The 54,744-nt window shown below is 72.0% G+C and carries 56 protein-coding genes (1 of these 56 only partly in view); 30 read left to right on the top strand and 26 right to left on the bottom strand.

Annotation, left to right across the window (positions count from 1 at the left end; translation table 11 throughout):
* Positions 1-688: the 5' portion of a DMT family transporter gene (locus tag ACWF79_RS26810; RefSeq protein WP_453730712.1), read on the bottom strand. It extends 305 nt beyond the left edge of the window; the window shows 688 of its 993 coding nt (coding positions 1-688); its start codon is at positions 686-688; its stop codon lies off the left edge, out of view.
* Between the two features lie 74 nt (positions 689-762).
* Here ACWF79_RS26810 and ACWF79_RS26805 point away from each other — a divergent pair, with 74 nt between their 5' ends.
* A complete protein-coding gene (locus ACWF79_RS26805) occupies positions 763-1,668 on the top strand; it encodes a LysR substrate-binding domain-containing protein (RefSeq protein WP_453730711.1) in 906 nt (301 codons plus the stop codon).
* Positions 1,669-1,716: 48 nt separating this feature from the next.
* Here ACWF79_RS26805 and ACWF79_RS26800 read toward each other — a convergent pair whose 3' ends face one another.
* The gene (locus tag ACWF79_RS26800; protein WP_453730710.1) at positions 1,717-2,184 is read right to left on the bottom strand and encodes a pyridoxamine 5'-phosphate oxidase family protein; all 468 of its coding nucleotides are present in this window, start codon (positions 2,182-2,184) and stop codon (positions 1,717-1,719) included.
* A 139-nt stretch (positions 2,185-2,323) separates the two neighbouring features.
* On the opposite strand from ACWF79_RS26800, the gene ACWF79_RS26795 reads away from it, so the two are divergent.
* Positions 2,324-2,983 carry a cysteine hydrolase gene (locus ACWF79_RS26795; RefSeq protein ID WP_453730709.1) on the top strand — a complete coding sequence of 220 codons (660 nt, stop codon included), beginning with the start codon at positions 2,324-2,326 and terminating at the stop codon, positions 2,981-2,983.
* A 7-nt stretch (positions 2,984-2,990) separates the two neighbouring features.
* Here ACWF79_RS26795 and ACWF79_RS26790 read toward each other — a convergent pair whose 3' ends face one another.
* The 3 genes from ACWF79_RS26790 to ACWF79_RS26780 all read right to left on the bottom strand — a co-directional run bounded on the left by ACWF79_RS26790 (position 2,991) and on the right by ACWF79_RS26780 (position 6,567).
* The gene (locus tag ACWF79_RS26790) at positions 2,991-3,416 is read right to left on the bottom strand and encodes a Rieske (2Fe-2S) protein (protein ID WP_453730708.1); all 426 of its coding nucleotides are present in this window, start codon (positions 3,414-3,416) and stop codon (positions 2,991-2,993) included.
* Positions 3,417-3,483: 67 nt separating this feature from the next.
* Entirely contained in the window at positions 3,484-5,763 is a 2,280-nt protein-coding gene (locus tag ACWF79_RS26785) for an alpha-N-acetylglucosaminidase (RefSeq protein WP_453730707.1), read from the bottom strand.
* Between the two features lie 342 nt (positions 5,764-6,105).
* Entirely contained in the window at positions 6,106-6,567 is a 462-nt protein-coding gene (locus ACWF79_RS26780; protein ID WP_453730706.1) for an iron chaperone, read from the bottom strand.
* 283 nt (positions 6,568-6,850) lie between these two features.
* Here ACWF79_RS26780 and ACWF79_RS26775 point away from each other — a divergent pair, with 283 nt between their 5' ends.
* The 3 genes from ACWF79_RS26775 (at position 6,851) to ACWF79_RS26765 (ending at position 9,452) form a co-directional block, all read left to right on the top strand.
* Positions 6,851-7,726 (top strand): potassium channel family protein, encoded by an 876-nt coding sequence (locus tag ACWF79_RS26775; RefSeq protein WP_453730705.1) that lies wholly within the window; start codon positions 6,851-6,853, stop codon positions 7,724-7,726.
* Positions 7,727-7,807: 81 nt separating this feature from the next.
* The gene (locus ACWF79_RS26770) at positions 7,808-8,773 is read left to right on the top strand and encodes an LLM class F420-dependent oxidoreductase (protein ID WP_453730727.1); all 966 of its coding nucleotides are present in this window, start codon (positions 7,808-7,810) and stop codon (positions 8,771-8,773) included.
* Positions 8,774-8,783: 10 nt separating this feature from the next.
* The gene (locus ACWF79_RS26765) at positions 8,784-9,452 is read left to right on the top strand and encodes an HAD family hydrolase (protein WP_453730704.1); all 669 of its coding nucleotides are present in this window, start codon (positions 8,784-8,786) and stop codon (positions 9,450-9,452) included.
* A gap of 12 nt (positions 9,453-9,464) precedes the next feature.
* Here the strand turns inward: ACWF79_RS26765 and ACWF79_RS26760 are convergent, their stop codons facing one another.
* The 4 genes from ACWF79_RS26760 to ACWF79_RS26745 all read right to left on the bottom strand — a co-directional run bounded on the left by ACWF79_RS26760 (position 9,465) and on the right by ACWF79_RS26745 (position 11,788).
* The gene (locus ACWF79_RS26760) at positions 9,465-10,262 is read right to left on the bottom strand and encodes a metallophosphoesterase family protein (protein ID WP_453730703.1); all 798 of its coding nucleotides are present in this window, start codon (positions 10,260-10,262) and stop codon (positions 9,465-9,467) included.
* Entirely contained in the window at positions 10,259-10,525 is a 267-nt protein-coding gene (locus tag ACWF79_RS26755; RefSeq protein ID WP_453730702.1) for a BON domain-containing protein, read from the bottom strand. The genes ACWF79_RS26760 and ACWF79_RS26755 overlap by 4 nt, the downstream gene beginning before the upstream one ends.
* Positions 10,512-11,285 (bottom strand): nucleotidyltransferase family protein, encoded by a 774-nt coding sequence (locus ACWF79_RS26750; protein WP_453730701.1) that lies wholly within the window; start codon positions 11,283-11,285, stop codon positions 10,512-10,514. Before ACWF79_RS26750 ends, ACWF79_RS26755 begins: the two co-directional genes overlap by 14 nt.
* Positions 11,286-11,425: 140 nt before the next feature.
* A complete protein-coding gene (locus ACWF79_RS26745; protein ID WP_453730700.1) occupies positions 11,426-11,788 on the bottom strand; it encodes a PRC-barrel domain-containing protein in 363 nt (120 codons plus the stop codon).
* Positions 11,789-11,985: 197 nt separating this feature from the next.
* Between ACWF79_RS26745 and ACWF79_RS26740 the strand changes: the two genes are divergently transcribed.
* Positions 11,986-12,402, top strand: a complete 417-nt coding sequence (locus tag ACWF79_RS26740) for a CBS domain-containing protein (RefSeq protein WP_453730699.1) — start codon at positions 11,986-11,988, stop codon at positions 12,400-12,402.
* A 123-nt stretch (positions 12,403-12,525) separates the two neighbouring features.
* Here the strand turns inward: ACWF79_RS26740 and ACWF79_RS26735 are convergent, their stop codons facing one another.
* Genes ACWF79_RS26735 through ACWF79_RS26715 form a run of 5 tightly spaced genes read right to left on the bottom strand, consistent with a single transcriptional unit; the run spans position 12,526 to position 18,212 of the window.
* Positions 12,526-13,500: an ABC transporter ATP-binding protein gene (locus ACWF79_RS26735; RefSeq protein ID WP_453730698.1), complete on the bottom strand. Its 975-nt coding sequence runs from the start codon at positions 13,498-13,500 to the stop codon at positions 12,526-12,528.
* Entirely contained in the window at positions 13,497-14,528 is a 1,032-nt protein-coding gene (locus ACWF79_RS26730; protein WP_453730697.1) for an ABC transporter ATP-binding protein, read from the bottom strand. The genes ACWF79_RS26735 and ACWF79_RS26730 overlap by 4 nt, the downstream gene beginning before the upstream one ends.
* Complete coding sequence (locus ACWF79_RS26725; protein ID WP_453730696.1) at positions 14,528-15,514, bottom strand: ABC transporter permease; 987 nt, start codon at positions 15,512-15,514, stop codon at positions 14,528-14,530. The genes ACWF79_RS26730 and ACWF79_RS26725 overlap by 1 nt, the downstream gene beginning before the upstream one ends.
* Positions 15,511-16,446 (bottom strand): ABC transporter permease, encoded by a 936-nt coding sequence (locus ACWF79_RS26720; protein WP_453730695.1) that lies wholly within the window; start codon positions 16,444-16,446, stop codon positions 15,511-15,513. The genes ACWF79_RS26725 and ACWF79_RS26720 overlap by 4 nt, the downstream gene beginning before the upstream one ends.
* Before the next feature lie 14 nt (positions 16,447-16,460).
* Positions 16,461-18,212 (bottom strand): ABC transporter substrate-binding protein, encoded by a 1,752-nt coding sequence (locus tag ACWF79_RS26715; protein WP_453730694.1) that lies wholly within the window; start codon positions 18,210-18,212, stop codon positions 16,461-16,463.
* A gap of 221 nt (positions 18,213-18,433) precedes the next feature.
* Here ACWF79_RS26715 and ACWF79_RS26710 point away from each other — a divergent pair, with 221 nt between their 5' ends.
* The 16 genes from ACWF79_RS26710 (at position 18,434) to ACWF79_RS26635 (ending at position 34,302) form a co-directional block, all read left to right on the top strand.
* On the top strand, positions 18,434-19,588 hold the full coding sequence (locus ACWF79_RS26710) for an NAD(P)/FAD-dependent oxidoreductase (protein WP_453730693.1): 1,155 nt from the start codon (positions 18,434-18,436) through the stop codon (positions 19,586-19,588).
* A 22-nt stretch (positions 19,589-19,610) separates the two neighbouring features.
* A complete protein-coding gene (locus tag ACWF79_RS26705) occupies positions 19,611-19,925 on the top strand; it encodes a (2Fe-2S)-binding protein (protein ID WP_453730692.1) in 315 nt (104 codons plus the stop codon).
* Positions 19,906-21,390 carry an FAD-dependent oxidoreductase gene (locus ACWF79_RS26700; RefSeq protein ID WP_453730691.1) on the top strand — a complete coding sequence of 495 codons (1,485 nt, stop codon included), beginning with the start codon at positions 19,906-19,908 and terminating at the stop codon, positions 21,388-21,390. The genes ACWF79_RS26705 and ACWF79_RS26700 overlap by 20 nt, the downstream gene beginning before the upstream one ends.
* 69 nt (positions 21,391-21,459) lie before the next feature.
* Positions 21,460-22,377, top strand: coding sequence for a dihydrodipicolinate synthase family protein (locus ACWF79_RS26695; protein ID WP_453730690.1), 918 nt, complete (start codon positions 21,460-21,462; stop codon positions 22,375-22,377).
* Between the two features lie 31 nt (positions 22,378-22,408).
* Positions 22,409-23,413, top strand: a complete 1,005-nt coding sequence (locus tag ACWF79_RS26690; protein ID WP_453730689.1) for a proline racemase family protein — start codon at positions 22,409-22,411, stop codon at positions 23,411-23,413.
* On the top strand, positions 23,410-24,792 hold the full coding sequence (locus tag ACWF79_RS26685; RefSeq protein ID WP_453730688.1) for an aldehyde dehydrogenase family protein: 1,383 nt from the start codon (positions 23,410-23,412) through the stop codon (positions 24,790-24,792). Before ACWF79_RS26690 ends, ACWF79_RS26685 begins: the two co-directional genes overlap by 4 nt.
* 40 nt (positions 24,793-24,832) lie before the next feature.
* On the top strand, positions 24,833-25,510 hold the full coding sequence (locus ACWF79_RS26680; RefSeq protein WP_453730687.1) for a GntR family transcriptional regulator: 678 nt from the start codon (positions 24,833-24,835) through the stop codon (positions 25,508-25,510).
* A 151-nt stretch (positions 25,511-25,661) separates the two neighbouring features.
* Positions 25,662-26,927 carry an alpha/beta fold hydrolase gene (locus ACWF79_RS26675; RefSeq protein ID WP_453730686.1) on the top strand — a complete coding sequence of 422 codons (1,266 nt, stop codon included), beginning with the start codon at positions 25,662-25,664 and terminating at the stop codon, positions 26,925-26,927.
* 82 nt (positions 26,928-27,009) lie between these two features.
* Positions 27,010-28,188, top strand: a complete 1,179-nt coding sequence (locus tag ACWF79_RS26670) for a M6 family metalloprotease domain-containing protein (RefSeq protein ID WP_453730685.1) — start codon at positions 27,010-27,012, stop codon at positions 28,186-28,188.
* 44 nt (positions 28,189-28,232) lie between these two features.
* Complete coding sequence (locus ACWF79_RS26665) at positions 28,233-29,078, top strand: HipA family kinase (RefSeq protein ID WP_453730684.1); 846 nt, start codon at positions 28,233-28,235, stop codon at positions 29,076-29,078.
* Positions 29,075-29,458, top strand: a complete 384-nt coding sequence (locus ACWF79_RS26660) for a DUF3037 domain-containing protein (RefSeq protein WP_453730683.1) — start codon at positions 29,075-29,077, stop codon at positions 29,456-29,458. Before ACWF79_RS26665 ends, ACWF79_RS26660 begins: the two co-directional genes overlap by 4 nt.
* A 167-nt stretch (positions 29,459-29,625) precedes the next feature.
* Complete coding sequence (fabG, locus tag ACWF79_RS26655; RefSeq protein WP_453730682.1) at positions 29,626-30,387, top strand: 3-oxoacyl-ACP reductase FabG; 762 nt, start codon at positions 29,626-29,628, stop codon at positions 30,385-30,387.
* A gap of 27 nt (positions 30,388-30,414) precedes the next feature.
* Positions 30,415-31,182 carry an SDR family oxidoreductase gene (locus ACWF79_RS26650; RefSeq protein WP_453730681.1) on the top strand — a complete coding sequence of 256 codons (768 nt, stop codon included), beginning with the start codon at positions 30,415-30,417 and terminating at the stop codon, positions 31,180-31,182.
* Between the two features lie 150 nt (positions 31,183-31,332).
* The gene (locus ACWF79_RS26645) at positions 31,333-32,910 is read left to right on the top strand and encodes an ABC transporter substrate-binding protein (RefSeq protein ID WP_453730680.1); all 1,578 of its coding nucleotides are present in this window, start codon (positions 31,333-31,335) and stop codon (positions 32,908-32,910) included.
* A gap of 87 nt (positions 32,911-32,997) precedes the next feature.
* Positions 32,998-33,681 carry a uracil-DNA glycosylase gene (locus tag ACWF79_RS26640; protein ID WP_453730679.1) on the top strand — a complete coding sequence of 228 codons (684 nt, stop codon included), beginning with the start codon at positions 32,998-33,000 and terminating at the stop codon, positions 33,679-33,681.
* 147 nt (positions 33,682-33,828) lie between these two features.
* A complete protein-coding gene (locus ACWF79_RS26635) occupies positions 33,829-34,302 on the top strand; it encodes a hypothetical protein (protein WP_453730678.1) in 474 nt (157 codons plus the stop codon).
* Positions 34,303-34,378: 76 nt separating this feature from the next.
* Here the strand turns inward: ACWF79_RS26635 and ACWF79_RS26630 are convergent, their stop codons facing one another.
* Both ACWF79_RS26630 and ACWF79_RS26625 read right to left on the bottom strand, forming a co-directional pair.
* Positions 34,379-34,900 carry a DinB family protein gene (locus ACWF79_RS26630; protein WP_453730726.1) on the bottom strand — a complete coding sequence of 174 codons (522 nt, stop codon included), beginning with the start codon at positions 34,898-34,900 and terminating at the stop codon, positions 34,379-34,381.
* A 53-nt stretch (positions 34,901-34,953) separates the two neighbouring features.
* Positions 34,954-35,604: a TetR/AcrR family transcriptional regulator gene (locus ACWF79_RS26625; RefSeq protein ID WP_453730677.1), complete on the bottom strand. Its 651-nt coding sequence runs from the start codon at positions 35,602-35,604 to the stop codon at positions 34,954-34,956.
* 98 nt (positions 35,605-35,702) lie between these two features.
* Here ACWF79_RS26625 and ACWF79_RS26620 point away from each other — a divergent pair, with 98 nt between their 5' ends.
* Complete coding sequence (locus tag ACWF79_RS26620) at positions 35,703-36,890, top strand: FAD-dependent monooxygenase (RefSeq protein ID WP_453730676.1); 1,188 nt, start codon at positions 35,703-35,705, stop codon at positions 36,888-36,890.
* 61 nt (positions 36,891-36,951) lie between these two features.
* Positions 36,952-37,857: a Gfo/Idh/MocA family protein gene (locus ACWF79_RS26615; protein WP_453730675.1), complete on the top strand. Its 906-nt coding sequence runs from the start codon at positions 36,952-36,954 to the stop codon at positions 37,855-37,857.
* Here the strand turns inward: ACWF79_RS26615 and lnt are convergent.
* From lnt to ACWF79_RS26590, 5 genes are all read right to left on the bottom strand, one after another.
* Complete coding sequence (lnt, locus tag ACWF79_RS26610) at positions 37,781-39,427, bottom strand: apolipoprotein N-acyltransferase (protein ID WP_453730674.1); 1,647 nt, start codon at positions 39,425-39,427, stop codon at positions 37,781-37,783. The genes ACWF79_RS26615 and lnt overlap by 77 nt on opposite strands.
* Positions 39,428-39,668: 241 nt before the next feature.
* Positions 39,669-40,106, bottom strand: coding sequence for a nuclear transport factor 2 family protein (locus ACWF79_RS26605; protein ID WP_453730673.1), 438 nt, complete (start codon positions 40,104-40,106; stop codon positions 39,669-39,671).
* Positions 40,107-40,213: 107 nt separating this feature from the next.
* A complete protein-coding gene (locus ACWF79_RS26600; RefSeq protein ID WP_362009694.1) occupies positions 40,214-40,429 on the bottom strand; it encodes a hypothetical protein in 216 nt (71 codons plus the stop codon).
* 62 nt (positions 40,430-40,491) lie between these two features.
* Complete coding sequence (locus ACWF79_RS26595) at positions 40,492-41,367, bottom strand: undecaprenyl-diphosphate phosphatase (protein ID WP_453730672.1); 876 nt, start codon at positions 41,365-41,367, stop codon at positions 40,492-40,494.
* A gap of 191 nt (positions 41,368-41,558) precedes the next feature.
* The gene (locus ACWF79_RS26590) at positions 41,559-42,032 is read right to left on the bottom strand and encodes a winged helix-turn-helix transcriptional regulator (RefSeq protein WP_453730671.1); all 474 of its coding nucleotides are present in this window, start codon (positions 42,030-42,032) and stop codon (positions 41,559-41,561) included.
* Between the two features lie 118 nt (positions 42,033-42,150).
* Here ACWF79_RS26590 and ACWF79_RS26585 point away from each other — a divergent pair, with 118 nt between their 5' ends.
* A complete protein-coding gene (locus ACWF79_RS26585) occupies positions 42,151-43,320 on the top strand; it encodes a thiolase family protein (protein ID WP_453730670.1) in 1,170 nt (389 codons plus the stop codon).
* A gap of 170 nt (positions 43,321-43,490) precedes the next feature.
* On the opposite strand, the gene ACWF79_RS26580 is transcribed toward ACWF79_RS26585, so the two are convergent.
* Positions 43,491-44,273 (bottom strand): TVP38/TMEM64 family protein, encoded by a 783-nt coding sequence (locus ACWF79_RS26580; RefSeq protein ID WP_453730669.1) that lies wholly within the window; start codon positions 44,271-44,273, stop codon positions 43,491-43,493.
* 175 nt (positions 44,274-44,448) lie between these two features.
* Here ACWF79_RS26580 and ACWF79_RS26575 point away from each other — a divergent pair, with 175 nt between their 5' ends.
* The 3 genes from ACWF79_RS26575 (at position 44,449) to ACWF79_RS26565 (ending at position 47,645) form a co-directional block, all read left to right on the top strand.
* Positions 44,449-45,156 (top strand): DNA alkylation repair protein, encoded by a 708-nt coding sequence (locus ACWF79_RS26575; protein ID WP_453730668.1) that lies wholly within the window; start codon positions 44,449-44,451, stop codon positions 45,154-45,156.
* A 279-nt stretch (positions 45,157-45,435) separates the two neighbouring features.
* Positions 45,436-46,605, top strand: coding sequence for an elongation factor Tu (gene tuf / locus ACWF79_RS26570; protein WP_453730667.1), 1,170 nt, complete (start codon positions 45,436-45,438; stop codon positions 46,603-46,605).
* 248 nt (positions 46,606-46,853) lie between these two features.
* Positions 46,854-47,645, top strand: a complete 792-nt coding sequence (locus tag ACWF79_RS26565) for a spermidine synthase (protein ID WP_453730725.1) — start codon at positions 46,854-46,856, stop codon at positions 47,643-47,645.
* Between the two features lie 120 nt (positions 47,646-47,765).
* Here the strand turns inward: ACWF79_RS26565 and ACWF79_RS26560 are convergent, their stop codons facing one another.
* Positions 47,766-48,854, bottom strand: coding sequence for a hypothetical protein (locus ACWF79_RS26560; RefSeq protein WP_453730666.1), 1,089 nt, complete (start codon positions 48,852-48,854; stop codon positions 47,766-47,768).
* Between the two features lie 105 nt (positions 48,855-48,959).
* On the opposite strand from ACWF79_RS26560, the gene ACWF79_RS26555 reads away from it, so the two are divergent.
* Positions 48,960-49,421 (top strand): DUF4442 domain-containing protein, encoded by a 462-nt coding sequence (locus ACWF79_RS26555; RefSeq protein WP_362417516.1) that lies wholly within the window; start codon positions 48,960-48,962, stop codon positions 49,419-49,421.
* A 130-nt stretch (positions 49,422-49,551) separates the two neighbouring features.
* On the opposite strand, the gene ACWF79_RS26550 is transcribed toward ACWF79_RS26555, so the two are convergent.
* From ACWF79_RS26550 to ACWF79_RS26540, 3 genes are all read right to left on the bottom strand, one after another.
* Positions 49,552-50,811: a vWA domain-containing protein gene (locus tag ACWF79_RS26550; RefSeq protein WP_453730665.1), complete on the bottom strand. Its 1,260-nt coding sequence runs from the start codon at positions 50,809-50,811 to the stop codon at positions 49,552-49,554.
* Between the two features lie 122 nt (positions 50,812-50,933).
* Positions 50,934-52,226, bottom strand: coding sequence for an AAA family ATPase (locus tag ACWF79_RS26545; RefSeq protein WP_453730724.1), 1,293 nt, complete (start codon positions 52,224-52,226; stop codon positions 50,934-50,936).
* Between the two features lie 85 nt (positions 52,227-52,311).
* Positions 52,312-53,775, bottom strand: coding sequence for a hypothetical protein (locus ACWF79_RS26540; protein ID WP_453730664.1), 1,464 nt, complete (start codon positions 53,773-53,775; stop codon positions 52,312-52,314).
* Between the two features lie 197 nt (positions 53,776-53,972).
* On the opposite strand from ACWF79_RS26540, the gene ACWF79_RS26535 reads away from it, so the two are divergent.
* Positions 53,973-54,653, top strand: a complete 681-nt coding sequence (locus ACWF79_RS26535) for a DedA family protein (protein ID WP_453730663.1) — start codon at positions 53,973-53,975, stop codon at positions 54,651-54,653.
* The last annotated feature ends 91 nt before the right edge of the window (positions 54,654-54,744 follow it).

Below are 54,744 nucleotides of genomic sequence, written 5' to 3'. Positions count from 1 at the left end.
TCACGGCGAGCAGCGGCAGGACCTCCACCGTCGACGGAAGGGAGGTGAACAGCGGTGTCACGACCGCCAGTTGGAGGGTCGCCAGACCGACCTGGGTGCCGGCGAGCGAGAGGTTCGACGCCCCCGTGCCGGTCAGCGTGCGGCGGACGTAGATCCAGCCGACCGCGTAGCTGAAGGAGGCGAGCAGGGCCATCGCCGTGCCCGTGACGTCGAGCCCGGAGAAGCCCTGCCAGGCGCCGAGCACGGTCAGGACCCCGATGAAGCCGATGCCGAGCCCCGCCGCGCGCACCCGCGTCGGGCGGTCCTCGGAGAGTGCGACCAGCGAGAGGGCCATGCCCCAGAGGGGTGTCGTGGCGTTGCAGATGCCCGCGAGCGTCGAGGGGATGGTCAGCTCGGCGTACGAGAAGAGCGAGAACGGCAGCGCGTTGAGCAGGAACGCGGCCACGGTCAGATGGAGCCAGGTGCGGCGGCCGCGCGGCAGCCGTTCCCGCTTGACCGCCATCGCGACGGCCAGCACCGCCGTACCGAACAGCAGCCGGCCGAAGGTCACCTGGAACGGCGCGAACCCCTCCGTGCCGACCTTGATGAGGACGAAGCTGAAGCCCCAGATGAGGGCCAGCACGCCGAAGCGGACCCGCCAGTCGAGAAGGCGTGGACGGCGGGCGGGGGGAGAGGTCGCGGAGCTCATGCTCCTCAGAGTGGCCGCTCCCACTTCGTAGAACAAGCGAGATTAAATGAATCTCTTCCCTTAGGATTGCTTACATGTTGAACCTGGAGCGCTTGCGGACCCTGGACGCCGTCGCGCGGCACGGATCGGTCAGCGGTGCGGCCGACGGATTGCACGTCACCACCTCCGCCGTGTCGCAGCAGCTGTCCAAGCTGGAGCGGGAGATCGGCCAGCAGCTGCTCGCCAAGAACGGCCGGGGCGTCCGGCTCACCGACGCCGGTCTGCTGCTCGCCGAGCACGCGGCGCGCATCCTGTCGCAGGTGGAGCTGGCCCAGGCGGACATCGAGGCGCAGCGCGGGCAGGTGGTCGGCGAGGTGCGGATCGCGGCGTTTCCGACGGCGGCGCGCGGACTGCTGCCGGGCGCCCTCGCCGCACTGCGCACCGCCCACCCCGATCTCCGTGTGAAGACCACGGAGCTGGAGCCGGAGCGGGGCATCCGCGAGGTGCTGCGGGGCGATGCCGACCTCGCGCTCGTCCTCGACTGGAGCAACAAGCGGGCCCCGGTCCCGGGCGGCCTCGAGCGCGCCCACCTCCTCGACGACGCGGCGGACGTCGCCGTGCCCGTCGGGCATCCGCTGGCCGGGCGGGACGAGGTGGACCTGATCGACTTCGGTGACGACGACTGGGTCTCCTGGCCCGAGGGCGAGTTCTGCCACGACTGGCTCATGTTCACGCTGCGTTCGCAGGGCATGGAGCCCCGTATCGCCCACTTCGCGGCGGAGCACCACACCCAGCTCGCGCTGATCGCCGCCGGCCTCGGCGTGTGCGTCACCCCGCGCCTCGGTCGCGGACCGACGCCCGAGGGGATCGCGTTCGTGCCCGTACGGCAGAAGATGAAGCGCCACATCTACGCTACCTGGCGCAGCGACGCCGACCGGCGGCCGTCCATCCGGGCGGCGGTCGAGGCGCTGCAAGGCGTCGGGGGGCCGTTGAGCTTCTGAGGTGCCGCGATCGTGCGGTGACGTCCGTGGCGCGCGATCGGGGGCCGTTCAGAGGGCCGCCAGTTTGCGGAAGTCCCAGGACACGACGGCGTCCGGGGTCAGCTTGAGCCAGGCGTGTCGGCCGTCGTGCGGCATCGCGTCCAGACCGAAGTTCTTGGCGGCGAACAACCTTTCCGGCACGTCGAGTTCGGGGCACGGCTCGCCGGTGCGCGGAGCTTCACCGACGAACACGGCTGTGCCGGACAGCTCGGCACCGCGCAACTCCCCGTACTCCACACCGTCGTCGACGACCACCGCGATCCTCGGGTCGGCGCGCAGTTGCGCCCAACGGCGGCTCCTGGTGATCGAATAGAGCCAGAGCGAGGTCCCGTCCCAGACGAACCAGAGCGCGCCGACATGGGGGCGGCCGTCCGCGGAGACGGTCGCGACCCGGCAGGTGCGCTGCTCGCTCAGGAAGCTGTTCAGCTCGTCCGGAGTCATCATGATCCGGCGTCCACGGCGCTGTGCGACGGTCATCGTCCGCCCTTTCCCATAATTCTGATGGAGTGTCAGAAATCATGGGCGCTCTTCCCTCCTGGGGCAAGGGTGGCTAGCCTCCCCGCCCCGGAGTGCGCCAGAAGCGGCGCGCGGACAGGGGCTGGGGACAGGGGAGACCATGACCGGTGCGACACAGTGGGCACAGCTTCAGGAGCAGCTCGAACCGGCCGGAACGGTGCTGCTCACCGTCGAATGTCAGCAGGGCGTGGTCGGCCGCAACAGCGCCCTGCCCGAACTGGCCACCGCCGCCCGCTCGTCGGGCGTGCTGGCGAACGTCGCCCGGCTGGTCGCGGCCGCGCACGAGGCCGACGTGCAGGTGCTGCACGCCGTCGCCGAGCGCAGACCGGACGGGCGCGGCGCCAACTCCAACGCCCGGCTGTTCAGGGCCGCCGCCCGGCTGCCCGTACAACAGCACAGCGGCAGTACGGCGGTCAGGATCGCCGATCCCATCGAGGTCGCCGACCAGGACCTGGTCGTACGGCGGTTGCACGGGCTCTCGCCCCTCGCCGGGACCGACGTCGACCCGCTGCTGCGCAACCTCGGCTGCCGCACGCTCGTCGTCACCGGCGTCTCGGCCAACGTGGCGATCCCCAACGCGGTCTTCGACGCGGTCAACCTCGGATACACCGTGGTCGTGCCCGGGGACGCCATCGCGGGGGTGCCGGCCGACTACACCCCCGCGATGATCCGTCACACGCTCGCGCTCGTCTCCACCATCGCCACCACCGAGGAGGTGCTGCGCTGCTGGAAGAGCCCACGGGGCGCTGCGAGATCCTGACGTCGCGTCAGGCGAACGTGATCGAGTCTCCCTGCACCTGGATCGGGGTCGGCGGCAGTGGCGCGGTGGCGGGGCCGCCCTTCACGCTGCCGTCCGAGGCGTCGAACAGGCTCTGGTGGCACGGGCATGTGATGACGCCGTCCGCGACACCGCTGACCGCGCAGCCCTGATGGGTGCACTTGGAGGAGAAGGCCTTGAACTCGCCGGCCTTCGGCTGGGTGATCACCACTCCTTGACCCTCGATGACCTTGCCGCCGCCGACCGGGATGTCCGCCGTCCTCGCCAGCGGCGCCCCCGCCTCGGTCGGCGTGTCCGCCGCACCGCCACCGCTGCCCGCCTTGCCGTCCGTGCCGCCGCCGCAGGCGGCGAGCGCCGCCACCAGCCCCGCGCCACCCGCCGCCGAGACGACCGTCCGACGTGCCACTCCACTCATCGCGCTCCCCTTGCGTTCCGATCCGACCAGCTTGTGAGAGAGAGTACGAGCGGGAGGGCGGAAAGGTTCAACGCGCCGGCGCGACCGCGCGCGAGACCGGCGCCGCCGGGCGAATAGCGGCCAGGACCTCGCCCGCCAGGGCGAAGGGGTCGCCGGTCGGACGCGTCGGGTAGGCCGCGTGGCCGCGCGCCCAGGTGTCGTCCATGGCGAACCAGTCGACGGCGGCCGGAGCCGTACCGCTCACCAGAGCGTGGTCGAGACCCGCGAAGTACACCCGCCAGCGCGGCCCGTACAGGTCCTTGACGAGTCCCGACCACTCACGGTTGGCGTAGTCGCGCAGTCCGCCCTCGCTCGGCCCGCGGTCGCCCCAGGTCGTCAGGATCGAACGGGCGTCGTACTCCAGCCGGTCGCGCTCGGCGGCGTCCGCACCCCACGACCGGGCGGCGGCGAGCCATGGTCCGAGCAGGAACCGCTGATCGGAGCCGACCAGCCGGCCGAGCAACTCCACATGGGCGTTCCACTCGCTCACCAGAGCCCGGAAGGTGGCCAGATCTCTCGCCTCGTACGCCGTTCTGATGCGGGGGAGCAGGGCGCGGCTGCGGTTGGCGAGCGCCTGGCGGGCCACGTCGACCACGTCGAAGCGGTACGCGTCCGTGGTCCGCAGCTCCGGGGCGACCTGGAGCAGTTCGGCGAGCGCGCGTTCCACCCGCGACGCGTCGTACCGCATCGCGGTCGGGCTCCACCGCGCGGCGCTGGCCGCCTTCAGGCTCGGCCGTGCGGCGAACAGGCCGTCGTGCGGCTCGCTCCAGACGCCGGAGGGCATGCTGTAGGGGCCGAGGCGCAACTGCTCCCACGCGGCGCTCGCGTGCGGGTCCTCACCGCCGTAGCGGCGGGCGGCGTACGCGGCGAACCAGGCCGCCTGGTCGACCGGCTCGGACCGCCAGGCGAGCTCGGCGAACAGGTCGAACGCCGCAGGGCTCCCGCCGGTCGCCTCCGGCATGTACGCGATGCCGCGCAGCGCGCTGTCGGGCTTCGCCAGCCAGGTGTGGAAGCGGCTCACCCACGCGCCGGTGTTGGCGCCCAGGCTGGTGTGGCCGCCGAAGTTGGGGATCGTGCCGAAGGCGTACGGCGTACCACCCCACTCCGCCTCCCGGTTCAGGTTGTCGTACCGGTCCGAGAGGCCGTCGACGACGAGGACCCGGCTCCGGTCGACCCCGCTGAGCAGGGCCGCCGACGGGTTGCGCTGCCAGCCGAGCATGACCCAGGTGGCGCCGGGGTGCGCCTTGTCCAGGGCCCGTTGGACGGCGCCGGCCGCGCTCGGGACGTCGACGGAGCCCGCGCTGCCGCCCTCGTGCAGCAGGTCCATCTTGAACATGTCGGTCTCGCCGAACTTCTTCCGCTGTACGCCGTAGAAGGTGGCGGCCAGCTGGTCGAAGACCGGTCCGGTCGGATCCAGCCAGTCCGGGCGCGCGAACCCGATCCAACGCCCCTGGGGCACGGTGACCGCACCCGCGTTGCGGTCGGCGAAGCCGGGTGGAACCGTGCCGAAGAACCCCGGCAGGACCGGGGTCATGCCCAGCGCGCGCAGCCGGTCGGCGATCCGGCGGCCCAGTTCCGCGCGGGCCTCGACCAGTTGCCGTGAGACCGGGCCCGCGAAGCCGGACAGGTTCTGCAGCAGCCACCAGCTCTGATGGGCCGGGCCTGGGATCCAGGCGCGCAACTCGGCCTCGCCGTAGCCGAAGTGCTGGAACGTCTCGTAGTAGGTGTACTCGGCGCCCGTCGGGACGAAGACCTCGTTCACGCCGTGCAGCGCCAGCAGGTCGATGTCGCGCTGGTACGAGGCGAAGTCCCGGTACGGGCCGGAGTAGCCCTCGTCGGTGTCGTTCAGGGCGTAGCGGTGCGGCACGCTCGCCGCGCGGGTGATCTCGCCGTCGACCGCCGGGAGCGTGGCGGGCAGGCGCCCGACGCTGTCACCGGGCCAGCCGATGTCGACACCGGCGACGTGCTCCAGATACCAGCCGGCGCCGGCGAGCAGCGTGGCCGGCGAGGTGCCCCGTACGACGATCGCCCCTGGCCGGCCGGAGACGGCGAAGTGGTCGCCGGAGGCGGGCCGGGGGACCGGGACGAGCGTGAACTGCGAGGCCCGGGAGGGCAGCAGCCGCTCCAGACTCGCCCGGGCGGGGCCGGTGTCGAAGGCGGCGCGTGCCGGCCGCTCGGCGGGGAGCGCGGCGGCCGGTGTGGTCGGGGTGGCGGGGAGGGCGGTGGCGGGGAGCGCCAGCGCGGTCGTCGCGGCCAGCGCCACCACGGCGACGGCCTGGCGGCATCGAAGGACCAGGTGACTGCCCATCTGGCTCCCTGCTCGGAGTGGTTGACGCATGATCAGCCCACTGTCCGACGACCTTCCCGTCCCACGGCGCAGGCGGAGCCGAGGACCTGACGGCGCTCATCCGTGCGGGTGAAAGGACGGGCGGGTCGGTGCAGCGCTGACGCGGTGCGTGTCGGAGGGTGGCGCCGAGTTCCTCAAGGGGACAGGGCGCGCGTGACCGACGTCCGGTTCCGTACGCGGCAGGAGCGGACAAGGGGACAGGGAGTGCGCGTCACCGACGTCCGGTTCCGTACGCGGTTGGGAGCGGAGCCCGGGCGATCTCGGGCAGCGCGCCCCTCCCGCCGCGCGATGGTTGTACGAGCCTCAGCTCACGGCCTGCTTCACGAGCGCGCCGACCCGCTCCTCGACCTCGGCCGTGACCTCCGTCAGGGCGAAGCCGGCCGCCCACATCACGCCGTCGTCCAGCCGCGCCTGGTCGCTGAAGCCGAGCGTCGCGTACCGCGCCTTGAACTTCTCCGCGCTCTGGAAGAAGCAGACGACCTTGTCGTCGAGCGCGTAGGCCGGCATCCCGTACCAGAGCTTCGGCGCGAGCACGGGGGCGCTCGAGGTGATGACCGCGTGGAGGCGCTCGGCCATGACGCGGTCCGAGTCCTGCATCTCGGCGATCTTCGCGAGGACGCTCCGCTCCGCCTCGGCGGCCTTCTCCGCCCGCGAGGCGCGCCGCGCCGCACTCTTCAGCTCCTGGGCGTGCTCCTTCATCGCGGCCCGCTCCTCGGCCGTGAAGCCCTCGTACGCCGTGTTGGTCGTCTTCGCCGTGCCGGCCATGGTCACTCCCGTGGTGGTTGATTCGAGGGCCCGGTCTGTCGGTTCGCCGGACCCGTTCGCTGTGGTCACAGCCTCTCCCGCGCGGCGTACGGAGCGCCTCCGTGCTGACCACGGAATCCACCACGGAGACCGTGCGGGTGGCTGTCCGTGGAGGGGTCGTCATGTCGGGCCTCATACGGGGAAGCCGACGGTTACCGTCAGCGGGCACGGCGGATCGCCGGGTGCGGTGAGGGGTCCCACGTGAACGAAGGACTTGAGTAGAGGGCGGGGAGCTGAGCGCGAGATGAAGTGGTCGCTGTCGCTGCTGGGTGCGGCACTCGTCGTACTCATACTGCGCGATGTGTTCCACACGCTGTGGCACCCCACGCGTCACGGCGGCCTGAGCAGGCTGGTGATGACAAGGCTCTGGCGGCTCTCCGCCCGTACCAGTGGCCGCCGCAGGGCGGCGGGGCTGGCAGGACCGTTGGGCATGGTGGTGGTCGTCTCGATCTGGGCGCTGGCCGTCGCCGTCGGATGGGCGCTGGTCTACTGGCCCCACATGCCCGAGGCCTTCACGTACTCCACCGGGCTCGAACCCTCCGCGCACGCGGGCCCCGTGGACGCCCTGTACATCTCGCTGGTGACGCTCGCGACACTCGGTCTGGGCGACATCGCACCGATGACGGGCTGGCTGCGCCTCTTGTCGCCGCTCGAGGCGCTCCTCGGATTCGCGCTCCTGTCGGCGACGGTGACGTGGATCCTCGGCGTCTACCCGGCGCTCGCGCGGCGTCGCACCCTGGCTCTGCGCCTGTCCCACCTGCGCCGCACGCATGCCACGACCGAGGCGCTGGACTCCGACGCCGGTGCGGCCATCCTCGACAGCGTCGCCGCCGAGCTGTGCGTGGTGTGCGTCGACTTCATGCAGTACCCCGAGTCGTACTACTTCTACGACGGCGACGACCGCGCGTCGCTCGCCGAGCAGATCGGCTACGCGGCGCAGCTCGCCGAAAACGCGGCCAAGGCCCGGCACCGCGACGTCGGCCTCGCGTCCGAGGTGCTGAAGGCGGCCATGGACGACCTCGCGCTCATCCTGGACGAGCGATTCCTCCACACCCGCGGGAGCACGGGGGCCGTCCTGGACGCCTACGCCGCCGACCACCGCATCAACGCGGCCGGATGAACGGTCTGAGGGCCGCGGACGGGCAGGCAGGGCCCCATTCGGCGGGGGTTTCAGCATCAGAATTCCGGCAAAATGCTCGATATGGTACGCATCGGCTACACCATGATGACCGAACAGGCCGGACCCAGGGAACTGGTGTCCCATGTCGTCGGGGCGGAGAGAGCGGGCTTCGACTTCTCCGTCATCTCCGACCACTCGTTCCCCTGGCTCGATTCCCAGGGACACGCGCCGTACGCCTGGAGCGTCCTGGGCGCGGCCGCACAGGCAACCTCACGCATCCCCCTGATGACCTACGTGACCTGCCCGACGTTCCGCTACCACCCCGCGGTGATCGCGCAGAAGGCGGCCACGATGCAGTTGCTCAGCGAAGGCCGCTTCCGCCTCGGCCTCGGCTCCGGCGAGAACCTCAACGAACACATCGTCGGCGCCGGCTGGCCCGCCGCCCACGTCCGCCTGGAGATGCTGGAGGAGGCCGTGGGCATCATCCGCGAGATGTTCGACGGCGGGTACGTCAGCCACCACGGCACGTACTTCGACGTGGAGAACGCCAAACTCTGGGACCTTCCCTCCACGCCGCCACCGATCGGCATCGCCGTCTCGGGAGACCGCTCCTGCGCGCTCGCAGGCCGCCAGGGGGACCTGCTGATCGCCGTCGAACCGGACGCGGAGCTGACGAAGGCGTTCGCGGCACACGGGGGCGCCGGCAAGCCCTGCGTCGGCCAGCTCCCGGTCTGCTACGACCCCGACCGCGACGCGGCGGTGGCTCGCGCGCACGAGCAGTTCCGCTGGGCAGTGGGCGGTTGGGAGGTCAATGCCGAACTACCCGGCCCGGCGGGCTTCGCCCGAGCCACCGCGCACACCCGTCCCGAGGACGTCGCCGAGGCGATTCCCTGCGGCGACGACGTGGACGCCGTCGTGGAGGCGGTACGTCCCTACGCCGAGGCCGGGTTCACCGAGGTCGCCCTCGTGCAGGTCGGGGGCGATCACCAACAACCCTTCCTGGACTGGGCGGAGACGAAGCTGCTGCCCGCCCTGAGGGATCTGTGAGGGAGCCGGGATGAGCCGGGCAGCGCTGTTCGACGTCGACGGCACTCTTGCCGACACCAACCACCTGCATGTGACGGCGTGGTGGGAGGCCCTGCGTCAGGCGGGACACTCCGTCCCGATGCACGCCATCCACCGGGCCGTCGGCCTGCCCGGCGAGGACCTGCTCGGTCACGTCCTGGGTGAGGACCGCGACCGTACCCAGGACAACCGCATGAGCACGGCACACGACATCCTCTACGCCACGTACTTCGACCGCCTTCCGGCCCTGGCCTCGGCCTCGGAGCTGCTGCGGGCACTGGCGCGCGACGGCTGGAAGGTCGTGCTGGTCACCTCGGCCAAGGACAACGAACTCAAGGCCCTGCGCCGGGCGATCGACGCCGACGACGCGATCACGGAGACGGCCAGCGCGGACGACGTCGAGGAGGGCAAACCCGCACCCGAACCGGTCCAACAGGCCCTGGAACTGGCGGGGGTGCCGCCCGAGCGTGCGGTGTTCGTCGGCGACACGGTGTGGGACATGAAGGCCGCGACGGCGGCCGGTGTCACGTCCGTGGCAGTGCTGTGCGGCGGCATCCCCCGCCAGGACCTGGAAGAGGCCGGCGCCGCCGCCGTCTACCAGGACCCCGCCGACCTCCTGGAACGCCTCGACAGCAGCCCCTTCTCCGGGGTGCCGGCCTGAGTCTCCCGGCGGTCAGGTCGGCCGGGTCGAGGCTCGGCCGGCTCGGCCGTTCAGGGGCAGGTCGTAGAGGGCGAAGGCGCGGTCGATCACCGGCTGCGCCACGTTGCGGACATGGACGCCTCCGGAGGTCATGCCGTGCTCCGTGCCGAGGTGCGCGTGACCGTGGACGGCGAGGTCCGCCCCCTGCTCGTCGATGGCCTCCGCCAAGAGGTAGCTCCCGAGGAACGGGTAGATCTCCAGCGGTTCCCCCGCCAGCGTGTCGGGCACCGGGGAGAAGTGCGTCAGGGCGATCCTGACCTGGCAGCCGTCCGCCGTGAGCTCCCCCAGGGCCCGGCCAAGGTCGGACGCACCCTGCCGGGCCGTACGGACGAAGCTCTTCATCTCCGGCTCGCCGAACTCGCCCGCGCTACGCCCCGCGAACCCTCCGCAGAAACCCTTCACCCCCGCGATACCGACCTTGTGCCCGCCCACCGAAAGCTGCACGGAGTCCCCCTCCAGGACCGAGACCCCCGCCTCGGTCAGGGCGCGGGTCACGCCCGCCTCCTCCCCGGAGTGGTAGTCGTGGTTGCCGAGAACGGCCACGACGGGAACGCCGAGGTCGGCCACCTCCTCGGCCACCACCTCGGCCTCGGAGACGGTGCCGTGCCGGGTGAGGTCGCCGGCCAGCAACAGGACGTCGGCGCAGTCCGGAAGCGTCGCGAATGCCGGACGGAGCAGCCCGCGGCAGTCCGGTCCGAAATGGATGTCACCGACCGCCGCGACGCGCACGACATCGGGCCCGGCCGACTCCGTCCCGATCGCGCCGCTCATGGCAACTCCTCGTGTCGAGTGGGCGGTTCGGAGCCGACGACGACGAGGTCGGCGCGCACGGGAATGCCCGCGAGTTCGGACTGCGCCAGGCGCAGGATCTCGTCGCGCCGTGCCGCGGTCGACACGGTGCCGGAGAGGAGGACCGTCCCCCCGCGCAGTTCCACATGGATGCCGAGCTCGGCCACGTCCCCGCGCGCGAGGCGCTCCCGTACGTGCTCGACCCTGTACTCGCCCAGATACGCGCCCTGGTCACCGGCCGTCATCGGGCCCTCCTTCCGTAGTGAGACGCTGCGGTACGACGTCGAGCAGTTCGAGCAGGTACAGGAAGGCCGCCGCCATCGGGGCGCTCCCCGTCTCCTGGCGTACGGCGTCCCAGTCGATGCGCTCCCGCAACCCCCGCGCCACGGGCAGCAGCGGTCCGAAGTCGCAGTGGTGCTCGGACAGGGCCGCGAGTCGGCTGATCATGAGGTCAGTGGGGGCCAGGACGGGCATGTGTACGGAGTCCACGGGCAGGGTCTCGGCCCGGCCGAGGAGCTCGTCGGTGACCGGGTGCCCGGCCAGCGCGAAGATCAGGTCGATCTCCGCCGTGCCGGTGTGGGCCTTGATCAGCCAGTCCTCCGGCCGATCGACGATGCGCACCCCTTGCTCACGCAGCAGACGGGTGATCTTCTCGGCGTCCTCCCGGCGCACGGCGAAGTCGGTGTCGTGCCGAAGCCGGAGCGGCAGGCCGTGGGCGTAGGTGGCGACGCTGCCGACCAGCGCGAACGGGCACCCGGACGTCTTGAGAATGGCGCCGACCGCCTTCGTCGCCTCGAGAATGGCCTGGGTGTGGTCGACCGGCAGGGCCTGGCTCGCCGGGTCTCGGGTCGTCGCCTCGCCGGACGTCCCGGACGTCCCGGACGTGCCCGACGTGCCGGACTCGCCGGTCTCGCCGGAGGTGCCGACCTCGCCGGACGTGCCGGGCTCGGGATCGGCATCGGTGACTGGCCTGCGCAATTCGTCTGCTGCTTCCGTGAGATTCATTGAGCGCTCCTCTCCGGGCGGTTCCGGCCGCCCCGCCCCCGCGGGGCGAGAGCGCGTCTACCCACAGAGCGGGCGTGCATCCGCGGGGGCGGCGTCCGGTTCTCCCACCCGTTCGGGACGGCCGGGAGGGGCTGAGAGCCCTACATGTGGGGTTGGCGGTAGTACCGGGCGAACCGCTCCAGGTAGCCGGGTTCCCCGGATTCCCGGGACTCCTCGGCCTCGTCGTACTCCGGGGCGTCCTTGATCTCGTCCTTCGTCCGGTTGACGTACACCGTCTTCTTGGTCGAGTCGATCAGCTTGATCGTCCCGGCGGGAAGCAGGACGTGCTTGCCGAAGATCCACGTCCCTGTGTCGACGACGACGTAGGAGGAACCCACGTCCTCGGAGTGCTTGTCGATCTTGCCGATATGGCCGTCGGTCGCCTCGACCTTGTAGCCGATGATGTCGACCCCCTGCTGGTAGCCCGCGCTCGGGTGGTACACCCAGATGTCGAACTCGCTCACAGCGGCGCCTCTCTTTGCATGACACGGATGTGTGATGAACGGAGCATCTCCCTGTTTGCGCCGCACCCCAAACGCACACGCCGGAGAGTCACCCCGCCGCCAGCAGCAGGGTGCTTTCGACCGGATCGGGTGGATTGCATGCGTGGGGATATACCGGGCAGGCGGGTGGCGAGGTTCCATGCGAAAGGAGACTGGTGATGACCACCGCACGGGAGATCATGACCCCGGACCCGACGTGCGTGAAAGCCACCGAGTCCGTCCTGGACGCGGCGAAGAAGATGACCGAGCTGGGCGTGGGGGCGCTGCCGATCTGCGGCAGCGACGAGAAGCTCAAGGGCATGCTGACCGACCGCGACATCGTCGTGAAGGTCCTCGGCCAGGGGAAGGACCCGGCGACGTGTAAGGCCGGTGAGCTCGCTCAGGGCGAAGCCGTCACGATCGGCGCCGACGACGAGGTGGACGAGATCCTGCGCACCATGAAGGAGCACGAGGTGCGTCGACTGCCCGTGATCGACGGGCACACCCTGGTGGGCGTCGTGGCCCAGGCGGACGTGGCGCGCGCTCTGCCCAACCCCCAGGTCGGCGACCTTCTGGAGGCTCTCTCCGCCGCCTGACGGACGGCGGCCCGGCGGGCAGGCCCGGTGGATCCGGGACCTGCCCGCCGACCGCGTCCCCCGTGGTGCTGCGCGCCGACCGGCACACACGTAGCTGCGAGCCGGGGCACGTGGGGGGCCCGTTCAGGTGGCCTCGGGGAAGTGGCAGGCCACCTCCCTCGCCTCGCCCGGCGCCGTGATGCGAAGCAGGGGTGCCTCGGAGCGGCAGATCTCCTGCGCCTTGGGGCAACGCGGGTGGAAGGTGCAGCCGGGTGGGGGAGCGGCCGGGCTCGGGGGGTCGCCGAGCAGGGTGATGCGCTCACGAGCCCGTTCGGCCGCCGGGTCGGGCAGCGGGACGGCCGAGAGCAGCGCCCTGGTGTACGGGTGGGCAGGGGCGGCGTACACCCGCTCCTTGGCGCCGATCTCCACGATCCGGCCCAGGTACATCACCGCCACGCGGTCGCAGACCCGCTTGACCACCGACAGGTCGTGGGCGATGAAGAGGTACGCGAGTCCGAGTTCGCGCTGCAGCCGCTCCATCAGGTTGACGATCTGGGCCTGGACGGAGACGTCGAGGGCGGAGACCGGTTCGTCGGCGACGACGAGCCGCGGTCGTGTGGCCAGCGAGCGGGCGATGCCGATGCGTTGCGCCTGGCCGCCGGAGAACTCGTGCGGATAGCGGTCGATGTGCTCGGGGATCAACCCGACCAGTTCCATCAGCTCCGCGGCCCGCTTGCGGGCGTCCGTGGCCGAACTCCCCTGCACCAGCAGCGGATCGGAGATGATCCGCGCCACCGTCTGGCGTGGGTTGAGCGAGGAGTGCGGGTCCTGGAAGACCATCTGGAGCTCCCTGCGGAGCGGCTTCAGCTCGCGCTGCGAGAGATGGCTGATGTCGCGGCCTTCGTACGTGACGGAGCCCGCGGTCGGCTCCAGGAGCCGGACGATCAGACGGCCCGTGGTCGACTTGCCGCAGCCGGACTCGCCGACCAGGCCCAGCGTCTCGCCCGCCGCCACGTCGAAGCCGATGCCGTCGACGGCCCGGACCGGCGCCGACGAGCGGCGCCTGCCGGGGAAGGTCATCGTCAAGTCCCTGACGGACAGCAGAGGTTGATCGGTCATGTGGCGGCGCCTTCGTGGGCGGGGGTGCGGAATGCGGGGAAGTGGCAGGCGACCGGGTGCCCGGCCGGCCCGCCGAGCAGCGGGCGCTCGGTCGCGCAGCGGGAGCGCTCGTCGGCCGGTGTCTCGGCGAGCCGGGGGCACCGCGGCGCGAACGCGCAGCCGGGAGCGGGGGTGAGCAGCGACGGAGGGCTGCCGGGGATCGCGCGCAGCGGCGCGTTGTCGCTGTCGTCGAGGCGGGGCAGGGAGTCGAGCAGCCCCCGGGTGTAGGGGTGGGCCGGCGACGCGAACAGGTCGTCGACCGGGGCCTGTTCGGCGGCTCTGCCCCCGTACATCACCAGCACGTCGTGGGCGACGCGGGCGACCACCCCCAGGTCATGGGTGATCATGACGACGGCGAGGTCCCGCTGCTCCTGTATCCGGGCGATCAACTCCAGGATCTGGGCCTGGACGGTGACGTCCAGGGCGGTGGTGGGCTCGTCGGCGATGAGTAGATCGGGTTCACAGGCGAGCGCCATCGCGATCATCACGCGCTGGCGCATACCCCCGGAGAACTGGTGCGGGTATTCCCCCGCGCGGCGCCTGGGTTCGGGGATGCCGACCTCCGCCAGCGCCTCGACTGCCCGCTCGCGGGCGGCCTTGCGACCGCTGCCGAAGTGGACCCGGTGGTGCTCGGCGATCTGCTCGCCCACCGTGTAGTACGGATGGAGGCTGGAGAGCGGGTCCTGGAAGATCATCGCGATGCGCCGGCCGCGCAGGCGGGCGAACGCGCGCTCGGAGAGCCCGACGAGTTCCCGGCCGGCCAGCCGGATCGAGCCGGTGACCTCCGCGCCGGTGTGCAGACCGAGCACCGCCATGGACGTGACGGACTTGCCGGAGCCGGACTCGCCGACGATGCCCAGCGTCCGGCCCGGCCGCACCTCGAACGAGAGGGAGTCCACGGCGCGTACCGGACCGTGCTTCGTCGGGAAGGTCACCGTCAGGTCCCGTACGGACAACAGGGGGGCGGAGTCGTGCGGGGAGTCGGCCATCAGAACCTCACTCGCGGGTCGACGACGGCGTAGAGCAGGTCGACGGCCAGGTTGGCGACGACGATGAAGGTGGCGGCGAGCAGGGTGACGCCCAGGATGACCGGCTGGTCACCGGTGGACAGGGCGCCGTAGAACAGCCGCCCGATGCCGGGAAGACCGAAGATGGACTCGGTGATCACGGCGCCCGCGAGGAGGCCGCCCAGGTCCATCCCGAAAATGGTGAGGATGGGCGTCATGCCGGCCCGCAGACCGTGCTTGACGACGACCTTGCGGCGCGGCAGGCCCTTGGCCCGGGCGGTGCGGATGTACGGCTCCGCCATGGTCTCGATCATCGAACTGCGGCTCTGGCGGGCGTACATGGCCGCGTACAGAAACGCCAGCGCCAGCCAGGGCAGCAGCAGGTTGGAGGCCCAGCCGACGGGGTCGGAGCCGAAGGCCACGTACTGCGGATAGGGGAGGAGGCCGGCCACCCGGATCAGCCCGTAGATCAGCATCACCGAGGTGAAGTAGACGGGCAGTGAGGCGGCGGTGACCGCGCCGACCATCAGGACGCGGTCGGTGAGGGTGTCCTTGCGCAGGGCGGCGGCGACGCCCGCCGAGAGCCCGAGGACCAGCCAGATGATCGCGGCGCCCAGCGCGAGCGAGGCGGAGACCGGGAGCCGGTCGACCAGCAGGTCCCACACGCTCTGGCTGTTCTCGTACGAGTAGCCCAGGCACGGGAAGTCGCAGTGCAGGGCGTACTGGCCGCTGCCCATGGTGCGGCCGGTGAAGACTCCGGTGACGAAGTCCCCGAACTGCCGCCACAGCGGCTCGTCCAGGCCCATGTGGGCGCGGATCGCCTCCAGGCGCTCGGCGCTGCACGCCTTGCCGCAGGCCGCCGCGGCCGGGTCGGAAGGCAGGACGTAGAAGATGGTGAAGGTGACGGCGGCGATGGCGATCAGGACGCCGGCGACGCCGAGCAGCCGGCGGCCGAGGTAGACGGTCATGCGCGGCTGCCTCTCGGGTCGAGGATGTCCCGCAGAGCGTCCCCGAGCAGGGTGAACGCGAGCACGGTGAGGAAGAGGCAGAGGCTCGGGATGACGAAGTACATGGGGTCCGTGTCGTAGTACGTGACGCTCTCCGCGATCATCTGGCCCCACGACGGGGTGGGCGGACGGACGCCGACCCCCAGGTAGCTCAGGGCCGCCTCGGTGGCGATCATCCCCGGGATGATCAGGGTCGTGTACGCGATGACCGGCCCGGCGACGCCCGGGAGGATGTCGCGGGTGAGGATCCGCCAGGGCCCCGACCCGCCGACCCGCGCGGCGTCGACGTACTCGCGGTGCTTGAGCGAGAGGGTCTGTCCGCGCACGACGCGGGCGATGCCGGGCCAGCCGAACAGGCCGATGACGGCGGTCATCAGGACGACCCGGTTGACGTCCCTGGCCACCGACATCATCGCGATCATGAAGATGAGGGAGGGGAAGGACATGGTGAGGTCCATCAGCCGGGAGAGGACGGCGTCGGTACGCCCGCCGAAGTAGCCGGCGGTGATGCCGGCCGCCGTACCGGCGACGACGACGATCGCGGTGGCGGCGAAGGCGATGAGGAGGGAGACCTGCGCGCCGTGGACGACGCGGGCGAACAGATCGCGGCCGGTGACCGGTTCGACGCCGAGCCAGTGCTCGGTCGAGATGCCGCCCAGCGGGCCGAGGGGCTGGCCGCCCAGGTACGGGTCGATCGCGGACTTGTCGAACTCCTCGGGGGACCAGCCGCCCAGCGCGCTGAGCAGCGGTGCGGCCACCGCCATGACGGCGAAGAGAGCCACCACGACGAGGGAGATCTTGACGGAGGTGCGACGGCGCAGTTCCGCGCGGGCGAGCTGCCAGGGGCCGCTGCCCGCGGGAACGCCGTCCACGGGTGAGGAGAGGGAGGACATGGTCTGGTGGGTCCTCAGTTCTGGTTCGCGGAGGAGTCCTTGAGGCCGACCGTCGCGTAGTCGACCTGGCCGCCGAAGGAGGTGTGGCCGAAGGCTCCCGCGATGTTGGTGCCGAGCAGCAGCGGCTTCCGCTCGACGACGGCGGGGGCCGTCGGGGCCTTGGTGAGGATCTCCCCGTCCAGCTGCTGCCAGGCCTTGTTGGCCTGCGCGGCGTCGGTCATGGCGGCGATCGCGTCCATCCGCCGCATCGTGGCGTCGTCGCGGAAGAGCGAGTGGTTGCCGGAGTTGCCCTTCTCCTTGATGTAGCGGCCGTCGAAGACGAAGGGCAGGAAGGTGGAGCCGGAGGGGTAGTCGGGGCACCAGCCGGTGTAGACGAGATCGGTGCGGCTCTTGGTGTCGCCGATGGTGTCGTAGAAGGCGGACGGGTCGACGGTCTCGATCACGACCTTGATCCCGGCCCGGCCGAGGGACTGCTGGATCGCCTCGCCGACTCCCTTGTCTCCGTTGGAGACGGTGATGCTCGTGGTGAAGCCGTCCGGCTTGCCCGCCTCCTTGAGAAGCTGCTTGGCCTTCTCCGCGTCACCGGTGACCGGAATCTTCAGGGTGTCGGGCTGCTTGCCACCGAAGAGCGAGCCGGGCATGAGCGCGGTGGCGGGATCGTTGACGGCGGGGCCGCCGGAGGCCGTCACGACGGCCTCGCGGTCCAGGGCGTACTGCACGGCCTGGCGGACCTTGACGTTGTCGAAGGGGGCGCGACCGGTGTGCATCTGCACCATCTCCGTGCAGTTGGTGGACTCGGCGAGGAGCCGCGCCTTCACCTCGGCCCGGGTGAGCACCTTGGGGGTGGACTCGGGGCGCAGCTTGTCCCAGGAGACGGCGGAGGCGTCCGGGCCCTGGGACGCGATGAGCCGGTCGTCGATCTGGTGGGCCTTGAGGCCCATGACCACCACCACGCGGTCCGGGTACGCCTTGCGCACGCCGTCCGTCGCCGGGTCCCAGTGGGTGTTGCGGACCAGGACGAGCTGCTTGTCCCGGGCGTACGACTCGATCTTGTACGGGCCCGAGGAGAACGGGCGGTTGTCGTACTGGGGGCCCTTGTCCCGCGACTTCGGCACCGGGGCGAAGGTGGGCAGGACCGTGGCGTAGGGGAACTCGGCGAAGGGCTTGCGCAGTTCGAAGACGATCGTGCGGTCGTCGGGGGTCTTGACGGAGTCCAGGTGCTTGCCCTGGGCCGGGCCCTGGTAGCCCTCGGCCCCGGCGAGGTATCGGGCGGCGTAGTCGGGGCCGCCGGGGAGGTCGGGGGAGAAGGACCGCTCGACGTTGTACTTGACGTCCTGGGCGGTGATCGGGGTCCCGTCCTCGTACTTCAGGCCCTTCTTGAGCGTGAAGGTCCAGGTCTTGGCCCCGTTGGAGGAGACGCCGAGGTCCTCGGCGAGGTCGGGTGTCAACTCCCCGCCCTTGGCGCCCGGTTCCGCCTTGTAGGTCACCAGCGTGCGGTACAGCAGCCGGGTGCCGAAGTCCATGTCGCTCACCACCCAGTTGCGGGCCGGGTCGAGGTGGCTGAAGTCCTGGTTGGAGAGGACGGTCAGCGTGCCGCCCTTCTGCGGCGTGCCGCCGACCACCGCTCCCTCGTTGGCGGTTGCCGGGTTCTTTCGGCCGGCGCCGCCCTGGCCCGCGCCGGAGTGGCCGCCGGAGCAGCCGGCGGTGACGAGTGCGACGGTCGTCGCCAGGGTGGCGGCGACGGCATGCAGGGTGCGCTTGTTCATCAGTGGTCACTCCGAGAACAGTTGGGCAGCCGAGGCTGGAAGGTGACCAGTAAAATAATAATGTGAAATGGTACTGACAAGGTGTCGAGCCTCCCGTTACCGAGCCGTGTCCGAGGGTGCGGTCGGGTGTGGTCGGGAAGTGTTGTCGCGGGTAGGTCGCGGAGCGTTGAAACGGCGACGCGGGTCTTGTCAGGGCCTGTGCAATGTGAAATGTTACTGACGTGCTCACGAGAAACTCCTCGGACGTGATCGTCGTGGGAGCGGGTGTGGTCGGCGCCGCGTGCGCCTACTACTCCGCCCGCGCCGGCCTCACCGTCACCGTGCTCGACCGCGGTCCGCTGGCGGGTGGCACCACCGGTGCCGGTGAGGGCAACCTCCTGGTCTCCGACAAGGAACCCGGCCCCGAACTCGAACTCGCCCTGATCTCCGCCGCTCTGTGGCGCGAGCTCGCGGAGCGGCTCCCCGCCGCGATCGAGTACGAGGCCAAGGGGGGCCTCGTCGTCGCCTCCGCCGAGACCGGCCTGACCGCGCTGCGCGGCTTCGCCGCCGCCCAGCGGAAGACGGGGGTCACGGCGCACGAGGTCCCGGCGGACGGGCTGCGCGAGTTCGAACCCCACCTCGCCCCGGGCCTCGCGGGCGGCTTCCACTATCCGCAGGACGCCCAGGTCCAACCCGCCCTGGCCGCCGCCCATCTGCTGAGGGCGGCGGGGGAGCGGGTGCGCGTCGAGCTCGGCGAGGAGGTCACCGGCCTGCTCACCGGGGCCGGCGGCGAGATCCGCGGGGTCCGCACCCGTACGGGGGAGATCCATGCCCCGTACGTGGTCAACGCCGCCGGAACCTGGGGCGGGGAGATCGCCCGGCTCGCCGGGGTCGAGCTGCCCGTGCTGCCGCGCCGGGGTTTCGTCCTGGTCACCGAACCGCTGCCACGCGTGGTGCGGCACAAGGTGTACGCCGCGGACTACGTCGCCGACGTGGCCAGCGGGTCCGCCGCGCTGCAGACATCGGCCGTGGTCGAAGGGACACCCGCGGGCCCGGTTCTGATCGGCGCCAGCCGTGAACGGGTGGGCTTCGACCGGTCGTTGTCGGTCGAGGTGCTGCGGCGCCTCGCGGCCGGGGCCACGGAGCTGTTCCCCGTCCTCGCCGGGGTGCGGGTGATGCGGACGTACGCGGGCTTCCGCCCGTACCTGCCGGACCATCTGCCCGCCATCGGTCCCGATCCGCGCGTCCCCGGGCTGCTGCACGCCTGCGGCCACGAGGGCGCGGGGATCGGCCTCGCGCCGGTCACCGGGCTGATCGTCGCCCGGTGCCTGAGCGGCGGCGAACCGCCGCTCGACATCGGGCCGTTCACGCCCGACCGATTCGCACCCGCCGTCTGAGCCGCACGAGAGGAGGCCCGCCGTGGCCCGTACCCCCGCCGAACTGGTCGGGGCGCAGCCCGAGCCGCCGTTCGAGATCACCCTGGACGGACGGCCCCTGTCCGCCCTGCCCGGTCAGTCCGTCGCCGCCGCGCTGTGGTCGGCCGGTGTACTCGCCTGGCGCACCACCCGGGTGGGCGGCCGACCCCGAGGCGCCTTCTGCGGCATCGGCCAGTGCTACGACTGCCTCGCCACCATCAACGGGGAGCCCAACCGGAGGGCCTGCCTCGTCCCGGCGCGCCCTGGAGACGCGATCACCACGCAGGAAGGACACGGCCGTGCCGATCTCGGCGTCTGAAACCCACGACCTCGCCGTCATCGGCGCGGGATCAGCCGGCCTGTCCGGCGCCGTCACTGCCTCGGAGTCCGGCCTCTCGGTGGCTCTGCTGGACACGTCCACCCAGGTGGGCGGCCAGTTCTACCGGCAGCCCGCACCGGCGCTCGGAGCGGTCCGCCCCGAGGCGCTGCACCACGACTGGTCGGCCTTCGCGGAGCTGTGCCGACGCCGGGACGCCGGTGACATCACGCACCTGACGGGCCATCACGTCTGGTCGGTCACACGGGACGAGGACGGCCTGTGGTCGGTGCACGCGGTGACCGGCGCCGACGGCGACGGAGAAAAGCCCGTACGCGTGCGGGCGAGGGCCGTCCTGCTGGCCACTGGGGCGGCCGAGCGCCAACTCCCCTTCCCGGGCTGGACCCTGCCGGGCGTCGTGGGTGCCGGTGGCGCGCAGGCGATGCTCAAGTCGGGGCTCGCCCTGCCGGGCCGACGGATCGTCGTCGCGGGCAGCGGCCCGCTGCTGCTCGCCGTCGCCACCTCGCTCGCCGCCGCGGGAGCGCGCGTCCCCGCCGTCGTGGAGGCGACCGGCTATCTGCGGTACGCCCGCCACCCGCGCGCCCTCGCCACCAATCCGTACAAGCTCTCGGAAGCCGTCGTCCACGGCGCGGCGCTGCTCCGCCATGGAATCCCGGTCCGCACCCGCAGCGCCGTCGTCCAGGTGCACGGCGCCGAACGGGTGGAGGCCGTCACCGTCGCCCGGCTCGACCGGAACTGGCGGCCCGTACGGGGGCCGGTCCGCCGGATCGCATGCGACGCCCTCGCCGTGGGGCACGGCCTCGCGCCCCAGATCGAGCTCGCCACCGGACTCGGCTGCGCCACCCGCCGAACCGCCGACGCGACGACCGCCCTCGTCCTGGACGAGTTCCAGGAGACCTCCGTGCCCGGACTGTGGGCCGCGGGGGAGACGGGCGGAGTGGGCGGCGCCCGACTCGCCCTGATCGAGGGCGAGTTGGCGGGCCTCGCCATCGCCGCCCGGTTGCGCGGGCGGCCTACCCTCGCCGGGAGCGGGAGGGCGGCGCGGCTGCGCCGCCAACGGGACCGTATGCGCGTCTTCGCCGAGGTCATGGCGGCCGCGCACGCGCCCGGTCCCGACTGGCCGCACTGGCTGACCGACGACACGGACGTGTGCCGCTGCGAGGAAGTCACCGCCGGACGGGTCCGCGCGGCGGTCGACGAGCTGGGCGCCCGTGACGCGAGGAGCGTCAAGCTCCTGACCCGGGCGGGGATGGGGTGGTGTCAGGGCCGAATGTGCGGTGCGGCCGTGGCCTGCCTCGCGGCCGGCGGCGGATCGGTGCCTCCGTCGGAGGAGCGCCGCCCGTTCGCCGTCCCCGTCAGGCTCGGGTTGCTCGGCGCCCTCGACGCGCCGGACGCGTCCGAGGAGGATGGTGCCCTCCCGGAGGAGGGCATCCCGCCGGACAACTGATCCCCGGTGCCTCTCGGGCCACCACGTCCACCTCAGTGAAATGTCACACACTATTGAAAGGCCACCGTCATGACCGGCTCGACCGACACCACTTGGAACTCCGCACGTCCCTGGCGCGGCATCATGGTCGCCACCACCCTCCCCCTACGCGCGGACCTCTCCGTCGACTACGACGCCTACGCCGAGCACGTCCGCCGGCTCATCGACAACGGCTGTGACGGCGTCGTCCCCAACGGCTCGCTCGGCGAGTACCAGACGCTCACCGACGAGGAGCGCGCCCGCGTGGTGCGTACCGCGGTCGAGGCCGCGGGCGACGGCGCCCGGGTCATGCCCGGCGTCGCCGCCTACGGCAGCGCGGAGTCCCGGCGCTGGGCGGACCAGGCGGCCGAGGAGGGATGCGGCTCCGTGCTGCTCCTGCCGCCGAACGCCTACCGCGCCGACGATGAGGCCGTCCGCGCGCACTACGCCGAGGTGGCCCGGGCCGGTCTCCCCGTCGTGGCGTACAACAACCCCTTCGACACCAAGGTCGACCTGACTCCCGCCGTGCTTGCCCAGCTGCACGCCGAGGGGCACATCGTCGCCGTGAAGGAGTTCACCGGCGATGTCCGACGCGCCTACGAGATCGCCGAACTCGCACCGGAACTCGACCTGTTGATCGGCGCCGACGACGTCCTCCTCGAACTCGCCGTGGCCGGCGCCGTCGGCTGGATCGCCGGCTACCCCAACGCCTTCCCGGCCACCTGCGCCGAGCTCTACCACGCCGCGGTCTCGGGCGACCTGCACACCGCGGTCCCTCTCTACAAGTCGCTCCACTCGCTGCTGCGTTGGGACTCGAAGACCGAGTTCGTCCAGGCGATCAAGCTGTCCATGGACATCGTCGGCCGCCACGGCGGCCCGGTCCGCCCCCCGCGCTTCCCGCTCACGGGCCCGATCGAGGTCGGTGTGCGGGAAGCGACCGAGAAGGCCATCGCCGACGGCCACCACTGAGGGCCTGACGGTCCGACCGAAAGGAGTCCGCATGCGCACCCGCCACGTCTTCCACGCCGTCGACTCGCACACCGAGGGCATGCCCACGCGCGTCATCACCGGTGGCGTCGGGGTGATCCCCGGCGCCACCATGGCCGAGCGCCGTCTCCACTTCATGGAACACCTCGACCACGTACGGACGTTGCTGATGTACGAGCCGCGTGGCCACGCGGCGATGAGCGGCGCGATCCTCCAGCCGCCCACCCGCCCCGACGCCGACTACGGCGTCCTCTACATCGAGGTCTCCGGTTACCTGCCCATGTGCGGGCACGGCACCATCGGAGTGGCCACGGTCCTCGTCGAGACGGGCATGGTGCCGGTCACCGAGCCGGTCACCACCGTCCGCCTCGACACCCCGGCGGGCCTGGTCGGCGTCGACGTACGGGTGAAGGACGGCGCGGCCGAGTCCGTCACCCTCACCAACGTGCCCGCGTTCTGCGCGGGCCTTGACCGCAAGGTCGAGGTCCCCGGACACGGAACGGTGACCTACGACCTCGCGTTCGGCGGCAACTTCTACGCCTTCGTCCACCTCGACGACCTGGGGCTGCCCTTCGACCGTGCCCGCAAGGACGACCTGCTGGCCGCCGGTATGGCCATCATGGCGGCGATCAACGCCTCGCCGGACCGGCCGGTCCACCCGGAGCGCCCCGACATCTCCGGCGTCAAGCACGTCTATCTGGCGGCGCCCGGCTCCGACGCCGTCCGCTCCCGGCACGCGATGGCCATCCACCCGGGATGGTTCGACCGCTCGCCGTGCGGCACCGGCACGTCCGCGCGGATGGCGCAGCTGCACGCCCGTGGCGAACTCCCGCTCGGCCGCGACTTCGTCAACGAGTCCTTCATCGGTACGGAGTTCACCGGTCGGCTCATCGAGGAGACGGAGGTCGGCGGCCTGCCCGCCGTCGTCCCCACCGTCACCGGCCGGGCCTGGATCACCGGCACCGCGCAGTACTTCCTCGATCCCACCGACCCGTTCCCCGGAGGCTTCCTCCTGTGACCGCAGAAGTCATCTCTCTCCTCTCCCGCAATCCGGCCGACCCCACCGACGTACTGCTCCAGATCCCGGCCCCCGGGGCCTTCGCCGCGGCGGACGCCGTGGAGCGGGCGCGGGCCGCCCAGGCCGGCTGGCTGGCCGGCGGGGCGGCCGCCCGGTCGGCGGCCCTCGCCGCGGTCGCCGCGGCCGTCGAGGCGGCGTCCGAGGAGCTGGCCGCGCTCGCCGTACGCGAGGTGGGCAAGCCCCTCACCGAGGCGAGGGCCGAGGTCGCGCGTACCGCCGCGATCTGGCGGTACTACGCCCAGGCGCCCTTCGAGCCCACCGGCGCCGTCCACGAGCCCGCGGCCGGTACCGGGCTGCTCCTGACCCGCCGCCGCCCGCACGGGGTGGCGGGGCTCGTCACCCCGTGGAACTTCCCCTTCGCCATCCCGAGTTGGAAGGCCGCCCCCGCCCTCGCGGTCGGCAACACGGTCGTCCTCAAGCCCGCCCCGGAGGCGACCGCCTGTGCCCAGCGCCTCGCCGAGATCGTCCAACGTGCCCTGCCCACAGAGGTGTTCACCGTCCTGCCCGGCGGCTCCACCGAGGGGAACGCGCTCGTCACCTCCGCCGACGTCGTCTCGTTCACCGGCTCCACCGCCGTCGGCCAGGCGGTGGCGCGTGCCGCGACCGCGCGGGGCATCCCCGTCCAGGCGGAGATGGGCGGCCTGAACGCGGCCCTGGTCCTGCCGGACGCCGACATCGAGCGGGCGGCGGCCCACATCGCCGCCGCGATCGCCGGGTACGCGGGCCAGAAGTGCACCGCCACCAGCCGCGTGATCGCGGTCGGCGCCGCCCACGCCCCGCTGCGTGAAGCGCTCACGGAGGCGCTGCGGGCGATCCCGGTGGGCGACCCGGCCGACGCGGCGACCGTGTGCGGGCCGCTCATCAGCGAATACGCCCGCGATCAGGTCGGCGACGCGTGGCACGGCCTGCGCGCGCTCACCGGCGGTACCGTGCCCGAGGGCCCCGGCTGGTACGCGGCACCGACCCTCGTCGAGCAGGTGCCTGGCGGGCACCGGCTCCTGCGCGAAGAGGTCTTCGGCCCCGTCGCGGCCCTGCTCCCCGCCGACGACCTCGCCCATGCGGTGCGGATCACCAACTCGGTGCCGTACGGACTGGTCACGTCGGTCCACACCGCGGACCTGGACGCGGCCCTCACCGGACTCGACCGCCTCGACACCGGGATGATCCGGATCAACGCCCCGTCCACCGGCGTCGACTTCCATCTGCCCTTCGGTGGCTCCAAGGCATCCAGCCACGGCCCCCGCGAACAGGGACGGGCCGCCCTGGACTTCTACACCACGAGCCGCACCTACACGCTGGCCCCGGCCCGGGCAACGTGACATTGTACGCTGGTGATCTCGGCGGTACGAAGGGAACACCATGGGGCACCTGCAACAGCGCGACCTCGGCGCCACCCGCGAGCGGCTGCGCGACCAGGTCGCCCATGCCCTGCGGGCCGCCCTGATCTCCGGCGAACTCCGTCCGGGCCAGGTGTACTCGGCGCCCACGCTCGCGGAGGACTTCGGCATCTCGGCGACGCCCGTGCGTGAGGCGATGCTCGACCTGGCCCGGGAGGGTCTGGTCGAGCCCGTCCGCAACAAGGGGTTCCGGGTCACCGAGGTCTCCGAGAAGGACCTCGACCAGTACAGCGAGATCCGCGCCCTCATCGAGGTACCCATGGTCGGACGGATCACCCGCAGCGCCACCCGGGAGGAACTGGAGGCGCTGCGGCCGGTCGCCGAGGAGATCGTGCGCTCCGCGCGCGAGCACGACCTGATCGGCTACCTGGAGGCCGACCGCCGCTTCCACCTCTCGCTGCTGGCGCTCTGCGGCAACGAGAGGCTCGTCGAGACGGTCGGCGACCTGCGCAAGCGCTCCCGCCTGTACGGGCTCACCGCACTGGACGAGAGCGGTGACCTGATCCCGTCCGCCGAGGAGCACCTGGAGCTGCTCGACCTGATGCTCGCGGGCGACGCGAAAGGCGCGGAGAAGTGCATGACCCGGCACCTGAGTCACGTCCGCTCCCTCTGGGCGGCGAAGCGGGCCGCGACGAGCTGACGGCCGTGACCGGCTGACGGGCGAGGGCCTCAGCCAGGACGCGGGCTGATGGACAGGTGAGGGCTCCCCGCCCCTGGGGGCCGGGCCGTGCTCACTCATGAGCATGCAATGTCACACGTCACAGCACGGCCTCCCACCGTGGAAGGGACCCATGAACCCCTCGTACGCGACCGTCGACCACGTCTTCACCGTCCCCCTCGACCACGCGGCCCCGCACGGCCCGACCATCCAGCTCTTCGCCCGCGAGGTCGCCGACCCGGGCCGGACCGGCGAGCAACTTCCCTGGCTGCTCTTCCTCCAGGGCGGACCCGGCGGCAAGTCGCCGCGTCCCCAGTTCGGTTCACCCGCGTGGCTGCCCGAGGCCCTCAAGTCCCACCGTGTGCTCCTCCTCGACCAACGCGGCACCGGACGCTCCGCTCCCGTCACCGCGCGAGCGGCCGCCGGCTTCGCAAGCCCCGCTCAACTCGCCGACCACCTAGGGCACTTCCGCGCGGACGCCATCGTCGCGGACGCCGAACTGATCCGCAGACAGCTGTGCGGCGACGAACCGTGGGAGACGCTCGGCCAGAGCTACGGCGGTTTCATCACGCTCACCTACCTCTCGCAGGCGCCCGAAGGGCTTCGGGCGTGCTACGTCACCGGAGGCCTGCCCGGCCTGTCCGCCACCGCCGACGACGTGTACGCCCGCACCTACCCGCGCGTGCGGGAGCGCGTCCTCGACCTCTACGCCCGTTATCCGCAGGACGCCGATCGGCTGCGCCGCATCGCCCACCTCCTGAGCGCGACCGACGTCCGGCTGCCCGACGGCGACCGGCTCACCACCCGGCGCCTGCGGACCCTCGGTCTCGCCCTCGGCATGGGGGACGGCTTCGAGCGGATCCACTGGCTGCTCGACGAAGCCATCGACTCGGAGGGGGAGTTGACCGACACCTTCCTCCACCAGGTGATGGCCCTGACCGGCTTCACCGACAATCCGCTCTTCGCCGTCATGCAGGAGACCCTCTACGGGCAAGGGGACAAGCCCACCGGCTGGGCGGCGTCCCGCGTGATGGCCGGCTACCCGGAGTTCGCCGAGGACGCGGATCCCCTCCTTCTCACCGGCGAGATGATCTACCCCTGGATGTTCCGGGACATCAAGGGCCTGCGCCCCTTCGCCGAGGCCGCCGAGCTGCTGGCCGAACGCACGGACTGGCCGCCGCTCTACGACCCGCACCGCCTGGCCGCCAACCGTGTCCCGCTCGCGGCGATCGTCTACCACGACGACATGTACGTGGACGCGGAGCTCTCGCTGCGTACCGCACGTGACGTCGGCGCCACCCGCGTGTGGGTCACCAACGAATGGGAGCACGACGGCGTCAGCGCCTCCGGTGGACGGGTGCTGTCGCGGCTGATGGACCTCGCGGCCGGCCGCGCGTAGCCCGGCTCCGTACCCCCCACGCCACCCACACACCCACGCCACCCACACACCCACCAACCCACCCGCCTCCGACGGGAGAGCCATGACCACCCTGTCCCGCATACTGCGACCCCTCGCCGCCGCAGCTGTCCTCGCATCCGTCCTGTCCGTCCCCGGCGCCGCGTCCGCGGCACCGAACTCCCCGGCGCGGGCTGCCGATTGCGCGCTTCCGGGAGAGACCGGCTGGACCGACGAGGGCCACGACACCGACCGGCACCAGTTCCAGCCGTCCACCGGAACCCGGCGCGTCCTCACCCTCTTCGTCGACTTCCCCGACGCCCAGGCCACCGACTCCACCGAGCCGTACGCCGCCCAACTGGCCCCGGCCGCCGCCTGGATGAACCGGGCCAGCTACGGCCGCCTCCGGCTCCAGAACACCGCGCTGCACCGCTGGATACGCATGCCCGCCGACTCCACCTCCTACGGCTTCGCACGCGGCCTCACCTTCGAGGTCCACGAGAAGTACCTGCGCGACGCGATCACGGCCGCCGACCCGCACGCGGACTTCTCGCGGTACGACATGGTCCATGTCGTCCCCACCAGGGCGGCGACCGCCGTCCCCTTCTCCCCGACCTACCTCTACGACCCGAACACGGCCGGGATCACGGCAGACGGCACCCGCGTCAAGTGGGCCGTCACCTTCGGCCAGGACATGTGGCGCTGGGGCCACAAGGTCGTCGCCCACGAGACGTCCCACACCTTCGGCCTGCCCGACCTGTACGCCTTCACCGGCGCCACCCACCGGTTCGTGGGCGGCTGGGACGTCATGGGCGACATCGCCGGAGCCGCCCCGCAGTACCTCGGCTGGCACTCCTGGAAGCTCGGCTGGACCGACGACCACCAGGTCGCGTGCCTCCCCGACTCCGGCCGCCGCACGGTGAGGCTGACCGCGGTGGAACGACCCGGCGGAACCAAGATCGCCGTACTGCGCACCGGTCGGACGACGGCCTACGTCGCGGAGGCCCGCCGGGCCGAGGGCAACGACGCGACCGCGTGCGCCGACGGCGTCCTCGTCTACAAGGTCGACTCCGCCGCCCCCACCGGCGAGGGCCCGGTACGGGTCATGAACGCGAACCTCACCGCGACCCCGCCCCCGGGCTGTACCCAGCTGGACCTGGCCACGTACGCACCCGGCCAGACGTTCACCGACCCGGACACCGGGGTCCGCATCGAGGTCCTCGCGGGCGGAAGGGCGGGGAACACGGTGCGGCTCAGCACGTGAGCGCGGCTTGGAGGTGAAGATCGGCCGCCCGATAGCCTGGGACGATGCTGACAGAAGTCACAGCGACCCGCTATGTCACGCCCTTGCGTGAGGGCGGCTCGCTCCCCGGGATCGTCGAGGCCGACGATCTCGGTACGTACGTCATGAAGTTCACCGGCGCCGGGCAGGGGCGGAAGACGCTGGTCGCCGAAGTCGTCTGCGGGCAGCTCGCGCGGCGGCTCGGGCTGCGGGTGCCCGAGTTGGTCGGGATTCAGCTCGATCCCGTGATCGGGCTCTCGGAGCCCGATCAGGAGGTGCAGGAGCTGCTGAAGGCCAGTGGCGGGCTCAACCTCGGGATGGACTACCTGCCCGGTTCCCTGGGGTTCGACCCGCTGGCGTACGAGGTGGACCCCAAGGAGGCGGGGAAGGTCGTCTGGTTCGACGCGGTGATCAACAACGTCGACCGGTCCTGGCGGAACCCGAACATGCTCGTCTGGCACGGCGACCTGTGGCTGATCGACCACGGCGCCACCATGATCTGGCACCACAACTGGCCGGGCGCCCAGGCCTCCGCCGCCAAGCCGTACGACGCCTCCGACCACGCCCTCGCGCCGTTCTCGCCGGACGTCGCCGCCGCCGCGGCCGAGCTCGCGCCGCTCGTCACGCGAGAGCTCCTGGAGGAGGTCGCCGCCGACGTGCCCGACGAATGGCTCGTCGACGAGCCCGGCTTCGACAGCACCGACGCGCTGCGCCAGGCCTACGTGGAGGCGCTGCTGCCGCGCGCCGCGACCATCCACGAGCGCGTCACCCTCGGTCCGCGCGTCGAGCGCCGGCACGCGCAGCCGCCCGGCTGGCTGGCCGACCGTCTCGCCCCCCGGCCGCACTCCACCCAGAAGGACCGCACCACGTGACCGACCGCGATGTCTTCGAGTACGCGCTGCTGCGCGTCGTGCCACGCGTCGAGCGCGGTGAGTGTTTCAACGCCGGTGTGGTGGTCTACTGCCGCGCCAAGTCCTACGTCGCCGCCCGGACGCACCTGGACGAGGCCAAGCTCCGCGCTCTCGACCCCGGCGCGGACGTGGTCGGCGTACGGGCCGCCCTGCACGCGGTCGAGGGGGTCTGCCTCGGTGGCGAGGACGCCGGTCAGGCGTCCCGCGACGATGCCGGTCGGCGCTTCCGCTGGCTCATCGCACCCCGCTCCACGGTCGTCCAGCCGGGCCCGGTGCACACGGGTCTGACGACCGATCCCGAGGGCGAGGTCGACAGGCTGCTCGATCTGCTGGTGCGCTGACCCGTCGGCCGCGCGCCACGGAGTGAGCTGGTGCACCCGGTGGGCCGTTGACACCGGGTGCCAGGGCTTCTAGCGTCTCGTCTGCGAAGGTACTAAGCGGTCGCTCATGTGAGGGACGCACGGTGCGCGCCGCATCCAGGGATGATCCAAGGGCGAGGAGAACCAGCATGTCGACCACCGAGCAGCGCGTAGCCGTCGTGACCGGCGCGGCGCGGGGCATTGGCGCAGCGACCGCCGTACGGCTGGCCGCCGAGGGCCGCGCCGTCGCCGTACTCGACCTCGACGAGGCGGCCTGCAAGGACACCGTCGAGAAGATCACCGCCGCCGGTGGCACGGCCATCGCCGTCGGCTGCGACGTCTCCGACAGCGCCCAGGTCGAGGCCGCCGTCGCGCGCGTGGTCACCGAGCTCGGCGCGCCGACGATCCTCGTCAACAATGCGGGCGTGCTCCGCGACAACCTGCTCTTCAAGATGTCCGAGTCCGACTGGGACACGGTCATGAACGTCCACCTCAAGGGCGCCTTCCTGATGGCCAAGGCCTGTCAGAAGCACATGGTGGACGCGGGCTTCGGCCGGATCGTCTCGCTCTCCTCGTCCTCCGCGCTCGGCAACCGTGGCCAGGCGAACTACTCGGCGGTCAAGGCCGGTCTGCAGGGCTTCACCAAGACCCTCGCCAAGGAGCTCGGCAAGTTCGGCATCACCGCCAACGCCGTCGCCCCCGGCTTCATCGTCACCGAGATGACCGCGCAGACCGCCGAGCGCATGGGCATGGGCTTCGAGGACTTCCAGGCCGCGGCCGCCTCCATGATCCCGGTGCAGCGCGTCGGCCGGCCCGAGGACATCTCCAACGCCATCGCCTTCTTCACGGGCGACGACGCCGGCTTCGTCTCCGGCCAGGTCCTGTACGTGGCCGGCGGCCCGCTCAACTGACGCGCGCGCGGGAAGAAGGAGACGCACATGAGCACGAACGAACTGCCTGAGCTGTCCGGCAAGGTCGCCCTCGTCACCGGCGCGAGCCGGGGCATCGGCTACGGCGTCGCCGAGGCCCTCGTCGCCCGGGGCGACCGGGTGTGCATCACGGGACGCGGAGAGGAGGCCCTCAAGGAGGCCGTCGAGCAGCTCGGCTCCGACCGGGTGATCGCCGTGGCGGGCAAGGCCCACGACGAGGCCCACCAGGCCGCCGCCGTCGCCGCGACGATGGAGGCTTTCGGCCGGGTCGACTTCCTGGTGAACAATGCCGGGACGAATCCGGTGTTCGGCCCGATGGCCGATCTCGACCTGAATGTCGCCCGCAAGGTCTACGAGACGAATGTGATCTCGGCCCTCGGATTCGCGCAGCAGACCTGGCACGCGTGGCAGAAGGAGCACGGCGGTGCGATCGTGAACATCGCGTCGGTCGCCGGAATCTCCCCCTCGCCGTTCATCGGCGCGTACGGCATGAGCAAGGCGGCCATGATCAATCTGACCTTGCAGCTGGCGCACGAATTCGCGCCACTGGTCCGCGTCAACGCGATCGCCCCGGCCGTGGTCAAGACCAAGTTCGCCCAGGCGCTCTACGAGGGCCGGGAGGCGGAGGCGGCGGCCGCCTACCCGCTCGGCCGGCTGGGCGTCCCGGAGGACATCGGCGGCGCCGCCGCCTTCCTCACGTCCGACCAGTCGGACTGGATCACCGGCCAGACTCTCGTGGTCGACGGGGGGATTTTCCTCAACGCCGGTGTGGGGTGACCGATATCCGGACACTTTCCGGAATTCATGACCGGTTTGACCCCGGTTAATCGTTGAATGCCTCAAGTGCCCCGTCAGGGTCGAAGATTGACCTGGCGGGGCGCTGCGGTATGGTCGGCCGACCCAAGGCTGAACGAGGAGCGTGCGCACGTGTTCAACCGGACCAGTCTGCAGGTGGCTGCAGCCCTTGCGTCCATATCCCTGGTGTCCGGATGCGGGCTGTTTTCGGACAATGAATCCGCCGCGGAACAGAGAATCGTGGTCGGCACGACGAGTTCTCCCACCACGCTCGATCCGGCAGCCGCTTGGGACAATTCCTGGGAGCTGTTCCGCAACGTCTTCCAGACGCTGGTGAGTTTTCCGACGGGCAGTACGTCCCCGCAGTCCGACGCCGCGGACTGCAAATTCACCGACACCGCCAGCCGCGTCTTCGAGTGCACCCTTCTCGACGGTCTGAAGTTCTCGAACGGCCACGTGCTCGACGCCAAGGCCGTGCAGCACTCGATCGAGCGCATCCGGAAGATCGACGTCGAGGGCGGCCCGAACGGGATGCTCGGCTCGCTCGACAAGATCGAGACGGTCGACGACCGCACGGTCGTCTTCAAGCTGAACAAGCCCGACGCGACCTTCCCCTTCGTCCTCGCCACCCCCGCCATGTCGCTGGTGGACCCGGCGGAGTACCCCGCCGACAAGCTCCGCGAGGACGGCAAGCTCACCGGCTCCGGTCCGTACGTGCTCGACGACTACACCGAGGGCGAGTCGGCCGAGCTCACCAAGAACCCCACCTACAAGGGGTTCGCGGACCGCAAGAACGGCGGCGTGACCATCCGGTACTTCAAGGAGTCCGAGCCGATGGTCGCCGCGCTGAAGAAGAAGGAGATCGACGCCACCTACCGCGGTCTGACCGCCGAGGAGGTCGTCGAGTTCCAGAACGCCACCGACGCCAACGACCACCTGCAGCTCGTGGAGTCGACCGGCGCCGACATCCGCTACCTCGTCTTCAACGCCCAGGACCCCACGGTCGCCAAGGAGCCCGTCCGCCGGGCGATCGCGCAGCTCGTGGACCGCGAGGAGCTCGTCGCCAGGGTGTACAAGGGCACGGCCGAACCGCTGTACTCCATGGTGCCCAAGGGCATCGTCGGCCACACCACCGAGTTCTTCGACCGCTTCGGTGAGCCGAGCGTCCCCAAGGCGCGGGAGATCCTGCGCGACGCCGGGATCAAGAAGCCCGTCGACCTGACCCTCTGGTTCACCACCGACCGGTACGGCTCCGGCACCGCGCTGGAGTTCGCCGAGCTGAAGCGGCAGCTGGACGCCTCCGGGCTCTTCCAGGTGACGCTGCAGAGCAAGCCGTGGAAGGAGTTCGCCGCGGCCTACCAGAAGGGGCAGTACCCGGTCTTCGGCCGTGGCTGGTTCCCCGACTTCCCGGACGCGGACAACTTCATCGCCCCGTTCGTCGGCAAGCAGAACGCACTGGGCACGCCGTACCTCAGCCCGCAGATCACGGACGAGATCCTTCCGAAGTCGCGGCGCGAGAGCGACCGCGGGGCGGCCGTCACCGAGTTCCGCAAGGCGCAGGAGATCATGGTCGAGGACGTCAGGCTGCTCCCGCTGTGGCAGGGCAAGCTCTACATCGCGGCGAGCGAGGACATCGGCGGAGCCGAGCGCGCGCTCGACCCGCAGACCGTCATGCAGATGTGGGAGCTCAGCCGCCGGGCCAGCTGGTAGTCGGCGGACGGCCCGAGCAGCACCGCTGTCAGTGGCCCCCGGTAGGTTCTCAGGCGTAGTAGAGATCGCCTACCGGAGGTTGTTCACGTGACCGACACCGACATGCTGCCCGAGTCCTGGCGCGGCGTCCTCGGGGACGAGCTGCAGAAGCCGTACTTCAAGCAGCTGACCGAGTTCGTCGAGGAGGAGCGGGCCCAGGGGCCGGTCTACCCCCCGCGCGAGGAGGTCTTCGCCGCGCTGGCGGCGACACCGTACGACAAGGTGAAGGTCCTGATCCTCGGTCAGGACCCGTACCACGGGGAGGGGCAGGGGCACGGCCTCTGCTTCTCCGTCAGGCCGGGCGTCAAGACCCCGCCCTCCCTGCGCAACATCTACAAGGAGATGCAGGACGAGCTCGGCCACCCCGTGCCGGACAACGGCTATCTGATGCCGTGGGCCGAGCAGGGCGTGCTGCTGCTCAACGCGGTCCTCACCGTCCGGGCCGGCGAGGCGAACTCGCACAAGGGCCAGGGCTGGGAGAAGTTCACGGACGCCGTGATCGGCGCCGTGGCCTCGCGGCCCGACCCGGCGGTCTTCGTGCTCTGGGGGAACTACGCCCAGAAGAAGCTCCCGCTGATCGACGAGGAGCGGCACGTGGTGGTGAAGGGCGCGCACCCCTCGCCGCTGTCCGCGAAGAAGTTCTACGGCTCCCGCCCCTTCACGCAGATCAACGAGGCGATCGCCGCCCAGGGCCACGAGCCGATCGACTGGCGCATCCCGAACCTCGGCTGAGCCACCCGCCGCGCGGCGCCGCCGGGCGGGCGGCAGGGGTGAGGCCGCGCGGCTGACAGGGGCGGGGCGTCACCCGAGCCTGTGCCGGATCGGGGGCCCCGGCGGTTAGCGTCGGAGCCCCCGGACGGCGAGCGCGTGGAGGCCGCAGTGACCGAGCAGCAGCAGGTGTCGGACGACGGCGTCATGACCCGGATCGGGCAGGCGACGATGCTGCTCCACGGCGGAGACCGCGAGGAGGCGCGGAACCGGTTCGGCGAGCTGTGGGCGCTGCTCGGCCCGGACGGCGACCCCCTGCACCGCTGCACGCTCGCGCACTACATGGCGGACGCGCAGGACGACCCGGATGCCGAGCTGGCCTGGGACCTGCGGGCCCTGCTGGCGGCCGAGGAGCTGAACGAGGAGCGGCCGGCGGTCCACGACTCGGCCGTCGCGCTCCGGGCCCTGTACCCCTCGCTCCATCTCAACCTGGCCGCCGACTATCTGAAGCTCCAGCGGCCCGACGCCGCCCGGATCCACCTCCACCGGGCTCGCGTGGCCTCGGACTCCCTGGACGACGACGGCTACGGCAACGGGGTCCGGGCCGCGATCGAGCGCCTGGAGGTACGGCTCCGCGCGCGGTAGCGCCCGCCGTTCGCCGCGTCGCCGAGCCGTCGCGTCGCCCGCCTCACCGCGCCATCGCCTCGGCCGTGCCGCCCGGTCAGTCGCCGGTCGCCCCGTCGAGGCGTTCGCGCAGCAGGTCCGCGTGCCCGTTGTGGCGCGCGTACTCCTCGATCATGTGGGTGTAGATCCAGCGCAGGTTGAACACCTCGCCGCTCGGATGCCTGCCCGCGCCCACGTCGTCCAGGCCATGGGCCGCCGCGACGGCGCGCGCCCCCTCGATCTCCCGCTGCCAGGTGGCGTGGGTCTCCTCCCAGGTGTCCGCGTCGGTGACCCGGAAGGCGCGGTCGGTGTCCTCGGCCGTGCTGTAGATCCGCTCGGCCCGCTCGCCGGCCATGACCCGCCGGAACCAGCCGCGCTCCACGTCGGCCATGTGCCGGACCAGGCCGAGCAGGGTGAGGTCCGACGGCGGCGCGGAGGCCGTGCGCAGTTGCGCCGCGTCAAGGCCCTGGCACTTCAGGGCGAGGGTCTGCCGGTGGTAGTCGAGCCACCCTTCGAGCATCTCGCGCTCGCCGGCGACTGTGGACGGTTCGGTACGGGTGCTGTCATCGACGAAGGTCATCAGGGCATCGTCGTCCATGGACGGGGGCAGGCGCCAGGGGTACTCGGCCGCGTTCACGCGCCGAGCATGCCGCGCAGCAATTCCTCGAACCCTGTGCGCAGTTCCGCGCGGGTGGGCACCGCCGCATGGAAGGACCCCGCCGCGCAGGAGAACATCAGCCCCTCGGACCAGGCGATGAGGGAGAGGGCGTGCCGCTCGGGGGCCGACGAGCCGGCGCCCGCCATCATCGCGATCAACGGCCCGTGGAAGGCCGCCGAGCCCGCCGCGTCGAAGAAGGTACGGAGTTCGGGGCGGCGCGTGGCTTCCAGGGCGAGTTCGTAGCGCGAGACGAGCAGCGCCCGATGGTCGGTGAGGTACCGGTGCAGGGCCAGCGACAGGGCGTCCACCAGGGCGTCGGGGCCGCTGCCGGGCCCCGGCATCTCGTGCGGGGTGAGCACCTGGGACTCCAGCTCGACCTGCCGGCGTACCGCCGTCTCGAGCAGCGCCTGCCGGGTGCGCGCGTGGTTGGACGTCGATCCCTGCGGCAGCCCGGCGCGCTCGTCCACGGCGCGATGGGTCAGGCCGCGCATCCCCCGCTCGACGAGCAGGTCGAGCGCGGCGTCACCGATGCGCGTGGGGCGGGAGAGGGCGGCGGGAGGGGAGTCCGGAGCAGGCGAGTCCGAGGCGGGCCGGTCCGGGGCTGGCGCGGGGGTGCGGGCGGTCATGGGGACAACCTATCTACCGATCCGACTACAGCTGTAGTAACGTCTCCAGCATCGGCTACTACACCTGTAGTAGCGGGTCGGCCTTCGAGGGAGAAGTCATGGAACAGCACCGTGCCGTCGTGATCGGAGCCGGCATCGGCGGGCTCACCGCCGCCGTCGCCCTCCACCGGAGCGGCTGGGACGTCACCGTCCTGGAGCGCGCCGCCGCTCTCACCCCCGTCGGGGCCGGCATCGGTCTCGCCCCCAACGCCCAGCGGGCCCTGGACGTCATCGGCCTCGGCGACCGCGTCCGTGCGCTCTCCGCCTGGCAGGGCGACGGCGGCATGCGCGCGCCCGACGGCCGCTGGCTCGCACGGACCAACGCCCAGGCCGCCGCCGAGCGTTTCGGCGGACCGCTCGTCCTGCTCCACCGCGCCACCCTCGTCGAGATCCTCACCGCCGCGCTCCCCGACGGCGTCGTGCGGACCGGAGCGCCGTCCACCCTCGCCGACCCCGGCGACGACGAACGTCCCGCCGTCGTCCGCACCCCGGACGGCGACATCGAGGCCGAGCTGGTCGTCGGCGCGGACGGCATCCACTCGACCGTCCGGCGTGCCCTGTTCCCCGACCACCCGGGACTGCGCTACTCCGGCTTCACCACCTGGCGCGTCGTCGTCCCCGCCCCCGACCGGCCCTTCGCCCCGCACGAGACCTGGGGCCCAGGCCGCCTCTGGGGCACTCAGCCCCTCAAGGACGGCCGGATCTACGCCTACGCCATGGCCGCCGCCCCCGAAGGCGCCCACGCCCCCGACGACGAGCGGGCCGAGCTCCACCGGCTCTTCGGCGACTGGCACCACCCGGTCCCCGAGATCCTCGACGCCGTCGCCCCCGACGCCGTCCTGCGCCATGACGTCCACCACCTGCCCGATGCGCTGCCCGCCTTCCACCAGGGCCGCGTGGCCCTGCTCGGGGACGCCGCGCACGCCATGCAGCCGACCCTCGGTCAGGGCGGCAACCAGGCCATCGAGGACGCCGTCGTCCTGGCCCACCACGCGGGTCGGCAGCTTCCGCCGAGCCGCGCCCTCGCCGCGTACACCGCCGACCGGCTGCCCCGCACCACCGCCATCGTCCGCAAGGCCGCCCGCACCGGCCGGCTGACCCTGCTCTCCGCCCGGCCCGCCGTCGCGGTGCGCGACGCGCTCATCGCGGCCGTCTCGCGCTTCGGGCCGGGCCTCGTGCTGCGCGGTTTCGACGGCATCGCCGACTGGCGGCCGCCGCTCACGGACGAGCGCCCCCGCGTAAGCTGACCAGCGCGAACGGCGTGTCGGACGCCGTCGCGGACATATCGTCACGCGCAAGGGAGACCCCGTGAAGGTCGGCTGCATCGGACTCGGCGACATCGCGCAGAAGGCATATCTCCCCGTCCTCGCCGCCCTCCCCGGGGTCGAACTCCACCTGCAGACCCGGACGAGGACGACCCTCGACCGGGTCGCCGAGATCCACCACGTGCCCACGTCCCAGCGCCACGGCGACCTCGACTCGCTGCTCTCCGTCGGACTCGACGCCGCCTTCGTGCACGCGCCGACCGCCGTGCACCCCGAGATCACCGCCCGGCTCCTCGAAGCCGGCGTACCGACGTACGTCGACAAGCCGCTCGCCTACGAATACGCCGCGTCCGAGCGGCTCGTGGAGCTCGCCGAGTCGCGCGGGGTGAGCCTGGCCGTCGGCTTCAACCGCAGGCTCGCCCCCGGCTACGCCCAGTGCCTGGACCACCCGCGTGAGCTGATCCTCATGCAGAAGAACCGCGTCGGGCTGCCCGAGGACCCGCGCACCCTGGTCCTGGACGACTTCATCCATGTCGTCGACACCCTGCGTTTCCTGCTGCCCGGCGAGGTCGAGCACACCGACGTGCGGGCCCGGATCCGCGACGGGCTGATGCACCACGTCGTGCTCCAGCTCTCCGGCGACGGCTTCACCGCCATCGGCATGATGAACCGGATGAACGGTTCCACCGAGGAGATCCTGGAGGTCTCCGGCCAGGACACGAAGCGTCAGGTGCTCAACCTGGCGGACATCGTGGACCACAAGGGCCAGCCGACCGTCCGACGGCGCGGGGACTGGGTGCCCGTGGCCCGCCAGCGCGGCATCGAGCAGGCCGTCCTCGGGTTCCTCGACGCCGTACGGGACGGCAGGACGCTCAGCGCGCGCGACGCCCTGCGGACCCACGAGCTGTGCGAGCGCGTGGTGCGCGAAGCGCTGACTCAGGCCTCCTGAGCGCGCCCATGCCCTCGGCGGCGCAGAGCGCGGCGAGGACGGTCAGGGCGAGGTACAACGGCCAGTCGCCGTACCGGACATACCCCGTCGTCGCCTGCGAGAGCGGTACGTCGTAGACGGCGGCCGCGCTCCGGTCGGTGCCCAGCGGCGTGCCGATCCGGCGGCCGTCGGGGCCGTACACGGCGCTGATGCCGGTCAGCGTCGCGTGCACCATCGGCCGGCCGGTCTCCGCCGCGCGCAGCGCCGCGAGCGAGGCGTGCTGCGCGGGCGCCCAACTGTCCTGGAAGGTCGAGGTCGCCGACTGGGCGATCAGCAGCGCGGCGCCGTCACGGGTCAGCCGACGGCTCATGTCGGGGAACGCGGACTCGAAGCAGACCAGCGGGCCGATCCGCAGCGCCGGACGGCCGTCCTCGGCCGGCACCGTCATCACCACCGGCTCCCCGCCGCGCCGCCGGTCCTCGTTCGCCGCCTTGCCCACCGAGGTCACCCAGCCGAGGACCGGCCGCAGGGGGATGTACTCGCCGAAGGGCACGAGCCGCATCTTGTCGTACCGGTCGCCGGTCGGGCCCTGGGCGTCGATCAGGACGCTGCTCTTGAAGATGCCCGGACTGTCGGACCGGCGGGCGTCCACATTGACGAGGATCGGCGCGTCCACGGAGCGGGAGAGGGCGGTCAGCCGGTCCGCGAGGTCGGGGCGGGCGGTCAGGTCGGAGCCGACGCTGCTCTCGCCCCACACGACCAGGTCGACGTCCTGGCCGACGAGCCCGCGGGTGAGCTCCTCGCCGCGCGCGAACCTCCGCTCCGCGCCGCCCGATCCGTCGTACACGCCGGGCTGGACGACGGCGACCCGTGCGGTGCCCTGCTCGCGTGGTGCGGCCACACCCCACCAGACCGTGCCCACGACGAGGGCGCACGCCACGAGACCGACCAGCGCGGTCATCCGTACGGCAGCGGCCGACACCACAAGGAGAGCGACGGCGGTGTTGACCGCCACCACGAGGAGGGAGACCAGCCAGACACCGCCGACGGACGCGAGGCGCAGCGCCGGGGCCACCTGCCACTGACTGGCGCCGAGCAGGCCCCAGGGCCCGCCCAAGCCCTCCCAGGAGCGGACGAGTTCGATGAGCAGCCAGCCGGACGGGACGACGACCAGCGCGGCCGCCGCGCGCGGGCCGGAGGGAACGTCACCGAGCATCGCCCGCACCAGCCAGCCCCACGGCAGACACAACAGTCCGAGCAGCGCGGCGATGACGAGGATGAACACGTGCAGGCTCGGCATCAGCCACTGGTGCATGGCCACCATGAACCCGATGCCCCCCAGCCAGCCCTCCAGGCCCGCACGGCGCGCGGTGGGCGCGGTGCGCAGGAGCAGCATCCAGGGGACGAGCGCGACGTAGGCGAACCACCAGAGGGCGGGCGCGGGAAAGGCGAGTGCGGGCAGCGCGCCGAACACCACCGCGAGCACGGCGCGTGCGACACGGTGCGGCGTCGGGGGGCGGCCGGGGGGCGTGGCGGTGGTGGCCGCGGCGTCGGTACCGCGACCACCACGACGGCCGAACGGATTCCGCATGCCGCGTCGCCTCCCGGTGTCGCCTCCAGTGTGCGTCGTACGACGGCCGGCGGCCGTGCTCGCCACGACGGTACGACCGCCAGGGCCTCTCGTTTGGATCAGGCCGGGCTCGCGGAGTCTGGCACCGCGCCTCGCCGCGTTGTCGTCGGTTGCCATGGCTCCGCCATGGCGCCCTCCTCCGCCTTGCGATCGACGGCACCGGACCCCGCTCCCTGATCCGGCCTGATCCAAACGAAAGACCCTAGAGGCGGCGCCACTTCTCCTCGACGACCACGGAGCGCAGCCGCCAGCCGACGTCGGCGCGGACCAGGGAGAACGTGTAGCGGCCGCCGCAGACGAAGTCCTCGCCCGACTCGAACCGCATCGGGTTCACGTAGTCGGCGCGCACGTCCGCGCTGTCGCCCGGGTAGCCGCCGAGGTCCTGGATGCGGACCCGCCGGTTCACGATGAGGTGCTGGCGCACCGGGAAGAGCCGCATCGTCTCTTCGAGCCAGTCGGCGACCTCGTCCGCCGGGCCCTCGACACCGCCGGAACCCCGGTAGTCGGCGCGGCCGTCGCGGGTGAACAGCGCCCGGTAGCCCGCCCAGTCGGAGTCGTCCACGGCCACCGCGTATCCGGTGACGAGGTCGTCGATGGCCAATCGGTCCATCACGGTCGCGAGATCCACGCGCTGCGTCATCGCTTCAGTGTCGGGCAGCGGGAGGCACGGGCCAAGAGCCGTGCGGGGCGGGCATGGTCGGATCCCGGTCATACTTTTCCGCACGTGCGAGTGGTGGGTCGCCGGTTCTAGGCGGCCTCCCAGAGGTGGGGGCGGCCGCCGCGCCATTCGACCAGGTGGGGGTCGTCGAGGATCATGTCGGCGTCCTCGAGGCCCGCTCGGCGCAGGAACTCGACGAGGTCGGTGTCATTGTGCGCCAGGCCCACGATCTGTCCGCGGACCGTGACGCGCCGCCCGCCGTCGGGGGACGGGCGGTGCACGACGATGGGTGCTTGCCAGGCCATGGTTCCAGGGTGCGGCGCGCGCCCGAAGATCGCCCGGCGGCGGAGGGGGCCGAGGTCCGGGGTCAGCCCGCGGACTCGCCCGCGTGGGGGCTGAGGGTGTCCGTGCCGACCAGGATGAAGAGCAGGATGCCCAGCGCGATCCGGTAGATCACGAACGGCATGAAGCTCTTGGTGGTGATGAACTTCATGAACCAGGCGATGACGGCGTAGCCGACACCGAACGCGATGATCGTCGCGAAGACCGTCGGGCCCCAGGAGACATGGCCGCCCTCGGTCGCGTCCTTCAGTTCGAAGAGGCCCGAGGCCAGCACGGCGGGGATGGCGAGCAGGAACGAGTACCGGGCCGCCGCCTCACGGGTGTACCCCATCAGCAGACCGCCGGAGATGGTCGCGCCCGATCGGGAGACGCCCGGGATCAGGGCCATCGCCTGGCAGAGACCGTAGATCAGGCCGTCCCGCACGCCGAGGTCCTTGAGCGTCTTGCGCTCGCGGACGACACGGTGCCGGCCGCCGGCCTCGTCGCGGGCGGCGAGCCGGTCGGCGATGCCGAGGACGATGCCCATCACGATCAGCGTCGTGGCGATCAGCCGCAGGTCACGGAACGGGCCCTCGATGTGGTCCTTCAGCGTCACGCCGAGCACACCGATCGGGATCGAGCCGACGATCACCAGCCAGCCCATCTGGGCGTCGTGGTCGCTCCGCATCGACTTGTCGCGCAGCGAGCGGAACCACGCGGAGACGATCCGCGCGATGTCCTTGCGGAAGTAGATCAGGACGGCGGTCTCCGTACCGATCTGCGTGATGGCGGTGAAGGCCGCGCCCGGGTCCTCCCAGCCGGCGAAGGCGGCGGTGAGGCGAAGGTGCGCGCTGGAGGAGATGGGAAGGAACTCCGTCAGCCCCTGGACGAGTCCGAGGATGAATGATTCGAACCAACTCATGGGGCTAGGGCCGTCCCGAATGTGCTCGTGCCGTCAGAAAAGGCGGTCGCGTCTCGGATCGGAGATCAAACCGCCGGTCGCCCCGCAGCGTACCGTCCCGAGATGAAGGGGCCGATCCCAGGTCTCGGGTCTCCGGACGCCCTGGCCCGCATCGGCGACAGCGGCCCCGTCCGCGCCGGCGGCTCCGTCGTCTACAGCGGCCCTGTCGTCTCCGCCGGGCCCGTCGTCGTCCAGCCCGGCGACCGCGTGTGGTGGGTCAGGCTCCGGGCGTCGGCCTCCTCGCCGCAGCAGGCGCAGATCACGCGGGGGCTGAGCACCTCGCCGCACGTGTGTTCCAGGATCACCGGGCGGTCCTGGGCGTTCAGATGACGGTCGCCCCAGGCCATCAGCGTCAGCAGGACGGGCTGGAGCTCCTGCCCGGCGGCCGTGGCCCGGTACTCGTAGCGCGTCGGGCGCTCGCTGTACGGCACCTTCTCCAGGATTCCGGCCTCCACCAGGCGCTTCAGTCGCGCGGTCAGGATGTCGCGCGGTGCCCCGGTGTTTCGGGCGATCCGGTCGAAGCGGCGCACGCCGAGCGAGATCTCGCGCAGCACCAGCAGGGAGTACTTCTCTCCGACGAGAGCGAGGGTGTCGGCGATCGAGCAGGGGCGGGGAGCGGCCTTCATGCGCCCCAGCTTAAGGCAGGAAAGGCTGGTGGGTTTGAAAACCAAACCAGCTGGGCTATGTTACTGGCAGGTGTAGGTCCAGTTTTCCAACTGATCAGGTGATCGAGGAGCCGTCATCATGCGCGACGCCGTCATCGTCGAAGCGGTCCGCACGCCCATCGGCCGGGGGAAGGCCAACGGCGCCCTGTCCCAGGTCCATCCTGTCGCCCTGCTCTCCCACACCCTGCGCGCCCTCGTCGAGCGCAGCGGCATCGACCCGGCCCTCGTCGACGACGTCATCGGCGGAACCGTCGACCAGGTCGGCGAGCAGGCCATGAACACCACGCGGTACGCCTGGCTCGGCGCGGGCTTCCCCGAGTCGGTGCCCGCCACCACCGTCGACCGGCAGTGCGGCTCCTCGCAGCAGGCCGTGCACTTCGCGGCTCAGGGCGTGCTCTCGGGGGCGTACGACATCGCCGTCGCCTGCGGGGTCGAGTCGATGAGCCGGGTCCCGATGTGGTCGAACGTGCCGCCCGGCGCCGACCCCTTCGGTCCGGGCGTCGCCGAGCGGTACCCCGAGGGACTGGTCCCGCAGGGCATCAGCGCGGAGCTGATCGCCGCGAAGTGGTCCATCGGCCGCGAGGCCATGGACGAGTTCGCCGCCGCCTCGCACGCCAAGGCCGCGCGCGGCTGGGAGGCCGGGCTCTTCGACGCCGAGGTCGTCCCCTACGGAGACGTCCGCCGGGACGAGTCGGTACGGCCCACGACCACGACCGAGATCCTCGCCGGGCTGCGGCCCGCCTTCGAGGACCCCGGCTTCGCCGAGCGCTTCCCGCAGATCGACTGGTCGGTGACGGCCGGCAACAGCAGCCCGACCAACGACGGAGCCTCGGCCGTTCTCGTCATGGAGGCCGAGACGGCCTCGCGCCTCGGCCTGCGCCCGCTCGCCCGGCTGCACAGCTTCGCGGTGACCGGCTCCGACCCGCTGCTCATGCTGACCGGCGTGATCCCGGCGACGGAGAAGGTCCTGCGCCGGGCCGGGCTCGGCCTGGACGACATCGATCTCTTCGAGATCAACGAGGCCTTCGCCAGTGTCGTACTCGCCTGGCAGCAGGAGACCGGCGCGGACCCGGCCAAGGTGAACGTCCACGGCGGCGCGATCGCCCTGGGCCACCCGCTCGGCGCGAGCGGCACCCGCCTGACGACCACCCTGGTCCACGCCCTGCGCGCCCGGGGCGCGCGCTACGGCCTCCAGGCGATGTGCGAGGCGGGCGGCCTGGCGAACGCGATGATCGTGGAGGCGCTCTGAGCAGCGGGCGTCGAGGCTGTCCCTCGGGGAAGTGTGGGGCGCCGGGGGCTGGGCCTTGGTGAGGTGCGGGCGACGGCGCGCAGGGGGCGTCGAGGACTGCGCCTAGGTGAGGTGCGGGGCTCGGGGGCCGTCCGGCGGGTCGTGGATCCGGCCGTGATCCGCCGGACCCCCTACTCGGTGCCTCGGACTCCCGTGGTCTCCAGGGGGCGACCCGGTGTCGGGGCGGGGGCGGAGGCTCGTACCGCCGCCGCGCGGGTGCGGAGGCCGTGGCGCTTGCGCCAGGCCACGGTCGCCGCGGCGAGGCCGGAGACGACGATGAAGCCCATCGAGATCAGGAACGCGGGCGAGGTCGGCGAGCCGGCCTCGCTGCCCGCCACCACGTACGCCGCCGTGTTCGGGATCGACCCGAGCCCGGTCGCGCACAGGAACGGCGCGTACCCCATGCGGGAGACGGCGGCGCAGTAGTTGGCCGCCGCGAACGGCACCCCGGGGAAGAGCCGGATCGCCAGCATCGAGCGGAACCCGTGCCGGCTCAACTGCCCGTCCGCCGCCGTCAGCCAGCGCCCTCGCAGCAGCGGCCGCAGCGCGTCCTGCCCCAGCAGCCGCCCGAGCGTGAACGCGATGCCCGCGCCCAGGACCGTCCCGGCCAGCGCGGCCACCAGACCCGCCTGGGTACCGAAGAGCGCGCCCGCCGCCAGGTTCAGGATCGGCCGTGGCACGAAGGCCGCCGTGCACACTCCGTACGCCAGACCGAACAGCGCCACCGCGCCCGCGCCGCTCGACTGCGCGGGCCAGCCCTCGGCGAGGAGCCGCTGTGGCTCGTAGAGCAGCACGGCCGCCGCCGCGGCGAGCAGGAGCACGGCGAGCAGGGAGAGGCGCGACCAGGGCGACAGCAGAGCCCGGGAGCAGCGCGGAGCGAGGGAGCCCGGCGGCCGGGTGACGGGGTCGAGCATCCGGGGAGAGTAACCGACCTGCCCGTGTGATCGCCGTAATGTCCGTCATCCGCCGTACCGCCATCCGGTGAACGTCGAGCCGCGGTACGGCGAGCCGCCGTGCTCCGGGCCGCGGTACCGCGATCGGCCGTCCGGTGGGGTCCGCCGTACCGTGGTCCGCCGTACTGTGAGCCGTATGACGTCCGCGCCACCCGTCGTCCCCGCCAGCGCCCTCGCCGACACCCTGCTCGGGCGCCTCACCGAGATCTACCCGGCTGCCGGTGACCCGTTCCGGGCGCAGGAGATGGTCGCGTACATGAAGGGCGTCGCCCCCTTCCTCGGCATCCGCACCCCCGAGCGGCGCGCCCTGGCCCGTACCGTCATGGAGGGCACGCCGCGCCCCGACGAGGCCGACTGCACCGCCGTCGCGTTGCGCTGCTTCGCCCTTCCCGAGCGCGAGTACCACTACTTCGCCGTCGACTACCTGCGCCGCCACGTCCGGCGCTGCTCGTCCGGCTTCCTGCCCGTCGCCCGGTACCTCGTCACCACCGACTCCTGGTGGGACACCGTCGACCACCTCGCCGCCCATGTCGTCGGGGGACTCGTCGCCGCCGATCCGGCGCTCGCCGGGCGCATGGACGAGTGGATCGAGGACGAGGACCTGTGGCTCGCGCGCACCGCGCTGCTGCACCAACTCCGCTTCAAGGGCGCCACCGACACCGAGCGGCTGTTCGCCTACTGCCTGCGCCGCGCCGGCGACACCGACTTCTTCCTCCGCAAGGCGATCGGCTGGGCCCTGCGCGAGTACGCCAAGACGGACCCGGACGAGGTCCGCGCCTTCGTCGAGGAGAACCGGCGGCGCCTCGCCCCGCTCTCGGTCCGCGAGGCGCTCAAGCACCTCTAGCCGGTTCCTGAACTGCCCGTCGGCGGAAAATCGTTCGACGTCGGACGTCCGCCCCGCGATGATCAGGGGCATGTTCCGGTACGCCTTCCTCGCAGCACGGCCCGCAGTCGCGGCCGCGCCGAAGGCTGCCGTTGTCGATTCCACGTTCCTCGCAGCCGCATTCGACGGCGCCCGAAGCTGACCCTCCCCGGATCGTCCGGCGGACCCCGCAGGGGGAGGGTCGGTCCGGCCCCGGGGTCCCCTCACACGCTTCGAGCTCAAGGAACGAGCGAACCAACCATGTCCAAGACGGCATACGTGCGCACCAAGCCGCACCTCAACATCGGCACCATGGGCCACGTCGACCACGGCAAGACCACCCTCACCGCCGCCATCACCAAGGTCCTCAGCGAGCGCGGGACCGGCACCTTCGTGCCCTTCGACCGGATCGACCGCGCGCCAGAGGAGGCCCAGCGCGGCATCACCATCAACATCGCGCACGTCGAGTACGAGACCGACACCCGCCACTACGCCCATGTGGACATGCCCGGCCACGCCGACTACGTCAAGAACATGGTGACCGGCGCGGCCCAGCTCGACGGGGCGATCCTCGTCGTCTCCGCGCTCGACGGGATCATGCCGCAGACCGCCGAGCACGTGCTCCTCGCCCGCCAGGTCGGCGTCGACCACATCGTCGTCGCGCTCAACAAGGCGGACGCGGGGGACGAGGAGCTGACCGACCTGGTCGAGCTGGAGGTGCGGGAGCTGCTGACCGCGCACGGCTACGCGGGCGACTCCGTGCCCGTCGTGCGGGTGTCCGGCCTCAAGGCGCTCGAGGGCGACGCGCGGTGGTCCGGTGCGATCGAGGCGCTCCTCGACGCCGTGGACACGTACGTACCGATGCCGGTGCGCTATGTGGACGCGCCGTTCCTGATGTCCGTCGAGAACGTGCTCACCATCACCGGGCGCGGCACGGTCGTCACGGGTGCGATCGAGCGGGGCACGGTCCGGGTCGGCGACCGGGTCGAGGTCATGGGCGCGGACGTCGAGACCGTCGTGACCGGCGTCGAGACCTTCGGCAAGCCCATGGAGTCCGCCGAGGCGGGCGACAACGTGGCGCTGCTGTTGCGGGGCGTCGCACGGGACGCGGTCCGACGCGGGCACGTGGTGGCGGCGCCCGGCAGCGTCGTACCGCGGCGTCGGTTCACGGCGCAGGTGTACGTCCTGTCGGGCGCCGAGGGCGGTCGCACCACGCCCGTCTCCACCGGCTACCGGCCGCAGTTCTACATCCGGACCGCGGACGTCGTCGGCGACGTCGACCTCGGTGAGGCGGCGATCGCGCGCCCCGGCGACACGGTCACCATGACCGTCGAACTGGGCCGCGACGTACCGCTGGAGCCCGGCCTCGGCTTCGCGATCCGCGAGGGCGGCCGCACGGTCGGCGCCGGCACGGTCACGACCGTGGACTGATCCCGGACGGGCTCACGGCGAAGGCCCGCACCCCCTACCTCACGGGATGCGGGCCTCTCGCCGTCCGCCCCACTCGGCCCGGTCCCCGGCCGCCGCCCACGCGGAGGCGGTGGCAGGCGTGTGGGCACAATGAGGGCGTGACCGAGGACAACGACGACCACGACGGCACGGCCGACGACGACGGCGTGAACGAGCCCGACGAGCAGATCCCCGTCGTCCGTGACGTCGACGGGGGCACTGCCCGGCTCATGCCGGACATCGACCGGGAACGAGCCTGGCTGCTGACCGTCGACGACGCACCCCAGTCGTACGTCGACCTGGACGAGCCCACGTACCTCGAGTTCGAGTACGCGCGCCGGCTCGCCCACGTCCTCGACGGCGCGGCCGACGACGGCGCCCCTCTCTCCGTCCTTCACCTGGGCGGCGGGGCGCTCACCCTGCCCCGCTACGTCGCCGCCACCCGTCCCGGCTCCCGCCAGGACGTGGTGGAGGCCGACCGGGGGCTGCTCGACCTGGTCGCCGAGCACCTCCCGCTGCCCGAGGGCTGCGGCGTGGCCGTGCACGGGGCCGACGCCCGGGCGTGGCTGGAGAAGGCCCCCACGGCGTCGGTGGACGTGCTCGTCGCCGACGTCTTCGGCGGCTCGCGGGTCCCGGCGCACGTGACGTCCGTGGAGTACGCGCGCGAGGCACGGCGGGTGCTGCGGCCGGGCGGGATCTACGTCGCGAACCTGGCCGACGGGGCGCCGTTCGCCTTCCTCCGCTCCCAACTGGCCACCTTCGCCGCCGTCTTCCCCGAGCTCGCCCTCATCGCCGAACCGGCCGTGCTGCGCGGCCGCCGCTTCGGCAACGCCGTCCTCGTCGCCTCCGACGGGGACATCGACACGGCCCGCCTGGCCCGGCGCACGGCGGCGGACGCGTTCCCGGCGCGCGTGGAGTACGGCGAGGGCCTCGCGCGCTTCACCGGCGACGCCCGGCCGGTGGCCGACGCGGACGCGGTGCCCTCTCCCGTACCGCCGGGCGGGTCGTTCGGCGTCGGGTGACGGCGGCTGCGCTCGGCCGCCGGGCCGAAGGCGCGTGAAACGCCGCCGCGATCAGGGCACCAGGGGTGCCGGGTGGTTCACGATCGCGGCGGCGGTCAGCGGTTCCGCCTGGTCCGGCCGTCAGGAAGAGGCGGGGGCAAGCCGTACGGTCGCGAGGATCTTCTGGATCGTGGCGTCCGCGAGCTCGTCCTTGACCCCGTCGGCCCCGTAGATCACGAACGACGAGAAGTCACCCTTGGAGTTCTTGAAGGAGAACGCGAGGGACTTGCCGTCCGACTCGCACTTGTTCCGCTTCTTGATCCCCGGCGCGGTGGCCGTCGCGACGCTGCCCTTGAGACCGGACGTGGTGGTGTACGGCACGGCCTTGGTGATCTTGATGGTGCCCTTGGGCATGTGCTGCGCGTAGCCCGCCCACACCCAGTTGCCGGCCTCGTTGAACGCCGCCTCGTCGGTGTTCTTGGCGCCCTGGCCGCCCTTGGTGCCGGCGCTGCTGAGGCCCCAGCTCTCCTCGGAGCCGTCCTTGTTCGTGTCGAACGTGCACCACTTGCTCTTGTAGCGCACCGGAGCCGACATCGTGACGACCGGAGAGCCGTCGCCCTTCTTCTCGTCCTCGAAGAAGGTGACGGAGCCGGGCTTCAGGAGCTCCCAGTCGGGCGGTACGTCGAACAGCGTGCCGTACTTCGGGTTGTGGACGACCTTCCAGCCCGGGATGGTCGGCTGCAGGTCGGCGTCGTCGCGCGGGTTGTCGACGGGGGGCGACGAGGGCGGGGCCACGGGGGCCGAGGTGGACGCGGAGGCCTTGGGGTCGTCGCCGGCCCGCGTGTTCTTGTCGTCGTCCTTGCCGAGGACGAGGAAACCGGTGACGCCGGCCGCCACGACCACGGCGGTCGCGGCGACGATCGCGATCAGGGTCGTCTGCTTCTTCTTGCCGTCGCCGGGCCCGCCCTGGGGCGCGCCCGGCACCGCGTACTGCGGCACGGTCGCCTGCTGGTACGGGTTGGGCTGCGGGTAGCCAGGCTGCGCGGGCTGCTGCGGATAGCCCGGCTGCGTGGGCGGCTGCGTCGGCGGCTGCTGCGGGTACCCGGGCTGCTGCTGATAGCCGGGCTGTTGATAGGGGTTCGGCTGCTGGTACCCCGACTGCTGGTAGGGGTTCTGATTCTGGTCCTGCGGGTTCTGCTCGCCCCCAGGCGGCTGCTGTCCTGGCCACATGGCCAGTAACCATAGAGGTGTGGCGGGAACCCTGCTACGTCCGCCCCCGCGCGGCGGGTGGCGGTAGGGATGGCCATCCGTACTACCCGTGGGTAACATCGGCGCATGAGCGCAGACCAGATGTCCGTCGGCGAGATGCTCGCCGCGACGGTTCCCATGGCCAGGACCCTCAACCTCGAGTTCCTGGAGACCACTTCCGAGCGTGCCGTCGTCCGCCTCCCGGACCAGGCCGACTACCACAACCACGTCGGCGGCCCGCACGCCGGAGCCATGTTCACGCTGGCCGAGTCGGCGAGCGGCGCGATCGTCCTGGCTGCCTTCGGCGACCAGCTGAACCGCGCGGTGCCGCTCGCGGTCACGGCCGAGATCGGCTACAAGAAGCTGGCCATGGGCGTCGTCACCGCCACCGCGACCCTGGGCCGCCCGGCCGGCGAGGTCGTCGCCGCACTCGACGCGGGCGAGCGCCCGGAGTTCCCCGTGCACATCGCGATCACCCGCGAGGACGGCGCGGTGACGGGCGAGATGACCGTCGTCTGGACCCTGCGGCCCAACGGCCAGGGGAAGTAGGACGAGGCGGGCGGCGGCGAGACGCCGCCGCCCGCGCAGGACCCCCCTAGGGAGTGTCCGGAAAGTATGGTCGTCCGCCCGAAGGGCCTCGCAAGCCAGGCCGGACTTTCCGGACGCGACCCAGGGGCCTCTAGGGGGCGATGAGCACCACGCGTGCCCAGTCGGGCGGCGTGTCCGGGACGTAGTCGGTGCTGTTCTCGTCGTACGACGCGTTCCTCGGGCGCGGGAAGAGGCCCACCACCGTCCGGCACGGCGGCGGCGCGCTGGGCCAAGGAGTCTGGCCGTCGGTCAGGGCCACGATCACATCGGGGCACGGACGGCCGCCGAGGGCCTTGGCGAACCCCGCGCGCAGGTCCGTACCCCCGCCGCCGACCAGCGGGATTCCCTCCGCCCGGCACAGCGGGTGCGCGACCCGGGCCGCCGCGTCGCACGACACCACGGTGACGAGGTCACGACGGCCGCCGACGGTACGCGAGATCGCCGCGACCTCAAGGAGCGCGCTGCCCAGCTCGGCGTCGCTCACCGAGCCCGAGGTGTCGATGACCACGGTGACGCGCGGCGGCCTGCGCCGCAGGCTCGGCAGCACGACACCGGGCAGGCCGGTCGAGCGCCGGGACGGACGGCCGTAGCTGTAGTCGTCGCCGGCCCCCGGCCCGGAGGTCGCCGAGCGCAGCGCCGCGCCCAGCAACTCCCGCCACGGCTGCGGGGGATGGAACGCCTCCTCCGCCCACCGCCGCCACCCCTTCGGGGCGCTCCCCGGCCTCCCGGTGATGGCCTGCGCCACCCGGAACCGCACCGCGTCCCGCTCCTGTGCGCTGAGCCCGTGGGCGCCGTCGGGTCCGAGGTCCCACTCCCGTTCCAGGCCGTCCGCGCCGCTCCCGCAGTCCAGCCAGGCAAGGTGCTCCGTCCCCGGCCCGAGCCGGAACTGGCGGAGGTAGTCCTCCATCAGCTCCCCTGCGGGGAGCCTCAGATCACTCGGTACGACAGCGCCCTTCGGCCGCACCAGGCCGTCGCCGAAGATGTCGTCGTTGATCTCCAGGTCCGCGGCGATGTTCATCCGCAGCCGCTCCGCGGGGCCGGTGAGACCCCGTTCGCGAGCGACCCGGGCACCCCGCCCGTGGTGGTCGCGCAGCAGGTGCGACACCTCGTGCACCCAGACCCCGGCCAACTCCTCCACCGGGGTCCGGGCCACGAACCCGGGAGAGACGTAGCACCGCCAGTACCGGTCCACGCCCATCGTCGGCACCTGCCGCGACTCCACGGTGTGCAGGGCGAACAGGGCCGTCGCCAGATAGGGCCGGGCCCGGGCGGCCTGCAGCCGGGCGGTGAAGAGCTTGTCGAGGTCCAGCGCCCCCAGCGGCTCGTCGGCCGGTACCGCCGCCGGCGTCATCGGCTCCCGCGGCGGCTTCGTCGGTGCTGGTGTCTTCGTCTGCCCCGGCGTCTTCAGCGGCCCTGGTGTCTTCGTGAGCCCCGGCGTCATCGGCGGCCTTGGCATCTTCGTCTGCCCCGGCGTCATCGACGGACCTTCGTCGTCAGGGCAGCCTGGGCCGCCCGGGCCGCCGCGTCGTCGGCGCGGCGGGAGAGGGAGACGACGCCGGCGAGCTTCTCGATCGCCTCCGGGACCGCCCACTCCCCTTGCCGGAGAGAGGCGAGCGTCGTCGCCGGGACGACCACCAGGTCCGGGGCCCCGGTCTCCAGGGCCCGCACCAGAACCGCCCAGGCCGCGTCCCAGCGCGCCTCGTCCGGGCGCCCGCGCACCGCCGCCACCACGGCGTCCAGAACGGCCTGGCGCAGGTCCCCGCGCTCGGGCAGCTCGGCCGCCGCGGGGTCGGCGAGCAGCACCTCGGGGTCCGGGAGGTCCATCCGGTCCAGGCTCGCCATCAGCTCGAGGCCGGGCCCGTCGCCCACGGCGCCCCGGATCAGCTGCGCCAGTACGTCCCGCGAGGAGCCGGCGGCCGTCGCGAAGGCGATCAGGCGGAGCGCCATCTCCCAGCTCCGGGGCGACGGCCACGGGCCGCCTCGCCGCGTCTCGCTGTTGGGCAGCCGGTGCACGAGCTGGGGGCGGACGGCCAGGAACCCGCACACCGCGCGCCGAGCGAACTCCACGGCATCCGGAAGCTTCCCGGCGTCCAGCCGGGGCAGGGTCGCCCGGGGCCAGGTCCCGCCCAGGCCCCGGACGACCACCTCCCCGTCGTGGGCCCACTGCAGATGGACGAAACGGTTGGCCAGGGGCGGGCTCAGCTCCCAGCCGTCGGCGGCCGAGGACCTCGGGTTGGCGGCGGCCACGATCCGTACCCCGGACGGCAGTTGGAGGGCGCCGATCCGCCGTTCCAGTACGAGACGGAGCAGCGCGGCCTGTACGGAGGGCGGCGCCGTGGACAGCTCGTCCAGGAAGAGCAGTCCCCGGCCGGTCCGGACCAGCCGCACGGCCCAGTCCGGCGGGGCCATCGGGACACCCTGCTCGGCCGGGTCGTCGCCGACGACGGGCAGGCCGGAGAAGTCCGACGGCTCGTGCACGCTGGCGATCACCGTGGTCAGCGGGAGGTCCAGCTCCTCGGCCAGCCGGGTCAGGGCCGCCGTCTTGCCGATCCCCGGCTCGCCCCAGAGGATCACGGGCAGGTCGGCGGCCACCGCCAGTGTCAAGGCCTCCAGTTGGGTGTCGGTCCGGGGTTCGGTGGTGGTGTCGCCCAGCAGCTTCAGCAAGGCGCCGGCGACGTCGAGCGGGGAGTCGGGGACGGGGACGGGGACAGGGGTGGGGGAGAGGGGGAGGGAGGGTGTGGGGGCGTACGAGGGCAGGGTCGACATATCGGTCACAGGTGATCACCTTGGGGTTCGTGAGGAGAGTGGTCAGAAGGGGACGCGGGGGCGGAGCCCCGGGCCGTCGCGAGGCTCAGTGCGCGAGACGGGGGCGGGTGCGGAGGTCGCGGGGGCGGGGTGGGCCGGGAAGGACACGGGCGGGCGCGGGTGCGTCGAGCCCCGACCGGAACAGCCCGTAGGCGATCCGCCGCCGAGCCGCCGCCTCCAAGGCGTCCCGCAGCGGCCCCCCACGGAGCGTCGCCTCGGGGCCGAGAAGCCCCTCGACGACGGCCAGCGCACCGGCGACATCCCCGTGCTGCAGGCGTTCGCGGACGCCGGAGAGGCAGTCAGGGCGGCGGTGCGCCTCGTCGATCGCCCGCAGACAGGGAAGTGGCGGGCCACCCAGGGCGACGAGCAGCTCCTCCCGCCGGATCTCGTCCGGACCGTGGTCCAGCGGAGCCAGCACGCCGTCGACCAGAGCGATCCTGTGCCGGTCTCCCCGGCACTCCACGACGCGCGGACCCGAGCTTGCCTCTTCTTCGGCGAGGTCGGTGGGCGCGTGATCCGGTACGAGTGCGGAGGCGACCAAGGGATGGAGCCGGTCGGCCTCGATCGCACCGGCCCGGAGCAGCTCCCGATCGGGCAGTACCCAGGTCGCCGCGTCCGGCAGGACGGGCAGCGTGGACCGGCCGCTCTCCGGCACGGTCGAGGCGATCCGCCACGCGGCGCGCAGGGTGCCGGGGCTGCCGGGCGCGGCCAGGCGCAGCACGTCCGGGTCGAGGCCTACGTCCAGGTCGGCGTCCACGTCCACGTTCAGAATCAGCCGACGCCGCGACCTGAGGCGTACCGACACGGGAGCGCCGGACCGCCCCTCGGCTCGGAGCAGGAGCCTCGCCTCGGCCGCCCACCGGTCGACGGCGCAGCGGAACCCCTCCGGTACCGGCATCAGGGACCCGCCCACCGGTGGCCCGTCGACCCCTGAGCGGACCCGCAGCTCATCGGACCTGCGGGCGTCCCACAGGTGGCGGTGCAGATCGAGGCGGAACCGCCGACTGGGACGCGGGTGCGGGTGGCGGCCGACGGGGCCCGCCCCGAGGCGGCGTGGGGGCTCGTCACCGGCCCCGTCCCACAGGGCCAGGCTGATCCGTTGACCGCCGTCCGCCCACGCCGGTGGGGTCCGGGCCACGAGATGTACCGGCCCGGCCGCCCGCCCTGTGGGCTCCGGCCCGACGTAGCGAGCCAGCGGGATCGTCAGCCCCGGCCGCAGCAGCCCGTGCGGAGCGATCCTCGGCATGTGCCAGCGCAGCAGGTCGGGAGCCAGGTGGCGCAGATCGTGCCGAATCCCGTCGGCGAGTTCCCGGCCATGGGCCCGGGCCACGGACCGTAGGTCGAGATCGACGTCGACGCGGGCGGCGGCACAGGCACCGGCCCAGTCCCCGGCCAGGCGGCGGGCGGTCGCGGTCTTGATCATGGACGGCGGCACGGCGAACTCGCGGACGCGCAGCCAGAAGGAGAGGAAGGAAGCGTAGGAATCCTCGTACGCGGTGGGAGTGGTCATCAGCACTCACCTTGCGCGGACGGGACCCCCCAACACTGAACGGAGTGAGTCGTCATCGCGGCGGAGCGTAGCGCGCCCCCGCGGTGGCCGACCAGTCATTTACGGCCTCGGGAGGCGGCGGGCCGGTCGGCCGTGACCAGGTAGGCTGCCTCGGCGCGCGCGACGCGGCGCGCGCCTCGACACGGGAGGAATCCGCGTTGCACGTCCAGGAGTGGCTGGAGACGATCCCCGCGGTGGCGATCTACGCGCTGGTGGGAGTGGTGATCGGGCTCGAAAGCCTGGGGATCCCGTTGCCCGGCGAGATCGTCCTCGTCAGCTCGGCCCTGCTCGCCTCCCAGCACGGCGACATCGATCCGTACATCCTCGGTGCCTGCGCCACGGCCGGGGCCATCATCGGCGACTCGATCGGCTACGCGATCGGCCGCAGGGGCGGGCGTCCGTTGCTCGCCTGGCTGGGCAACAAGTTCCCCAAGCACTTCAGCGAGGGCAACATCGCCCTGGCGGAGCGTTCCTTCGAGAAGTGGGGCATGTGGGCCGTCTTCTTCGGCCGCTTCGTCGCCCTGCTGCGGATCTTCGCCGGACCGCTGGCGGGCGTGCTGCGCATGCCGTACTGGAAGTTCCTCATCGCCAACGTCTTCGGCGGCATCCTCTGGGCGGGCGGTACGACGGCCGTCATCTACTCGGTGGGTGTGGTCGCCGAGGCGTGGCTCAAGCGCTTCTCGTGGCTGGGTCTGGTCCTCGCGGTCCTCGTCGGCGTCACGTCGATGCTGATCCTGAAGAACCGTGCGAAGAAGGCCGCCGCGAAGGCGGAGTCCGAGGGCGGGGAGCCGGCGCTCGCGGAGTCGGCGCCGAAGCCGGTCCCGGCCGTCGTCGACTGAGCGCGGGCTGAGCGCCGACCGGGCGCCACCTGATCGCGGGCGCTCCGTAAGGCGCCAAAGATGGACGCGCGAGGGCGCGGCGGCCGTTCGG

The organism is Streptomyces sp. NPDC054975, assembly GCF_053609105.1.
This window is presented reverse-complemented; position numbering and strand designations above follow the sequence as displayed.

Excerpts from the sequence above, each read along its gene's own strand:
- ACWF79_RS26750 (WP_453730701.1), bottom strand. The coding sequence starts at position 11,285 with ATGAATCTCACGGAAGCAGCAGACGAATTGCGCAGGCCAGTCACCGAT.
- ACWF79_RS26605 (WP_453730673.1), bottom strand. The coding sequence starts at position 40,106 with ATGACGCAGCGCGTGGATCTCGCGACCGTGATGGACCGATTGGCCATC.
- ACWF79_RS26775 (WP_453730705.1), top strand. The coding sequence starts at position 6,851 with ATGAAGTGGTCGCTGTCGCTGCTGGGTGCGGCACTCGTCGTACTCATA.
- ACWF79_RS26670 (WP_453730685.1), top strand. The coding sequence starts at position 27,010 with ATGACCACCCTGTCCCGCATACTGCGACCCCTCGCCGCCGCAGCTGTC.
- ACWF79_RS26580 (WP_453730669.1), bottom strand. The coding sequence starts at position 44,273 with ATGCTCGACCCCGTCACCCGGCCGCCGGGCTCCCTCGCTCCGCGCTGC.
- ACWF79_RS26715 (WP_453730694.1), bottom strand. The coding sequence starts at position 18,212 with ATGAACAAGCGCACCCTGCATGCCGTCGCCGCCACCCTGGCGACGACC.
- ACWF79_RS26575 (WP_453730668.1), top strand. The coding sequence starts at position 44,449 with ATGACGTCCGCGCCACCCGTCGTCCCCGCCAGCGCCCTCGCCGACACC.
- lnt (WP_453730674.1), bottom strand. The coding sequence starts at position 39,427 with ATGCGGAATCCGTTCGGCCGTCGTGGTGGTCGCGGTACCGACGCCGCG.
- ACWF79_RS26695 (WP_453730690.1), top strand. The coding sequence starts at position 21,460 with ATGACCGGCTCGACCGACACCACTTGGAACTCCGCACGTCCCTGGCGC.
- ACWF79_RS26595 (WP_453730672.1), bottom strand. The coding sequence starts at position 41,367 with ATGAGTTGGTTCGAATCATTCATCCTCGGACTCGTCCAGGGGCTGACG.
- ACWF79_RS26805 (WP_453730711.1), top strand. The coding sequence starts at position 763 with ATGTTGAACCTGGAGCGCTTGCGGACCCTGGACGCCGTCGCGCGGCAC.
- ACWF79_RS26725 (WP_453730696.1), bottom strand. The coding sequence starts at position 15,514 with ATGACCGTCTACCTCGGCCGCCGGCTGCTCGGCGTCGCCGGCGTCCTG.
- ACWF79_RS26735 (WP_453730698.1), bottom strand. The coding sequence starts at position 13,500 with ATGACCGATCAACCTCTGCTGTCCGTCAGGGACTTGACGATGACCTTC.
- ACWF79_RS26770 (WP_453730727.1), top strand. The coding sequence starts at position 7,808 with ATGGTACGCATCGGCTACACCATGATGACCGAACAGGCCGGACCCAGG.
- ACWF79_RS26540 (WP_453730664.1), bottom strand. The coding sequence starts at position 53,775 with ATGACCACTCCCACCGCGTACGAGGATTCCTACGCTTCCTTCCTCTCC.
- ACWF79_RS26600 (WP_362009694.1), bottom strand. The coding sequence starts at position 40,429 with ATGGCCTGGCAAGCACCCATCGTCGTGCACCGCCCGTCCCCCGACGGC.
- ACWF79_RS26760 (WP_453730703.1), bottom strand. The coding sequence starts at position 10,262 with ATGAGCGGCGCGATCGGGACGGAGTCGGCCGGGCCCGATGTCGTGCGC.
- ACWF79_RS26740 (WP_453730699.1), top strand. The coding sequence starts at position 11,986 with ATGACCACCGCACGGGAGATCATGACCCCGGACCCGACGTGCGTGAAA.
- ACWF79_RS26560 (WP_453730666.1), bottom strand. The coding sequence starts at position 48,854 with ATGTGGCCAGGACAGCAGCCGCCTGGGGGCGAGCAGAACCCGCAGGAC.
- ACWF79_RS26730 (WP_453730697.1), bottom strand. The coding sequence starts at position 14,528 with ATGGCCGACTCCCCGCACGACTCCGCCCCCCTGTTGTCCGTACGGGAC.
- tuf (WP_453730667.1), top strand. The coding sequence starts at position 45,436 with ATGTCCAAGACGGCATACGTGCGCACCAAGCCGCACCTCAACATCGGC.
- ACWF79_RS26590 (WP_453730671.1), bottom strand. The coding sequence starts at position 42,032 with ATGAAGGCCGCTCCCCGCCCCTGCTCGATCGCCGACACCCTCGCTCTC.
- ACWF79_RS26625 (WP_453730677.1), bottom strand. The coding sequence starts at position 35,604 with ATGACCGCCCGCACCCCCGCGCCAGCCCCGGACCGGCCCGCCTCGGAC.
- ACWF79_RS26620 (WP_453730676.1), top strand. The coding sequence starts at position 35,703 with ATGGAACAGCACCGTGCCGTCGTGATCGGAGCCGGCATCGGCGGGCTC.
- ACWF79_RS26795 (WP_453730709.1), top strand. The coding sequence starts at position 2,324 with ATGACCGGTGCGACACAGTGGGCACAGCTTCAGGAGCAGCTCGAACCG.
- ACWF79_RS26790 (WP_453730708.1), bottom strand. The coding sequence starts at position 3,416 with ATGAGTGGAGTGGCACGTCGGACGGTCGTCTCGGCGGCGGGTGGCGCG.
- ACWF79_RS26680 (WP_453730687.1), top strand. The coding sequence starts at position 24,833 with ATGGGGCACCTGCAACAGCGCGACCTCGGCGCCACCCGCGAGCGGCTG.
- ACWF79_RS26630 (WP_453730726.1), bottom strand. The coding sequence starts at position 34,900 with ATGACCTTCGTCGATGACAGCACCCGTACCGAACCGTCCACAGTCGCC.
- ACWF79_RS26690 (WP_453730689.1), top strand. The coding sequence starts at position 22,409 with ATGCGCACCCGCCACGTCTTCCACGCCGTCGACTCGCACACCGAGGGC.
- ACWF79_RS26785 (WP_453730707.1), bottom strand. The coding sequence starts at position 5,763 with ATGGGCAGTCACCTGGTCCTTCGATGCCGCCAGGCCGTCGCCGTGGTG.
- ACWF79_RS26675 (WP_453730686.1), top strand. The coding sequence starts at position 25,662 with ATGAACCCCTCGTACGCGACCGTCGACCACGTCTTCACCGTCCCCCTC.
- ACWF79_RS26565 (WP_453730725.1), top strand. The coding sequence starts at position 46,854 with ATGCCGGACATCGACCGGGAACGAGCCTGGCTGCTGACCGTCGACGAC.
- ACWF79_RS26545 (WP_453730724.1), bottom strand. The coding sequence starts at position 52,226 with ATGTCGACCCTGCCCTCGTACGCCCCCACACCCTCCCTCCCCCTCTCC.
- ACWF79_RS26665 (WP_453730684.1), top strand. The coding sequence starts at position 28,233 with ATGCTGACAGAAGTCACAGCGACCCGCTATGTCACGCCCTTGCGTGAG.
- ACWF79_RS26755 (WP_453730702.1), bottom strand. The coding sequence starts at position 10,525 with ATGACGGCCGGTGACCAGGGCGCGTATCTGGGCGAGTACAGGGTCGAG.
- ACWF79_RS26555 (WP_362417516.1), top strand. The coding sequence starts at position 48,960 with ATGAGCGCAGACCAGATGTCCGTCGGCGAGATGCTCGCCGCGACGGTT.
- ACWF79_RS26650 (WP_453730681.1), top strand. The coding sequence starts at position 30,415 with ATGAGCACGAACGAACTGCCTGAGCTGTCCGGCAAGGTCGCCCTCGTC.
- ACWF79_RS26585 (WP_453730670.1), top strand. The coding sequence starts at position 42,151 with ATGCGCGACGCCGTCATCGTCGAAGCGGTCCGCACGCCCATCGGCCGG.
- ACWF79_RS26765 (WP_453730704.1), top strand. The coding sequence starts at position 8,784 with ATGAGCCGGGCAGCGCTGTTCGACGTCGACGGCACTCTTGCCGACACC.
- fabG (WP_453730682.1), top strand. The coding sequence starts at position 29,626 with ATGTCGACCACCGAGCAGCGCGTAGCCGTCGTGACCGGCGCGGCGCGG.
- ACWF79_RS26720 (WP_453730695.1), bottom strand. The coding sequence starts at position 16,446 with ATGTCCTCCCTCTCCTCACCCGTGGACGGCGTTCCCGCGGGCAGCGGC.
- ACWF79_RS26550 (WP_453730665.1), bottom strand. The coding sequence starts at position 50,811 with ATGACGCCGGCGGCGGTACCGGCCGACGAGCCGCTGGGGGCGCTGGAC.
- ACWF79_RS26780 (WP_453730706.1), bottom strand. The coding sequence starts at position 6,567 with ATGGCCGGCACGGCGAAGACGACCAACACGGCGTACGAGGGCTTCACG.
- ACWF79_RS26800 (WP_453730710.1), bottom strand. The coding sequence starts at position 2,184 with ATGACCGTCGCACAGCGCCGTGGACGCCGGATCATGATGACTCCGGAC.